General features: G+C 64.9%; 48 protein-coding genes and 1 pseudogene. 15 read left to right on the top strand and 34 right to left on the bottom strand.

The window, feature by feature from the left end:
• The first annotated feature begins 86 nt into the window (after positions 1 to 86).
• A complete protein-coding gene (locus E3T24_RS02780) occupies positions 87 to 1,436 on the top strand; it encodes an HNH endonuclease signature motif containing protein (RefSeq protein ID WP_134368059.1) in 1,350 nt (449 codons plus the stop codon).
• 221 nt (positions 1,437 to 1,657) lie between these two features.
• Here the strand turns inward: E3T24_RS02780 and E3T24_RS02775 are convergent, their stop codons facing one another.
• The 8 genes from E3T24_RS02775 to E3T24_RS02745 form a co-directional block, all read right to left on the bottom strand.
• Positions 1,658 to 4,531, bottom strand: coding sequence for an alkaline phosphatase family protein (locus E3T24_RS02775; RefSeq protein ID WP_134409840.1), 2,874 nt, complete (start codon positions 4,529 to 4,531; stop codon positions 1,658 to 1,660).
• Between the two features lie 205 nt (positions 4,532 to 4,736).
• Complete coding sequence (locus E3T24_RS02770) at positions 4,737 to 6,944, bottom strand: malate synthase G (RefSeq protein ID WP_134434277.1); 2,208 nt, start codon at positions 6,942 to 6,944, stop codon at positions 4,737 to 4,739.
• Between the two features lie 389 nt (positions 6,945 to 7,333).
• Positions 7,334 to 7,498 carry a hypothetical protein gene (locus tag E3T24_RS17180; protein ID WP_166787179.1) on the bottom strand — a complete coding sequence of 55 codons (165 nt, stop codon included), beginning with the start codon at positions 7,496 to 7,498 and terminating at the stop codon, positions 7,334 to 7,336.
• A gap of 50 nt (positions 7,499 to 7,548) precedes the next feature.
• Positions 7,549 to 7,722 (bottom strand): CsbD family protein, encoded by a 174-nt coding sequence (locus tag E3T24_RS02765; protein ID WP_134405669.1) that lies wholly within the window; start codon positions 7,720 to 7,722, stop codon positions 7,549 to 7,551.
• 885 nt (positions 7,723 to 8,607) lie between these two features.
• Entirely contained in the window at positions 8,608 to 11,796 is a 3,189-nt protein-coding gene (locus tag E3T24_RS02760) for a type I restriction endonuclease subunit R (RefSeq protein ID WP_134434266.1), read from the bottom strand.
• Positions 11,796 to 12,935, bottom strand: coding sequence for a restriction endonuclease subunit S (locus tag E3T24_RS02755; protein WP_134434265.1), 1,140 nt, complete (start codon positions 12,933 to 12,935; stop codon positions 11,796 to 11,798). Before E3T24_RS02755 ends, E3T24_RS02760 begins: the two co-directional genes overlap by 1 nt.
• Positions 12,932 to 14,566, bottom strand: a complete 1,635-nt coding sequence (locus E3T24_RS02750) for a class I SAM-dependent DNA methyltransferase (RefSeq protein ID WP_134434264.1) — start codon at positions 14,564 to 14,566, stop codon at positions 12,932 to 12,934. Before E3T24_RS02750 ends, E3T24_RS02755 begins: the two co-directional genes overlap by 4 nt.
• On the bottom strand, positions 14,566 to 16,689 hold the full coding sequence (locus E3T24_RS02745; RefSeq protein WP_134368065.1) for a hypothetical protein: 2,124 nt from the start codon (positions 16,687 to 16,689) through the stop codon (positions 14,566 to 14,568). Before E3T24_RS02745 ends, E3T24_RS02750 begins: the two co-directional genes overlap by 1 nt.
• 273 nt (positions 16,690 to 16,962) lie before the next feature.
• On the opposite strand from E3T24_RS02745, the gene E3T24_RS02740 reads away from it, so the two are divergent.
• Together E3T24_RS02740 and E3T24_RS17810 are read left to right on the top strand one after the other, a co-directional pair.
• The gene (locus tag E3T24_RS02740; protein WP_134434263.1) at positions 16,963 to 17,502 is read left to right on the top strand and encodes a hypothetical protein; all 540 of its coding nucleotides are present in this window, start codon (positions 16,963 to 16,965) and stop codon (positions 17,500 to 17,502) included.
• A gap of 60 nt (positions 17,503 to 17,562) precedes the next feature.
• On the top strand, positions 17,563 to 18,420 hold the full coding sequence (locus E3T24_RS17810) for an Ltp family lipoprotein (RefSeq protein ID WP_134434262.1): 858 nt from the start codon (positions 17,563 to 17,565) through the stop codon (positions 18,418 to 18,420).
• Between the two features lie 96 nt (positions 18,421 to 18,516).
• Here E3T24_RS17810 and E3T24_RS02730 read toward each other — a convergent pair whose 3' ends face one another.
• On the bottom strand, positions 18,517 to 18,936 hold the full coding sequence (locus E3T24_RS02730) for a hypothetical protein (protein ID WP_134368068.1): 420 nt from the start codon (positions 18,934 to 18,936) through the stop codon (positions 18,517 to 18,519).
• A gap of 358 nt (positions 18,937 to 19,294) precedes the next feature.
• Between E3T24_RS02730 and E3T24_RS02725 the strand changes: the two genes are divergently transcribed.
• Together E3T24_RS02725 and E3T24_RS02720 are read left to right on the top strand one after the other, a co-directional pair.
• Positions 19,295 to 23,983: a PxKF domain-containing protein gene (locus E3T24_RS02725; protein WP_134434261.1), complete on the top strand. Its 4,689-nt coding sequence runs from the start codon at positions 19,295 to 19,297 to the stop codon at positions 23,981 to 23,983.
• A gap of 85 nt (positions 23,984 to 24,068) precedes the next feature.
• Entirely contained in the window at positions 24,069 to 24,341 is a 273-nt protein-coding gene (locus tag E3T24_RS02720; RefSeq protein WP_134368070.1) for a hypothetical protein, read from the top strand.
• Here E3T24_RS02720 and E3T24_RS02715 read toward each other — a convergent pair.
• Both E3T24_RS02715 and E3T24_RS02710 read right to left on the bottom strand, forming a co-directional pair.
• Complete coding sequence (locus E3T24_RS02715) at positions 24,338 to 24,979, bottom strand: response regulator transcription factor (RefSeq protein WP_134368071.1); 642 nt, start codon at positions 24,977 to 24,979, stop codon at positions 24,338 to 24,340. The two genes, E3T24_RS02720 and E3T24_RS02715, sit on opposite strands and share 4 nt — an antisense overlap.
• Positions 24,973 to 26,424 carry a histidine kinase gene (locus E3T24_RS02710; protein ID WP_134434260.1) on the bottom strand — a complete coding sequence of 484 codons (1,452 nt, stop codon included), beginning with the start codon at positions 26,422 to 26,424 and terminating at the stop codon, positions 24,973 to 24,975. Before E3T24_RS02710 ends, E3T24_RS02715 begins: the two co-directional genes overlap by 7 nt.
• A gap of 83 nt (positions 26,425 to 26,507) precedes the next feature.
• On the opposite strand from E3T24_RS02710, the gene E3T24_RS18225 reads away from it, so the two are divergent.
• Together E3T24_RS18225 and E3T24_RS02700 are read left to right on the top strand one after the other, a co-directional pair.
• The gene (locus tag E3T24_RS18225) at positions 26,508 to 26,771 is read left to right on the top strand and encodes an Ltp family lipoprotein (protein ID WP_134434259.1); all 264 of its coding nucleotides are present in this window, start codon (positions 26,508 to 26,510) and stop codon (positions 26,769 to 26,771) included.
• A 36-nt stretch (positions 26,772 to 26,807) separates the two neighbouring features.
• Positions 26,808 to 27,311, top strand: a complete 504-nt coding sequence (locus E3T24_RS02700; protein ID WP_166787181.1) for a helicase-related protein — start codon at positions 26,808 to 26,810, stop codon at positions 27,309 to 27,311.
• Positions 27,312 to 27,854: 543 nt separating this feature from the next.
• On the opposite strand, the gene E3T24_RS02695 is transcribed toward E3T24_RS02700, so the two are convergent.
• Genes E3T24_RS02695 through speB form a run of 4 tightly spaced genes read right to left on the bottom strand, consistent with a single transcriptional unit; the run spans position 27,855 to position 31,358 of the window.
• Entirely contained in the window at positions 27,855 to 28,535 is a 681-nt protein-coding gene (locus tag E3T24_RS02695; RefSeq protein ID WP_134368075.1) for a cyclase family protein, read from the bottom strand.
• Positions 28,516 to 29,892, bottom strand: coding sequence for a cytosine permease (locus tag E3T24_RS02690; RefSeq protein WP_134434258.1), 1,377 nt, complete (start codon positions 29,890 to 29,892; stop codon positions 28,516 to 28,518). Before E3T24_RS02690 ends, E3T24_RS02695 begins: the two co-directional genes overlap by 20 nt.
• 29 nt (positions 29,893 to 29,921) lie before the next feature.
• Complete coding sequence (locus E3T24_RS02685; protein WP_134402305.1) at positions 29,922 to 30,317, bottom strand: nuclear transport factor 2 family protein; 396 nt, start codon at positions 30,315 to 30,317, stop codon at positions 29,922 to 29,924.
• A 42-nt stretch (positions 30,318 to 30,359) separates the two neighbouring features.
• Positions 30,360 to 31,358 carry an agmatinase gene (speB, locus tag E3T24_RS02680; RefSeq protein WP_134368078.1) on the bottom strand — a complete coding sequence of 333 codons (999 nt, stop codon included), beginning with the start codon at positions 31,356 to 31,358 and terminating at the stop codon, positions 30,360 to 30,362.
• Positions 31,359 to 31,461: 103 nt separating this feature from the next.
• Here speB and E3T24_RS02675 point away from each other — a divergent pair, with 103 nt between their 5' ends.
• Positions 31,462 to 32,046 carry an XRE family transcriptional regulator gene (locus E3T24_RS02675; protein WP_134368079.1) on the top strand — a complete coding sequence of 195 codons (585 nt, stop codon included), beginning with the start codon at positions 31,462 to 31,464 and terminating at the stop codon, positions 32,044 to 32,046.
• Here E3T24_RS02675 and E3T24_RS02670 read toward each other — a convergent pair.
• A complete protein-coding gene (locus tag E3T24_RS02670) occupies positions 32,012 to 32,299 on the bottom strand; it encodes a hypothetical protein (protein ID WP_134368080.1) in 288 nt (95 codons plus the stop codon). The two genes, E3T24_RS02675 and E3T24_RS02670, sit on opposite strands and share 35 nt — an antisense overlap.
• A gap of 85 nt (positions 32,300 to 32,384) precedes the next feature.
• Between E3T24_RS02670 and E3T24_RS02665 the strand changes: the two genes are divergently transcribed.
• Entirely contained in the window at positions 32,385 to 32,633 is a 249-nt protein-coding gene (locus E3T24_RS02665; RefSeq protein ID WP_134368081.1) for a hypothetical protein, read from the top strand.
• A 502-nt stretch (positions 32,634 to 33,135) separates the two neighbouring features.
• Here E3T24_RS02665 and E3T24_RS17800 read toward each other — a convergent pair.
• The 3 genes and pseudogenes from E3T24_RS17800 to E3T24_RS02655 all read right to left on the bottom strand — a co-directional run bounded on the left by E3T24_RS17800 (position 33,136) and on the right by E3T24_RS02655 (position 35,412).
• Entirely contained in the window at positions 33,136 to 33,570 is a 435-nt protein-coding gene (locus E3T24_RS17800; protein ID WP_241978602.1) for a hypothetical protein, read from the bottom strand.
• 19 nt (positions 33,571 to 33,589) lie between these two features.
• Positions 33,590 to 33,829, bottom strand: a pseudogene (locus tag E3T24_RS18150) (SOS response-associated peptidase family protein); the annotation flags it as partial.
• A 224-nt stretch (positions 33,830 to 34,053) separates the two neighbouring features.
• Positions 34,054 to 35,412: a wax ester/triacylglycerol synthase domain-containing protein gene (locus E3T24_RS02655; protein WP_166787139.1), complete on the bottom strand. Its 1,359-nt coding sequence runs from the start codon at positions 35,410 to 35,412 to the stop codon at positions 34,054 to 34,056.
• Between the two features lie 429 nt (positions 35,413 to 35,841).
• On the opposite strand from E3T24_RS02655, the gene E3T24_RS02650 reads away from it, so the two are divergent.
• Positions 35,842 to 36,297, top strand: a complete 456-nt coding sequence (locus E3T24_RS02650) for a hypothetical protein (RefSeq protein WP_134368083.1) — start codon at positions 35,842 to 35,844, stop codon at positions 36,295 to 36,297.
• A 921-nt stretch (positions 36,298 to 37,218) separates the two neighbouring features.
• Here the strand turns inward: E3T24_RS02650 and E3T24_RS02645 are convergent.
• Complete coding sequence (locus E3T24_RS02645) at positions 37,219 to 37,803, bottom strand: hypothetical protein (RefSeq protein ID WP_134368084.1); 585 nt, start codon at positions 37,801 to 37,803, stop codon at positions 37,219 to 37,221.
• Complete coding sequence (locus tag E3T24_RS02640) at positions 37,803 to 38,378, bottom strand: helix-turn-helix transcriptional regulator (protein WP_134368085.1); 576 nt, start codon at positions 38,376 to 38,378, stop codon at positions 37,803 to 37,805. Before E3T24_RS02640 ends, E3T24_RS02645 begins: the two co-directional genes overlap by 1 nt.
• A 327-nt stretch (positions 38,379 to 38,705) precedes the next feature.
• Here E3T24_RS02640 and E3T24_RS02635 point away from each other — a divergent pair, with 327 nt between their 5' ends.
• A complete protein-coding gene (locus E3T24_RS02635; RefSeq protein WP_134405009.1) occupies positions 38,706 to 38,933 on the top strand; it encodes a hypothetical protein in 228 nt (75 codons plus the stop codon).
• Positions 38,934 to 39,037: 104 nt separating this feature from the next.
• A complete protein-coding gene (locus E3T24_RS02630; protein WP_134434257.1) occupies positions 39,038 to 39,328 on the top strand; it encodes a DUF4287 domain-containing protein in 291 nt (96 codons plus the stop codon).
• A gap of 184 nt (positions 39,329 to 39,512) precedes the next feature.
• On the opposite strand, the gene E3T24_RS02625 is transcribed toward E3T24_RS02630, so the two are convergent.
• The 3 genes from E3T24_RS02625 to E3T24_RS02615 all read right to left on the bottom strand — a co-directional run bounded on the left by E3T24_RS02625 (position 39,513) and on the right by E3T24_RS02615 (position 41,288).
• Complete coding sequence (locus tag E3T24_RS02625) at positions 39,513 to 39,722, bottom strand: dienelactone hydrolase family protein (RefSeq protein ID WP_255572884.1); 210 nt, start codon at positions 39,720 to 39,722, stop codon at positions 39,513 to 39,515.
• 205 nt (positions 39,723 to 39,927) lie between these two features.
• The gene (locus E3T24_RS02620) at positions 39,928 to 40,656 is read right to left on the bottom strand and encodes a hypothetical protein (protein ID WP_134434256.1); all 729 of its coding nucleotides are present in this window, start codon (positions 40,654 to 40,656) and stop codon (positions 39,928 to 39,930) included.
• The gene (locus E3T24_RS02615; RefSeq protein ID WP_134368089.1) at positions 40,653 to 41,288 is read right to left on the bottom strand and encodes a hypothetical protein; all 636 of its coding nucleotides are present in this window, start codon (positions 41,286 to 41,288) and stop codon (positions 40,653 to 40,655) included. Before E3T24_RS02615 ends, E3T24_RS02620 begins: the two co-directional genes overlap by 4 nt.
• Before the next feature lie 330 nt (positions 41,289 to 41,618).
• On the opposite strand from E3T24_RS02615, the gene E3T24_RS02610 reads away from it, so the two are divergent.
• Together E3T24_RS02610 and E3T24_RS02605 are read left to right on the top strand one after the other, a co-directional pair.
• Complete coding sequence (locus tag E3T24_RS02610) at positions 41,619 to 43,520, top strand: ABC transporter ATP-binding protein (protein ID WP_134368090.1); 1,902 nt, start codon at positions 41,619 to 41,621, stop codon at positions 43,518 to 43,520.
• Positions 43,521 to 43,757: 237 nt separating this feature from the next.
• Complete coding sequence (locus tag E3T24_RS02605) at positions 43,758 to 45,482, top strand: formate--tetrahydrofolate ligase (RefSeq protein ID WP_198416886.1); 1,725 nt, start codon at positions 43,758 to 43,760, stop codon at positions 45,480 to 45,482.
• Between the two features lie 75 nt (positions 45,483 to 45,557).
• Here E3T24_RS02605 and E3T24_RS02600 read toward each other — a convergent pair whose 3' ends face one another.
• The 4 genes from E3T24_RS02600 to E3T24_RS02585 all read right to left on the bottom strand — a co-directional run bounded on the left by E3T24_RS02600 (position 45,558) and on the right by E3T24_RS02585 (position 48,747).
• On the bottom strand, positions 45,558 to 46,853 hold the full coding sequence (locus E3T24_RS02600) for a hypothetical protein (protein ID WP_134434255.1): 1,296 nt from the start codon (positions 46,851 to 46,853) through the stop codon (positions 45,558 to 45,560).
• Between the two features lie 69 nt (positions 46,854 to 46,922).
• Positions 46,923 to 47,441: a sigma-70 family RNA polymerase sigma factor gene (locus E3T24_RS02595; protein ID WP_134434254.1), complete on the bottom strand. Its 519-nt coding sequence runs from the start codon at positions 47,439 to 47,441 to the stop codon at positions 46,923 to 46,925.
• 507 nt (positions 47,442 to 47,948) lie between these two features.
• Positions 47,949 to 48,131: a hypothetical protein gene (locus E3T24_RS02590; protein ID WP_134434253.1), complete on the bottom strand. Its 183-nt coding sequence runs from the start codon at positions 48,129 to 48,131 to the stop codon at positions 47,949 to 47,951.
• Positions 48,132 to 48,228: 97 nt separating this feature from the next.
• Positions 48,229 to 48,747: a nicotinamide-nucleotide amidohydrolase family protein gene (locus tag E3T24_RS02585; RefSeq protein WP_134434252.1), complete on the bottom strand. Its 519-nt coding sequence runs from the start codon at positions 48,745 to 48,747 to the stop codon at positions 48,229 to 48,231.
• Between the two features lie 173 nt (positions 48,748 to 48,920).
• Between E3T24_RS02585 and E3T24_RS02580 the strand changes: the two genes are divergently transcribed.
• Positions 48,921 to 50,156, top strand: coding sequence for a hypothetical protein (locus tag E3T24_RS02580; protein WP_134434251.1), 1,236 nt, complete (start codon positions 48,921 to 48,923; stop codon positions 50,154 to 50,156).
• An 86-nt stretch (positions 50,157 to 50,242) separates the two neighbouring features.
• On the opposite strand, the gene E3T24_RS02575 is transcribed toward E3T24_RS02580, so the two are convergent.
• From E3T24_RS02575 to E3T24_RS02550, 6 genes are all read right to left on the bottom strand, one after another.
• On the bottom strand, positions 50,243 to 51,007 hold the full coding sequence (locus E3T24_RS02575) for a hypothetical protein (protein WP_134434250.1): 765 nt from the start codon (positions 51,005 to 51,007) through the stop codon (positions 50,243 to 50,245).
• Positions 51,008 to 51,068: 61 nt separating this feature from the next.
• A complete protein-coding gene (locus E3T24_RS02570) occupies positions 51,069 to 51,878 on the bottom strand; it encodes a hypothetical protein (protein ID WP_134434249.1) in 810 nt (269 codons plus the stop codon).
• Between the two features lie 206 nt (positions 51,879 to 52,084).
• Positions 52,085 to 52,699: a DUF4230 domain-containing protein gene (locus tag E3T24_RS02565; protein WP_134434248.1), complete on the bottom strand. Its 615-nt coding sequence runs from the start codon at positions 52,697 to 52,699 to the stop codon at positions 52,085 to 52,087.
• Positions 52,700 to 53,051: 352 nt separating this feature from the next.
• Positions 53,052 to 53,879 (bottom strand): EcsC family protein, encoded by an 828-nt coding sequence (locus E3T24_RS02560; RefSeq protein WP_241978594.1) that lies wholly within the window; start codon positions 53,877 to 53,879, stop codon positions 53,052 to 53,054.
• A gap of 474 nt (positions 53,880 to 54,353) precedes the next feature.
• Positions 54,354 to 56,003, bottom strand: a complete 1,650-nt coding sequence (locus E3T24_RS02555; RefSeq protein WP_198419666.1) for a DUF726 domain-containing protein — start codon at positions 56,001 to 56,003, stop codon at positions 54,354 to 54,356.
• A gap of 414 nt (positions 56,004 to 56,417) precedes the next feature.
• On the bottom strand, positions 56,418 to 57,503 hold the full coding sequence (locus tag E3T24_RS02550) for a competence protein CoiA family protein (protein ID WP_134434246.1): 1,086 nt from the start codon (positions 57,501 to 57,503) through the stop codon (positions 56,418 to 56,420).
• Between the last annotated feature and the right edge of the window lie 168 nt (positions 57,504 to 57,671).

Genomic DNA, 57,671 nt, shown 5'->3' with positions numbered 1-57,671 from the left:
TAGCGTTTGATCAGGTTCTCCACAGGGCACTGGTGGGTGCCCGTTTGGGCCGTTGAATGTCGGTGGGTGCCCGTATCGTGTGTCTCATGAAGCCCTCAGTTGTGGAGCAGATGGAGACCCTGGGTCGTCATTTCGACGCGATCCGGGAGACGCAGGCGGAGGCCGCCCGGGTGGACGCTCGCCTCGCCGAGCAGGTCGATCAGGCACGGCGGTTCGCCGAGGCGGTGGTGCGGGACGCCGCCCGGGACCCGGCGGCACTCTCGCTGGCCGCGCGGGTGCCCCGCGCCGGGTGGGACGCCGCGATGATCGCCGAGCGGGAGTTCGTGACCGAGCTGGCCTGCACGCTGCGGTTGCCGGTGCGGTCGGCGGAGACCCTGATCGCCGAGAGCCACACCCTCATGAACGAACTGCCGGGCACCCGGGCAGCCCTGCAGAACGGGGCGATCACCTACCGGCACGCGCAGGCGCTGATCAATCAGGCCTGGTCCCTCCCAGCCGAGGCGCTGGCCGGGTTCGAGCAGGCCCTGCTGAAGTCGGCACCCCACCTGACCGTCTCGAACCTCAAACACCGGGCCCGGGTGCTGCGGGAACGGCTGCACCCGGAATCGATCAGGGCCCGGCATCAGAAGTCCGTGGCCGACCGCAGAGTCTTCTTCGAGCCGGAGCCCGATGGGATGGCCTCGCTGCACTGGTACGACTCCGCGGAGAAGGTGAAGGCCGGGTACGACCGGCTCACGGTGACTGCGTTGAGTTCGCAGGGCCCGGGCGAGAAACGCACGTTGACTCAGCTGCGCGCGGACACGTTCGCGGACCTCATCCTCGACGGGGTCACCGCGTCGGGCGTCGGCAGGGGAATCCGCGGCACCGTGCATGTCACCGTCCCGGTGATGACGCTCCTCGGCCACTCCGAGGAGCCCGGCGAGCTCGAGGGGTACGGGCCGATCGACCCGGATACGGCCAGGGAGATCGCGGCGCGGGCCCCGAGTTTCATCCGCATCCTGACCCATCCCGAGACCGGGGCGGTGCTGTCGGTGGGCCGCACCCGGTACAAGGTGCCGAAAGACCTGAAACGGTATTTGAGGGTGCGAGATGCGACCTGCCGGTGGCCGGGTTGCCGGCGGGCGGCAGCGCACTGCGACCTCGACCACACCCTGGACTGGCAGTTCGAGGGGCTGACCGCGCACGACAATCTCGCGCACCTGTGTCCGGCCGACCACGCGCTGAAGTCGGAGACGCGATGGAGCTACGTGCACCTACCGGACGGCACACTCGAGTGGACATCCCCGACCGGGCGCAGGTTCATCAGCGAACCGGTCACGATCATCCGCCCGCCGGAAAGTTGGCGAAGATCGAAGGCTGGGCCACCACCGGAGCAGGTGCGGCCGGCCGACGCGAAGACGCGGCCGCCGGAGTCGGACGAACCCCCACCGTTCTGAGGGGCACGCCGAGCTCTATTGGGCACACCGAGATGGACACCGAGACAGTGAAGCGACAGCACATCAGTAGCGCTGTCGCGCTGATTCACTCTCGGGCCCAGCACCGGAGTAGCGCTGTCGCGCTGATTCACTCTCGGGCCCAGCACCGGGCCCGACGGATGTCCCATCGGGCCCGGTGCTCACTGGCGATCAGTGATCGGCGGCCAGCCGATCGAGCATTATCAGTGGTCGTCGTTCTCGTTGGTCGAGCCCGCCGGGATACCGGGGACATCGTCAGGCCCGTAGATCTTCGCGTCCCCAGGGTACGGAGACGTCCAGTGGTGGGTCTGGTACCAGGTCCAGCGGTTCATCAGGTCCGGGTTGTTGAAGTCCGCCACCGCGTCGTGGTGAGCGGTTCCGGTGAAGTGCTGCTTCTCGGCCCACCTCTGCCACTTGGCAGCGACGGTTTTCTCAGCCGCAGGGATCTCAGCGGCCTTGGCGGCGGCGGCGTTCACCGCGTCCGCCTCTGCGCCGGTCGTGCCGAGCGTGTCGTAGCCGCAGGCGGGCGCGGTCACCACGCCCTCGGTCAGCGGCACCTGGTTGAGCACCGCGTCATACGGAGTCAGGTCGGCTTTGTTGGTGAACGCATCCGTCATCGGCGTCGCCGCGGCGAGCTTCTGGTTCAGCGGTTGGGCGCCGAGGATCTGCTCGATGGTGCGGACCATGCTGATCTGCGAGTAATACGTGCTGACGGTCTTGCCGTGCACCGCATACGGGCTGATCACCTGAACGGGAGCGCGGTGGCCGTCGACGTGGTCGGCGCCGTCCTGGGTGTCGTCCTCGGCAATGAAGATCGCCGAGTCTTTCCAGTAGGGAGAGTGGGAGATCTCTTCGACGATCTTGCCGACCGCGAGGTCGTTGTCAGCGACCTGGGCCTCCGGGTCTGCGGTGCCGCCGGTGTGGTCGCTCGACAGCCACATCATGTTGAGGTTGGCCGGACCGTTCTTCTCGAAGTTCTGCTTCCAGGTCTGGTAGCGGTAGATGTCGGGTATCGCGAGGTCGAACGGCGCGGCGTTCGGGTCCGTGATCGCGTTGAGAGACGGAATGACGGAGCTGGCGTGAAGCTGAAGCGACGGGGTGAACAGCTGGGCGGGGTCACCGCCGGCCGTGACATCCTTCGCCGCGCAGTAGTACTGCTGCCAGGTCGCACCGGCCGGCTTGCCCTCGCCGTATTCGAACTCACCGAAGTTCCTGGCGGTCTTGCCGGCGGCCTGGATCGAGTTCCAGAGGAAGCCGGAGCGCTGGTGGCCCAGCACGTCCTCCTCCGTGTCGTACGAGCGGGCGTACTCGCCCGCGCTGGTCTCGCTGTATGCCGGGTTGTCGCCCTGCATGAGCCAGTTGTGGCCCTCAGCCGAGTTCGTCCCGATGTCGTACGTGTTGTCGTACAGGCCGAACTGGGTCGCAAGCGCGTGCTGGTTCGGGGTGACTTTCTGGCCGAACTGCGTGAGCGAGGGGTCGCCGTTGCCTTGCTTCATGTCGCCGAAGAGCTGGTCGTAGCTGCGGTTCTCCTTGACGATGAGGAACACGTGCTTGATGGCCGACGGATCCCCGATGCGTTTCGGGATGGCCTGGACTGACTCGTTCTCGCCCTGGGCCTGCTTGAGCGAGGTGGCATCCCAGCCGTTCTGGGCAAATACCGTCGCGGTGTATTTCTTGATTTCCTGGTCACTCGGCAGGGTGAACCGGGTGAGCGAGGCGGTCGTCGAGTGACTGCCGTGACCGGTCGCGGGGGTGGTGCCCTGCCCCTTGTCGTAGGTCAGCGCCGGGCCGCGCGCGTCGATGCCACGCGTGTTGGTGACCACGATCTGGCCGTTGACCGAGCTGACGTTCTCCGGGAAGTAGTCCGTCGGTAGCAGGCCGATGGAACTGGCCGGGTCGCGCGGGTCCTTCCTGTTGACCGTGTACACCGCGATGGCGTTGGCGCGGCCGAGAGACACCAGCAGGTGGTTGTCCTGCATGGTGATCGCGGTCGGCTCGTAGCCGGTCGTCGAGGAGGCCCACGGCTGGGTGGCGATGGTCTGCATGACCGTGTTGGTCTTCGTATCGATGACCGAGATGGTGTCGCTGTTCGTGTTGGCCACGTACAGGATGGTGCCGTCGAGGTACATCGCTGTCGGGTGCAGTTCAACCGGGATCGACGAGACCGGCGTCGACGGGTTCGCCGTGTCGATGACGCTGACCGTGCCCGTCGTGGAGGTGCCCAGAGTGGTGTCGGCGGGCACCTGCGTGCCGTAGGAGTCCATTGTCGTGTCACCCGCGACGGCCTGGCGACCGCCCTCGTTCGTGACGTAGAGCATGCTGTCGATGAGCTTCAGCTGGCGCGGAGCGATGCCCACGGCAAAGGTCTGCTTGATCGTGCCCGTGGCCGGGTCGATTGCGACCGCCGAGTTCTGACCGTTGACGGCAGCGTAGAGGGTCGAGCCGTCGGCAGAGAAGGCCATGCCGGCGGTCAGCGCCTTGTGGCCACCGACGGTCGGGATGCTGATCTTGGTGCCGGCCCCGAGCGAGCCGTCCGCGTTGAACGGATACCGGACGATGCCGGTGGCGACTGACACGAAGAGGAACTTCCCGTCTGGGGAGAAAATCGGTCCCTCCTGACCGACGGTGCCGTCGGAAATCTTGAGGTAGGCCATGTTCCCGAACCCGGCGTCAGTCGCCGCGGTCGCGAACTTCGCGGCAGCAAGGGTGCCCGCTGCTGCGACCGGCTTGTACGTCTTGAGGTCGAAGACCTGCAGGTCGACCGAACGGTCGGCGCTGGTTCCGGCGAGGAAGCGGCCGTCGGGGCTGACGACCGAGCCCATGAGCTTGCCGAACGGCGTCATCAGTCGGTCACCGATGGGCTGAAGCGTCTGATCTGATGAGATCTGTTCCGCGCCGCTGTACAGGCTTCCGACCTGCTGGTCGCCGAACCCGAGCGTCGACGCGGTGGCGATGCCCCCGCCGAGTAGAGCAAGGGCGCAGCCTCCGGCGGTGACAGCGAGAATTCGATGGCCAGCAGCCAGGGAACAGAGATGGCGCAGGCGGGAATGCCCGCTCCGCGGTGATTTGCTGTTCATTTACATACCCATTTTCCGGAGTCCGTTGTGCCGATGTAGCCTCGTCAGAGGCGCAAAACAGACACTTACAGAACCCCAGGGTGTGCAGCCAAACAACCGATGAATGGGCGGTTACCGCTGACCAACGGCAGGAAGCGCGATCAGCGCAGGGGCGCCCGCCGGATTGAAGCAGTGCTCTGCAGCGCTTCAACCCGGCGGACTCCAATCACTGGGACTGGAGCTTCTTCGCCCTCCGCACCTGGTGCAGGATCGGCTCGGTGTATCCGTTGGGCGAGGATGCGCCCTCAAGGATGAGCCGACGGGCAGCCATGAATGCGAGCCCGGGTCCGGTCGACCCGATCAGTGCTTCGTAGGTCGGGTCACCGGCATTCTGCGCATCGACGACCGCAGCCAGTTGCCCGAGGCTCGCGTCGACATCCGTCTTGCTGATCACGCCGTGGGTGAGCCAGTTCGCGAGGAGCTGACTGGAGATGCGCAGGGTCGCGCGGTCCTCCATGAGCCCGACGCCGTGAATGTCGGGAACCTTGGAACAGCCGACCCCCTGATCGACCCATCGAACGACATAGCCGAGGATCGACTGTACGTTGTCGTCGAGCTCGGTCTGGCGCTCTTCGTCGCTGAGCTCTCGTTCGGCGAGCGGGAGGACCAGAATCGGGTCGAGCGCCTGACGAGTGCGCCCGGCCAGTTCGCGCTGACGGACGGCCACGTCGACCTCGTGATAGTGGGTCGCGTGCAGTGTCGCCGCCGTGGGAGACGGGACCCAGGCGGTGGTGGCGCCGGACAGGGGGTGCGCGATCTTCTTCTCGAGCATGTCGTGCATGAGATCGGGCATGGCCCACATGCCCTTGCCGATCTGAGCCCGGCCGGGGAAACCGGCCGCGAGACCGGCGTCGACGTTCGCGTTCTCGTAGGCGGCCATGAAGGGCATGGAACGGATCTCGCTCTTGGTGGCCATCGGCCCGGCGTGCATGGAGGTGTGGATCTCATCGCCGGTGCGATCGAGGAATCCCGTGTTGATGAAGACGATGCGCTCAGCGGCCACGGCGATGCAGGACCGCAGATTCAGCGTCGTTCGCCGTTCTTCGTCCATGATCCCCACCTTCACGGTGAGCGGGGGCAGGCCAAGGAGCTGCTCCACGCGCGCGAACAGGTCGACGGTGAACGCCACCTCGTCGGGGCCGTGCATCTTCGGCTTGACGATGTACACCGAGCCGGTGCGTGAGTTGCCGCCGCGGGTCTCGCCGACGAGATCGGGGAACGAGCCGAGAACGGTCACCACCGCGTCGAGAATGCCTTCGAAGACCTCGACGCCGGAGGCGTCACGCACGGTGTCGGTCTGCATCAGGTGCCCGACGTTGCGCACCAGCAGCAGGCTGCGGCCGGGCAGCGTCAACTCGCCGCCACCAGGAGCCGTGTAGACGCGGTCGCCGTTCATGGTTCGGGTGAAGGCGCCGGCAGCCTTCCGGACGGTCTCACTCAGCGTTCCGCCCATGAGCTCGCGCCAGTTGCGGTAGCCGAGCACCTTGTCGTCGGCGTCGACTGCGGCCACCGAGTCTTCGAGGTCCATGATCGTTGTTACCGCGGACTCGAGCACGATGTCCTGGATGCCCGCAGCATCCGTGGCCCCGATGGGTGCGGCCCGGTCGATGATCACGTCGAGGTGCAGTCCGTGATGAACGAAGAGCAGAGACGACGGCTCCGACTGCTCGCCCCGGTAGCCGACCAGCGCCGAGGGGTCGGCCAGTCCGACGGATGACCCGTCCCCCAGAGCGACGACCAGCTCGCCGTTCTCGACCCGGTACGCGACGGCATCCGCGTGCGAACCGTTCTCGAGCGGGACGGCCTGGTCGAGGAGAGCCCGCCCGCGGGCGATGACCCGTGCGCCCCGGACAGCGTTGTAGGAGTCTCCCCGGGTCGCGCCGCCGTCATCCTCGATCGCATCCGTGCCGTAGAGCGCGTCGTAGAGCGAACCCCAGCGGGCGTTGGCCGCGTTGACGGCGAACCGCGCGTTGAGCAGCGGAACGACAAGCTGCGGCCCGGCCTGCGACGCGATCTCCGCATCGACGTTCGAGGTGGTGATGGTGAAGTCTCCGGGTTCGGGCGCGAGGTACCCGATCTCGGTCAGGAAGGCGCGGTACTCGGCCGGGTCCGGCTGGCCGGGGTGAGCCTGGTGAAAGGCGTCGATCCGGGCCTGCAGGTCATCCCTGATGCCGAGCAGTTCAATGTTCCTGGGCGTGAGGTCGCTGATCAGCGTGCTCAACCCCTGCCAGAAAGCGTCCACGGCGATGCCGGTGCCCTGCAGGGCTTCATTCTCGACGAACGCGGCGAATGAAGCGGCGACATCGAGATCTGCTCGCTGTTCGCGTGGCGCGAGGCCGGCGACAGGCAGTGATACGGATGCTTCGACGGGCATGTTCATCGTTGAACTCCTTGGTAAGAACAGCTAGTGCGGGTGCGCCCGCTGGGCCGACTGTGTCTGGCCAGTCTCTCACCCGCCACCGCCCCTTCGTGACGAACTCACGTCGGGGCGGACTCGCCAGCCCTCACCGAAAACAGCGAATGAATCCGCGTCACCACTGACGACGACCACGTCATTATCCAGACGAAAGCCCCACCGGAATTCTCCGGCGGGGGTCTTTCATTCGCGAGCATCGTCAACGACGATGACTCCGCCACCGTCAAATAACGCGACGGGCGACCAGTGGGACCGCATGGTTGACCCCGGCGCCGGCCTGCCCAAGCAGCAACGGCAGGAACCAGAACCAGCCTTGCATCGTGGCTTCGGCTGGGTTCACGCGTCCGTTACACGCCTCGGCGACCCGACATCGAGCGCACCAAGAATGCAATCACAGCAATCACCAGCAGGACCACGCCCACCCACAAGAGGAAGTTCAGCGACTGCACGAAACCGCCCGTCAGCAAGAGGACGACCGCGATGATGGCCACGACGATCAGCAGAATGTTCATGGTGTTCCTTTCCAATGTTTTCGAAAACTTCGGGCGACCGTCCTCGTTCGCTATTTCTTGAACACGTCTTTCACATGTTCGCCGGCCTGCTTCAGACTCGCCTTGGCCTGGTCGGTCTTGCCCTCAGTCTCGAGCGACTCGTCCCCAGCGATCTTGCCTGCGCTCTCCTTGAGCTTTCCCGAGGCCTTGTCAGCCGCGTTCTTGATCTTGTCAGCCTCACTCATTGTTTCCACCTCTCAGCAATCAAAGACAGCGAGGCGGCGCCGGCCGATCGGATCCTCAGCGTTCTGGACGAACCCCGTCCCAATTACCCTACTCTTGCGGTCGGGCTTCAACAATGAACTAGACACCGGCTCCCGCCTCATCCACCCGTAATTCCGGCCCGAGACCTGCGGGGTTGCGGAGCAGCGACACCTGTTTTGTCCGAACCCCGCACTGCGCTCGTACCACCCCCGGAACAACAAACCGGAAGGAGCCCCGGCCTCCCCGAATGACCCACCGCTACTATTGTGTGAATCACGCCCCGAAATGGCAGATGAGCGACGATACTCGGAAATGGCAGGCGCAAAATGAGCACACGCGGAACAGGCAGGCGAGGTATAGGTCTGATTGGGATCGTATATCTGGTCATCGGAGTCGTGGTCGCCGCCACCCACGGCTATCTCGTGGCATGGAACGTTCCCGCTAACATTCTTGAAGGTCTGGCGGTGATTGTGCTCTGGCCTCTCGTGGTCCCCTTCGGGGTCGATCTGCACTCCTTGATCGCATAGGGACCCGAATATTACAACCGGATGCCCGCAGCGAGATTACGGTGCTGGCCTTGATCCCGGAGAGTGGACACGGGTTTCACCCACGAATCTCGGGTAATGCGTGCTGGCGCGGCTGTAGACCACACTCCAATTACTCCGGTTAGCTGAAGTGCCCAGAACGCTTCGGCTCTCTCGGTGAAGCATGCCTGTTCCTGAGCCGTTTCGTTGAGGGCTGCAACCATACCCACCACCACACCGGCATCGGCTTGAACTCACGCCCGCAGACGTTCACCACGGCCTTGCTGCCGGCCGCGCCGTCGAACGCGCCAAGTTTCTGGCCGCGGCCCGGGCGCAGTCAAACTATGCCGCCCGCTCTTCGCTGTACCGCGGTGCCATCGACTCCATCTGCTCCATGACGAGCTTAATCGCCACCAGCTGCTTGTCCGGCGGATAGCCGTACTTCACGAGCAGCCGTTTGATCGAGGAGCGCAGTTTGGCACGCACGTCGTCGCGCACGGTCCAGTCGGTGCGCACATCGCGGCGCATCACGGCCACCAGCTCCCGGGCGATCTCGGCCAGCACGCCCTCGCCCTGCACCTGGACGGCCGACTCGTTCTGGGCCACCGCATCGTAGAACGCGAGCTCGTCGTGGTTCAGCGGCGGTGCGAAACCCGCCCCGCGGTTGGCCTCCGCAGCGACTTCCCGGGCCAGGGCCACGAGTTCGGCGATCACCTCGGCCGAGGTGAGCTGCTGGTTCGTGTACTTGTTCATCAGCTCGGTGATCCGGTCCGAGAAGGCGCGCTGGCGCACGAGGTTGTTGCGCGTCGTGCGCACCGCCTCATCCGTGAGCAGCTTGCGCAGCGCCTCGATCGCGAGCTGCGGGTTGCGCGCCTGCTGCGTCTTGGCCATGAACCCCGGGCTGAGATCGTCGAGCGAAGGCTTCGGCATCCCGGCCGCCTCGTAGATGTCGAGCACCCCGCCCGCTGATGTCGCGGATGCGATCAGTTCGCCGAGCAGGCGTTGCACGTCTTCCGGCACCGGCTCGCCCCGGGCCTGACGGTCGGAGGCGTCGAACTTGGCCATCCACACCCGAGCCTCTTCGTAAAGCTGGATCTCTGGCCGGCGCTCCTCGAGCTCCTGCGACCCGGCACCCGAGCACAGCGCCCACGCCCGGGATAGCTGCCCCGAGTAGCGGCGATACGCGGCCGCCAGGGTCTCTTCGCCCTCGGCCACCTGGTTGCCCGGCGTCGCCGGGTCCCGCAGGTAGTTGACCGAACCGGTCACCGCGTTCAGGTAGCGCTTCGGCCCGCCCTTGGCGAGCTCCGCCTTCCAGTCGTACCCGGCGAGCATCTCGCGCAGCGTGTCGACGAGCGACAGGGTCAGCACGATGGCGTCGTCGACGTCGCGCCCGATGGGCTTCAGGACCTGGTCGGTCTTCGTGTATTCGCCGAGCGCCTTGGCCAGGTTGTCGGCGAGCGGCGCATAGGCCACGAGCAGGCCGTCCTCCTTGCCGCGGAACGTGCGGTTCACCCGCGCGAGCGTCTGCATCAGCAGCGCACCCTTCAGCGGCCGGTCGAGGTAGAGCGTGTGCAACGGCGGCGAGTCGTAACCGGTGAGCATCATGTCTTTCACGATCACCAGCTGCAGCTCGTCGTCGACATCCTTGAGCCGCGCCTTGATCACGGCGTTGGCCGAGTCGCGGCGCACGTGGTCGATCACCGGCGGCTTGTCCGACGCGGTGCCCGAGTAGACGACCTTGATGACGCCCTTGTCGAGGTCGCCCGAGTGCCATTTCGGGCGCAGCGCCACGATCGCCGAATACAGGTTCGCGCAGATCTCGCGCGTGCCGCCAACGATCATGGCCTTGCCGGGTGACTCGATGAACTTCGTCATCTGGCCGCTCCGGTTCTCCCAGTGCGCCACGATGTCCTCGGCGAGGGCGGCGATGCGGTCGGGTGCGCCGTAGACGGCGTTGACCACGGCGACGGATGCCTCGATCCGCGCCCGCTCGGTGTCGTCGAGTCCCACGGTGGCTTCGTCCGCGGCCTCGTCCAGGGTGTCTTCCGTGACATCCGTCGCCAGGTTCACCTTGATCAGGCGCGGCTCGAAGTAGACCGGCACCGTGGCACCGTCGTCGACCGCGCGGGACAGGTCGTAGATGTCGATGTACTCGCCGAACACGTCGCGGGTATTGCGGTCATCGAACGAGATGGGCGTGCCGGTGAACGCGATCAGGGTGGCGTGCGGCAGGGCGTCGCGCAGGTGGCGGGCATAGCCGTCGAGGTCGTCGTAGTGGCTGCGGTGCGCTTCATCGACGACCACGATGATGTTGCGCCGATCGGAGAGCAGCGGATGCTCCGCACCGGCCTGCTTCTCGGCCTCGCTGCGCCCGAACTTCTGCAGCGTGGTGAAGTAGATGCCGCCCGTGGCGCGGTTGCTGAGTTCGTCGCGCAGCTCGCTGCGCCGCTTGATCTGCCGGGGCTTATCCGGCAGCAGCAGGCTCGCCGCGAACGTCTCGTAGAGCTGCCCGTCGAGCTCGTTGCGGTCGGTGATCACCACGACCGTGGGGTTCTTCAGCTTCGGATGCCGTGACACCAGGTTGGTGTAGAGCTCCATCTCCATCGACTTGCCCGAGCCCTGGGTGTGCCAGACCACGCCGGCCTTGCCGTTACTCTCCACCGCCTGCGCCGTGCTGCCGACGGCCTTGGTTACGGCGAAGTACTGGTGCGGTTTGGCGATGCGCTTGGCGAGGCCGTCGGCCCCCTCGTCAAAGGCGGTGAAGGAGCGCATCAGCTGCAGGAACCGCTCCTGGTTGTAGAGGCCGAGCAGCGCGATCTCCATCCCGGTGGTCGCGTTCCAGTCGTTCGTGTCGCCGGGCTTGACCGGGGTGCCGTCGTCGTCGACGTTCCACGGCGAGAAGTGGTTGAGCGGGGTGAATGGGGTGCCGTACTTGGCGAGGATCCCGTCGCTGGCGAGCGTGAACACGCAGAACCGGAACGCCATCGGGAACTCGCGCAGGTACGTCTGCAGCTGGGCGTGCGCGGCGGCGACATCCGCCGTCTCGCTGCCGGCCTTCTTCAACTCGATGACGCTCACCGGCATGCCGTTGCAGTACAGCACGAGGTCGAAGCGCCGCTTGTAGTCGCCGCGGATGAGCGTGACCTGGTTCACCGCGAGCCAGTCGTTCTCCGACGGTTCGGCACTAACCAGACGGATGCTCGGATTCACCTCGGTGCCGTCGTCGCCGATGTAGCTGAGGCGAAACCCGTCGATCAGGTAGTCGTGGATGCGCTGGTTCTCGGTGATCGCGTCCTGCGACTTCGGCGAGGCGATCTCGGCGAGCGCCTGCACCAGGTACTCCCCCGGAACCGTCGGGTTCAGCCGCCGCAGCGCGTCGAGCAGCCGCGGACGGATGAGCAGCTCATCCCAGCTGTCCCGCTCCCCGCTACCCGGCGCGATCTGCTCCCCCGCCATCGGCTGCCAGCCGAGCGGTTCGCTGAGCAGGTCGAGCGCCACCTGCTCCCACTCCGCTTCCGAAAATCCCGCCATCAGAGCACCCCCTCAAGTACTTTCTCTGCATCCCCCACCCGAAGCTTGCCAGACATGAGCTGCGGGAGGAGCGCGTCGCGGATGGCGGCGAGACTCACCGATTCTCGTTCGGCCTGCGCTGCGAGATCAGTCAGCGGCATGGCAGCCAGGGTGAACCGTCGAATCAGTTCCGCATCCGGAAGCCGAACCTCCATGGCATGCGCACCATTGCGATTTAGGCCCGGAACAGCAGAGTCCGAGTTCTGCTCCCTTAAGCCCAAGGAGCCAAGAAGAAAATAGCAGAAGATCAGGCTGTTCACTTGGGCATTCTTGGGAACGACATAGAAAGTTGTGTCGATTGGGTAGAAGTGTCTGGCAGCCCAGTGGACAGCCCCGGCCGTGCCCTTACGTCCGACGACGACGCCCGGTCCTGCTGCGAACGCCTCATTGTGCGAGCCAACGATCCCACCGCTGCCAAACACATCTACTGGGCCTGGAACCCGGCTCGTTGCTGGCAGTGGCTTTCCGTACTCCAGGGTGAGCAATTCCCCGAGAGTCGTTGTGTCTCCTGTGGAGTTCATGAGGCTCGCGTATTCCGCTTTGGCTAGCGCGTGGGCCGAATCCGCGATGCGAGAATTGATAGCAATCTTGTCGTCTAGCGCCCCCAGCACGTCCGCAATTGCACTCTGCTGCGCCAGATCCGGGGTCAGAAAGGCAAGCCGCTTAATCGTAGTTCCGCTGAGATTCTGTTGCGCTGCGCCGTTGGCTCGGGAAACGATTCGACTTCGGTCATTGCGCAATGCGTAGAAGAGCCAGCGAGGATCACACAGGTCCGGATTCGCGACCATCGCGCATGCTGCCTGGTTGCAGGCGGCTGGCTCGGCAAGCATGCCAAGCATGCCAACCGTGGCGCCGTACATCGCCATCAGAACGGTTCCCTCGGGCAGTACCTTGGCTGAGGAATTTTGAATTGCGGATTCAGTTACGTATTCGTCGTATTCAATGACATACCCGTCATGCAGATCACCGGTCTTCACCCAGGGGATAGTTCCCTGCGAATAGAAGTCAGGATTCGACCTGCTGGGGGTACCACCGCTCGTGACGAGCTTGCACAACTCTGCAACAGTCCTGGCCGACCACGAGCTTCGCGTCTGCGTCATTCCACTCTCCTGAGCTGTTTGCGCACAACCGCCGCCAGCTGCTCCGATTTTTCGAACTGGCAGAACAACTCCTCGCTGAGCCGGGCAATCTTCTCCTCGATCGGCTCACTGTCCCCCTTGACGTCGGCAGAACCGACGTACCGGCCCGGGGTGAGCGCGTAGTCCTCGGCCTTGATCTCGCCCAGCGACGCGGAGTAGGCGAAACCGGGCTCGTCTGCGTAGGCGCGTGCAGCCACCGTGGCTTCGACAGGCTCGCCCACCGGTGGGGTGCCACGCCACGCGTGATAGGTGCCAGCGATCTTCGCGATGTCCTCGTCAGAGAGGGCGCGCTCGGCGCGGTCGACCATATGGCCGAGGTTGCGGGCGTCGATGAAGAGCACCTGGCCGGTGCGGTCGATGCTGCCGTGCTCGCCGGCAGTCTTGTCCTTGGCGAAGAACCAGGTGCACACCGGGATGGCCGTGCTACGGAACAATTGGGTGGGCAGCGCGATCATGCAGGAGACAAGGTCCGCCTCTATGAGCTGGGCGCGGATTTCGCCCTCGCCACTCGAATTCGACGACATTGAACCGTTGGCCATAACCACCCCGGCACTGCCGCCGGGTGCCAGCTTCGAGATGATGTGCTGGATCCAGGCATAGTTGGCGTTGCCGGCCGGGGGCACACCGTACTTCCAGCGGGGGTCGTTTTCGCTGCGGGCCCAGTCCTTGATGTTGAAGGGCGGGTTGGCGAGCACGTAGTCGGCCTGCAGCTCGGGGTGCTGGTCGCGGGCGAAGGTGTCGCCCCAGCGGCTGGCGAGGTTGCCGTTCAGTCCGTGGATGGCGAGGTTCATCTTGGCCATCCGCCAAGTGCGCTCGTTCATCTCCTGCCCGTAGACCGAAATGTTCGAGCCCTCCTTGTGGTGCGACTCGAGGAACTTCTCGGTCTGCACGAACATGCCGCCCGACCCGCAGCAGGGGTCGTAGACGCGGCCGTGGGTGGGTTCGAGCACCTCGACCAGCACCCGCACCACGCCGGCGGGCGTGTAGAACTCGCCGCCGCGTTTGCCCTCTGCGGCCGCGAACTTCTCCAGGAAGTACTCGTAGACCTCGCCGAGGATGTCGCGGGCCTTCGTGGCGCCGTGACCGGTGAAGCGGGCCGAGTTGAGCAGGTCGAGCAGCTCGCCGAGGCGGCGCTGGTCGACGCCGTCGCGGTTGTAGATGCGCGGCAGCGAACCGGCGAGGGCGGCGTTGTCGGCGGAGAGCAGGTCCATCGCCTCGTCGATGAGCAGGCCGATCGACTTCGGAGCCTCCCCCGGCGCGGCCGGCAGACCCTTCGCGTTCTCGGCGAGGTAGGTCCAGCGGGCGCGGGCGCCCACCCAGAACACGCCGCGGCCGGTGTACTCGTCGACGTCGTCGATCAGCTGGGCGATCTGGTCCTCGTTGAGGCCGTCGGCCTCCAGCTCGGTGCGGATCTGCTCACGGCGCTCGTCGAAGGCGTCGGACACGTACTTGAGGAAGACCAGGCCGAGGATGACGTCTTTGTACTGCGAGGCATCCATCGAGCCGCGCAGCTTGTCGGCGGCCTTCCAGAGGGTGTCTTTCAGCTCTTTCATGGTCGACGGCAGGGCCGCGACTTTGATCTTGGGTGCCACTAGTTGGTTCCTTCCAATGGAGCGAATGCGTGGGAAATTTGTGGGCCTGCGGTCTGGGAGACCGTGAGGCTGCCGGCGGTGACGCCGGCCATGAGCAGGGCGGCGAGCTCGTCGAGGTGGGCGAGGCGCTCGTGCGCGCGCTCCTGCTCCAACCGTACCGAGGCGAGGGCGTCGGCGAGCGCACGACTCTGCCGGTGATGCACCTGGCGCAGCGGCCAGCGCTGCCAGCGCCGGTGCCCGGGCGGAAGCGCCGCGATATCCGCGGCGACGACCTCGCCGAGTAGGCCGTTCGGGTCCTCGGGATTGATGCGCAAGATTCGGGCGGGGAAGAGCACCACCGAGGTGCCCTCCCGGTCGACGATGGCGGCGGGGTGCGGGGCCGTGGTGAAGACCAAGTCTCCGGGTTCCGTCACGCGGCCAGCGGGGTAGTCGGCGGCGAAGCGGAGGCGGTCGATGCGTCGGCGGCCGAGCGGGTTCTCGCCGAGCACCTCGGCGGGGCCGATGAGACGGATGCCGGCGGCATCCGTCTCGCCCCGGGCGATGTCCTCGGGGTCGAGGCGGTTGCCCTGGACGTACCGCAGGTGCTTGGCGGCCAGGAGCTGTTCCACGGTCTGAGTCCCGGCCGAGCCGGCCTGAGCGGGAAGGGTTGAGTCTCGCTGGTCGGTTGGGACGGTCGGCTCGGCGACGAGCCCGGCCAGGCCGGAGGCGGCATCCGTTTCGGTGTTCAGCATGGTGAGGAGGTCGTCTACCCGCACGGCGAGCGCGGCGCCCTGGGTCGTGCGCCCAGGTGCGGCGCGGCGTGCGCCGGCCACAAGGGAGTCTCGGCTGGCGAGCAGGGTGCGGGTGAGAACGAAGCGGGCGAAGCGGAAGGCGTGGGCGCGCACGGTGCCGCGGTCGCCCAGGGTGGCGATAAGGTCGCTGACCAGGTCGGCGATCACCGTCGGTTCGAGGGCCGTCGCGGTGAGGTCGGCGACCATGGTCCAGCGTTCGGCGAGTTGCACGTGCGCGTGGGCGGCGCCGAGCACCCAGAGGGCCTGGGACTGCTGAGGCTTGTGACGGATGACGCCGGCCGGCAGGCGCACGATGGCTCGCACCCGACCGGAACGCAGGATCGTGGAGCGCAGGCCGTCGGTGTCGCGCGGGAGGCCGGCATCCGTGAGCACCGACGCGGGCGCCAGGATCACGCCCAGCTGGTCGTTGTCCATCTGCAGCACGATCTGGTCGATCGCCGTCAGGATTGCGGTCGCGCTCATCGCCGGGTGATTTGCGGAGGGGAACTGCGCGAGGTGCACCGCAGTGCCCGTCACGGTGAACGCCCCCGATTCGTGCACCTCGAGGCCCGCGCGGGTTATGCGGTGCACGAGGAGGCGCCGGCGCAGGAGCCGGGCGGCTTCGTTGTCGGCATTGGCCGTGATCACCGTCACGTCACCGGAGGTGCTTTCGGCGCGGGCGATGGCCAGGATGGTGTCGCTCGCGCTGCCCATCGCATCGACGAAGACCGGATCGCCGGGCTGGGTTGCGGCGAGCGCGGCCGCCGTCTCGGCTATCAGGTCGAGAGCCGGGTCGCTGAGCGCTGTGTCGCTGAGGTCACGCAGGTCACGCTTGAAACGGTCGGCCATGAGGCGTTCGAAGGCCGCGGCCTCGCCGTAGGACGCCTCGACGAGGTCGTCCACGTAGCCCGCCAGCGACACCAGGCCGTCGCCGAGGCCTTCCACCTCACGGTAGAACAGGGCGTCGTCGGGATCGTGCTCGTCGGCGGCGTCGAGTAGGTCCCGGGCGGAGAGGGCGCCGAGCGGGCCGCCGGTGACGCTGCGCAGCGCGAGCAGGGCCGTCACCGCGCTAAAGGACTGCTCCGCTGCACGGGTCTCGTCGTTGAGAACGGCGTGGGCTGCGGCATCCGCTGACGCCTCGGGGTTGTTGCCGCGGTGCGTCTCGGCCAGCCATTGGCCCACCTGGCGGGCGTCGAACAGCTCCCGCCCGCGCAGCCGAGTGACGGGCGCCGGGAACGGGGAGTCACTGTCGGCGGCACGGGAGCGCCAGACCGAGACAACCGGGCGCTGCACACGGGCCAGGGCGGCGACGTCGGACATCGTCAGCAGGAGGGCCGGGCCTTGCTCGGTCATCTGCGCTCCACCCTCATCGTCGTGTGAGTTCAGGCTAGGGCACGTGGGATGTTTTCAGGTCGCGATGCTGATAACCCCTGTTATCAAATTGTTTAGGTTCTTGGCCATCTGCTGGGCCCTAGCGTGACGTTGTGCCTGATTCACCCGAAGTTTCAGGCACCGGCAGGCGGTGCCGGCTCCGGGGGGAACAACCGGTGCCGCCTGCTCCAGCTACTCGACACACACAGCCCGCAGTTTCAGCGACAAGTTTCAGCGACAAAGGAGTTCATTGACATGACCACAGACGACCACGGCGTTTCGGGGGTTCACGCGACAGTCGCGGAGGCCGGGCCGGCACCAGACCCGGTGGCCGCTTCCGCTGGGGCATCGACCCCCGCACCGGCATCCGCTCGGGCATTCTCGACCCGGGAGCTCCGAATCGGCGGGGCGGCTCTGGGCCTCGGGGCGGTCGTCGGCGTGATCGCATCGCTGCTCGTCGCATCCGTCGCCGGCAGTATCGGCTCTCTCGTGGCTGCGAACCCCATGGCCGACGCGGCCGCGGCCTGTGACGTCGAAGGTGGCCTGTGGATCACCGTCGGCGACGAGGGCCGCAGCATCACGATGGATGGCGAGGGCGAGGAGTCGGTGGGCGCCGATTACGCGGATATGGCCTGCATCCTCAACGAGCTCGGCACCCCGGACAGCGTGATCAGCCGGATCGACACCACCCGGGCACTGGACGGTCGCCAGACCGGCACCTGGGACGGCTACTCCGCGTCGTGGGGCTACCACCCCGACAACGGCCTCGACATCGTGATCGACGTCACGAAATAACGACCTCTCTACCTCTTCTCTTGTACTCACGAACGACCATCCGAACTGGAGACCACCACAATGACTGACACCACCAATCGTTCCCCGATCGCCGGGGTTCCGGCATCACAGCAGGAGCAGGCCATCCCGTTCACTCCCCCGGGCCTGCCGCAGAACGTGCCGCTCACCCCGGGCCCTGCGTCCGTCTCGAACAAGTCGTTCGTGATCACCTGGCTGTTCGCCCTGCTCCTCGGCCTCTTCGCCGTCGACCGCTTTTACCTGGGCAAGATCGGCACCGGCCTGCTCAAGCTGTTCACCTTCGGCGGTCTGGGTGTGTGGGTGCTCGTCGACCTGATCCTGGTTCTCACCGGATCCCAGCGCGACAAGCAGGGACGGATGCTGGCCGGCTACGACCAGAACAAGAAGATCGCCTGGATCGTCTCCGGCGCGGTGATCGCCCTCTCGATGCTCATCTCGGGCGTGAACGCAGCCACGAACCCGCAGGATGCAACGCCTGCAGCGGTGGCGCCGGTCGCGACCGCCGACTCGGTTGAGGCGGCGGAACCGACGCCGGTCGAGACTGTGGCACCAGTTGAGGAAACGCGGGCTCCCGAGCCTCCGGCCCCAGCCGTGCCTGCCGAGTTCGCGTCCGCGCTCGTCAAGGCCGCGAGCTACTCGAAGACCATGCACATGAGCAAAGTGGGACTCTTTGGTCAGCTCACATCGGAGTACGGCGAAAGATTCTCGCCGGAGGCCGCTCAGTACGCGATGGACAACGTTCAGTCTGACTGGAACGCCAACGCCCTCGCCAAGGCTAAGTCCTACCAAGAAAGTATGGCCATGTCACCCGAGTCGATTCGTGAACAGCTCACCAGCGAGTACGGGGAGCAGTTCACCCCAGAGGAAGCCGACTACGCGATTCAGCATCTGAACGACTAGTCGGTCGTCACAGCGAGGATCCTGCCTGCCCTTGGGCAAACAACGAACCCCCTGCTCAGCGGGGGGTTCGTTGTGCACTCGGCTCGGCATTTCGGACTAGGAAGACGGTCCCTGCGCCGGCAGTGCGATTCCTTGTTCCTGCGCAAACTTCATGACGTTCGGCATGATCACCGCGGCTTGCTCCTTTGCGTCCTGGGTGGGAGTGAAGGCCACATACTCGCAGCCAGCGAACACGATCGGCGTGTGCCCGGGCTCGATTATGAACGCGTCCCCGGCCTCGAAGAATTCCTCGACCCCTTCGCCTGTCCGCACACCGAATTTGCCCTTGAGCACGTATCCGAAGTGGTTCGCCTGGCACTGATCATTGAGCGCACCTTTGAAGAAGATCGCCTGATCCATGTCGATGAGGTTGCTTTCAATGGTGACGGTCCAGCCACCGATCTCCTGCTCGTAGGCGTCTACATAGCCTGGGAACCCGGTGTGAGACGAAGCAGTGTCCTTCGATACCTTCGGCATCTTCTTCTCCTTCCAACGCGGTGATTCGCGCCGAGTCTGTGCCCCGGCCATCCGTCACTGCGCACGCCAGGCATCTTTGTACGGCGCGACCAGAAGGTATAGGCCTGTTCGGTGAGCAGAGCCTCGAGCGGCTGCGGCTTGGGAAGAACGCGCCGTCTACGCGTGGGCGATCACCCAGCAGCCTCAACTGACGCCGCACGTGGTGGTCAGAGGGGTTCAACCAAGGCTATGTGGATTCTAACCTCGGCCTCCGTTTAGGCATTTGAACGCCGACCCTCTGTGCCGGGCGCGTGAGTGCGCTTACGGTCAGCGTGAGGACCCGCCACCCGTGCGCCAATGCCCTGACAAAGGACCGAAGATGAACTTCTTGCCCGCTCCCGCCGCCCGCCACCTGGTTTCCTCTGCGCCCTCACGGCCGCATCCGAGCCCGGGTTGGCGTCGTCTGTGGGTGAGCCTGGTCACTGTTTTGGCCGTGGTGCTGGGCGGGCTGACCGCACCGGCCGCGTTCGCCTCGTCCGCAAACGGCGCCACCTTCTCGGGCGGCGCAGGCACCGTGACAGTCGGTGGCGCGCTGTTCGCCACGAGCGGGGCTGGCGTGACCCTCACCGTGAGCACGTCCAACGATACGAAGTGCGTCGACGTCACCGGGGCCTTCACCGCTCACCAGATGTCCACGATCGGCAAGACGACGTGGACATTCACCACTACGGCGAGCACGGGCGACGGGGCCCGCGCCGTGACCGCGACGGCCTCCCCGAGTGAAAATTCGCAGGGGAAATGCACCGGGTCGTCAAGTTCGGCGCAGGCTTCCTACACCGTGGACAACACCGGTCCCGTCCTGCAGTCGACCCTCACCCCTGCCGCTAACGCCGCCGGGTGGAACAAGACCGACACTGTGGTCGCCTGGACCGCCACCGACGCAGGTTCCGGCGTGGGAACCGGCCCGACGCCCGCGTCATCCACCGTGAACGCCACCGGAACCACCAACAGCACGTCGACGGCGCGAGACAGGCTGAACAACCTTGCATCTGCATCCGTCACCGTGCGGATCGACAAGGGCTCCCCCACCATTACCGCGACCCAGGTCACGAACCTCGCCGGCACTACAACGGTGACCTTCACCTGCAGCGACCCGACCTCCGGGATCGCCATCTGCCTGGCCCAGGGCAGCACCTCCAACGCAGTCACCGTGCAGCCGGGCAGCACCGTCATTGGAACCGCCACCGACGCTGCCGGTAACAGCAGCACGAAAACGGTCTCTGTAGCCGCCGGCGATACCAGCGCCCCCACACTCAGCGGCACCCCCACCACCCCTGCGAACGCCTCCGGCTGGTACGCGAACGACGTCACGGTTCGCTGGACCGCCGCAGACCCCGAGTCTGGAATCCCGACCGCACCGGTAGACACCACTATCTCCGGTGAGGGAACCGGCCTGACCAGCTCAACGTCCGTTCTGAACGGTGCCGGGCTGTCGACCACCGCGACCAGCCCTGCCGTGAAGATCGACCGTACCGCGCCCACGACCGGCATCAGCGGCAGCTCCAACACCTGGACCAACAACGCCGTGACTGTGTCCCTCTCGGCCGCCGACAATCTGTCCGGCGTCGCCCGCACCGAATACACGATTGACGGTGGCCCGACCCAGACGGGAACCGGCTTCACGCTCTCCTCCGAAGGCGATCACACGGTGACCTTCCGCAGCATCGATGCAGCCGGAAATACCGAAGCCGTGCGGACCGCCCAGGTCCGCATCGACAGGACCGCTCCCACCATCGGCCACGTCTTCACGCCGCTGAGCTACGCCGATGGCACCTGGACCAATGCCAACGTGACGGTGACCTTCAGCTGCGCCGACCAGGGCGGATCCGGCGTCGCTGGCTGCACCGCGCCGTCGACCATCACCACTGAGGGCACCTCCGCCGTGGTCGGAACGGCAACTGACGGCGCCGGCAACAGCGCAACGGATTCCGCCAGCGTCCGCGTCGACAAGACGGTGCCCACAATCAGCGCCGTCGCGTCGGGCGTGCAGAACGACTCCGGTTGGTACCGCGACGACGTCACAATGAGCTACACCGCCAACGACGAGCTGTCCGGCGTCGCCGGAACACCGGCGAACGTCGTTCTCAGCGAAGGTTCCGAACAGTCCGCATTCGCGACGGTGACCGACGCGGCCGGCAACAGCAACAGCGCCGGAGTGACGGGCATCAACATCGACAAGACGCCGCCGGTGCTCACCGCCGAGTACTCCGCTGGTGCCTGGAACACCGACGACGTGACGGTGACCTGGACGTGCACGGACGCCCTGTCCGGTCCGGCCGGCCAGCCGAATAACACCAGCGTCACCGGCGAAGGCATCAACTTGTCATCGACTGCGAGCTGCTCCGACGTGGCCGGAAACGTCACCACCAAGACAGTCACCGGCATCAAGATCGACCGCTCGGCGCCCGCCACCGTGGCCGATGTTCCTGACCCCCTGGCCAGCGGCTGGTATGGCGACGCCGTGCTGGTCACCCTCACCGGCAGCGACAATCTATCGGATGTGGTGGCCACCAGCTACACCGTCGACGGCGGTGCGGTACAGGCCTACACCGAAGCTTTCAGCCTCGACAGCACGGGTGAGCACACCGTCCTGTTCTGGAGCACCGACGGTGCCGGCAACGTTGAGAAGGCCGGCGCACCGCTCACGCTGAAGGTCGACACCATCGCACCGACGACGACGGTGGTGAACCCGATCTCGCCGGCCAGCGGTTGGTTCGTGACCAGTGGCATCCCGGTGGCATTCGAGGCGAGCGACACCGGCTCCGGAATCTCCGCCACGCATTACACGATCGACGGCGGTGAGACGCAAACCTATGGTGCACCGTTCACCGCGAATCTCTCCACCGGCACCCACACCATCACCTATTGGAGTGTCGACCTCGCCGACAACACCGAGGAACACGCGACAACGAACACCGTCAACGTCAACGTCGACACAGATGCCCCGACGATCGTCGGCGCCGCCAGCCCCAAGGCCAACGCCGCGGGCTGGAACAACACCGACGTCGACGTAACCTTCAGCTGCAACGACCTCGCCTCAGGACTGCAGACCGGAGTCGCCGGTTGTGCGGGAGACACCACACTGACCAACGACGGTGCCGGCCAAACGGTAGTCGGCGATGCGGTCGATGTGGCCGGAAACACGCGCACCACGACCTTCGGCCCCGTCAACATCGACACGGTCAAGCCCACCCTGATGGGCGTTCCGGCCGACGGTAACGCGGCGGGCTGGCACACGGATGACGTGCTGGTCAAATGGATCGGAGATGATGCGCTCTCTGGCATCGACCCGACCACCCAGCCGGGCGACTCCTACGTCACCGGAGAGGGCGCCGATCTGGGCGCCGGTCCGGTAACCATCGCCGACAAGGCCGGCAATCTCAGCGACCCCGCATCGGTGACGGGTGTGAAGATCGACCGGACCGCGCCGCACATCGACGGCTCCCCCACCACGTCGGCGAACGCCGCCGGCTGGTACTCAGGCGACGTTACTGTCGACTACACCTGCACCGACGCCCTCTCTGGCATCGCAAAATGCCCGACAAGCAAGCTGATCACCGGCAACGGTGCTGACCAGAAGGTGACCGGCGACCCGGCAACGGATGTCGCGGGCAACCAGGCGGCCGGAGTCACGGTTTCCGGCATCAACATCGACGGCAGTGCCCCCAGCACGGTCAGCAACAACACCTGCACGGCGGTCAACGACTACTGCAAGGGTGACTTTGCCAACGTGGTGCTGACGGCGACCGACCAGGCCGGCCTCTCCGGCGTGAAGGAGATCCGCTACAGCGTTGACGGCGGCACCGAACAGGTGACGGCGGGAGCGACCGCAACGGTCCGTGTTCCGCTGACGGGTAGCGGAAGCGGCTCTGTGCAGTACTACGCGGTCGACAAGGCCGGCAACGTGGAAGCCTCGAACGGGGTTTCTCTCAAGTGGGACAACATCGCCCCGACCGTGACCCACACCGTCTCACCCACGCCCAACGCCGACGGGTGGAATAAGGGTGACGTCACCGTCACCTTCACCGCGAAGGACGACGACAGGGGCTCCGGTGTCACCGGCATCAGTGCTCCGGTCACGGTTTCCACCGAGACCGCCGGGCGGGTCGTCACCGGCTCGGCCACGGACACCGCCGGCAATGTCGGTACCGACTCGGTCACGGTCAAGCTCGACAGGACCGCACCGACCATCACTGGCACCATCACGGCCGGCACCCGGACGGCCAGCGGCTGGTACACGGGCCCTGTTACCGTAACGTTCACCTGCACGGATGCCCTGTCGGGCATAGTCACCTGCCCCGACCCGGTGGTGCTCTCCGCCAACGGTGCCAACGCCGCGTCGGGTACCGCCACCGACAAGGCCGGCAACAGCACCACGGCCAGCGTTCCCGGCATCAACATCGACCAGGAGAAGCCGACACTCACCACCGCGAATGTCAATGTGCAGGATGGCACCTTCACCGTCGGCTCCGTGCCCGCGCCGACCTGCACGGCCACTGACAGCTTTTCCGGGGTGGCGTCCTGCCGGGTGACCGTCACCGGTGGCAACGCGAACGGCGTCGGCACCTTCACCTACACGGCGACGGCCACGGACAAGGCGGGGAACTCGACGACCATCACGGGCACCTTCCGGGTGGTCTACCGGTTCGACGGGTTCCTGCAGCCGATCAATGACACCGCCCACCAGATCGGCGTCGCGACCAGCGTGTTCAAAGCCGGCAGCACTGTGCCGGTCAAATTTCAGCTGCGGGACGCCGCAGGCAACCTCGTGCAGGCTGCCTCCGCCCCGATCTGGCTGACGCCGGTGAAGGGCGTTGCGATGAACGTTCCGGTGGATGAGACGGTGTACACCGCAGTCTCCGACAGCGGCAGCGTCTTCAAGTACGACGCGACAAGCAAGCAGTACATCTACAACTGGAAAACCGGAAGTGCCAGCGGAAACTACTGGCGCATCGGCGTGATTTTGGATGACGGGCAGACGCACTTCGTCAACATCGGACTTCGCTAGCCGTTGATCAGGCACAAGGCCTCGCACCCTCTCGGGCGCGGGGCCTTGTGCCGCCCGCTACATGAAGCAAAGAGAGGACAAGCACATGCACTGCCCATCCTGGTGCACGACCCGTCATAGCCCCGGTCTTGGTGAAGAGAATTGGCTGCACGTGAGCGAACCGCTGGCCCTCGACGATGGCGCGCTTGCCCGGTTGTGCCTGTCGGTCGACCCTGACACCGGCACTGCGGATGGGCCCTACGTACTCATCGGCAGCACGGAGTACACGCTGAAGGAAGCCGAAGGGCTGGGCGCCGCGCTGGTCGCCCTGGCGGGTAGTGGGGGCGACATCGGCACTGCTGAGGTCGGCGCTCCCTAGTCGTTGCGGAGTAGCTTGAAAGCTGAATCGCGGTCAGGAACGACGAGTTTGCGCAGCACCGAGGAAACGTGCACCCGCACGGTCGTTGGCGACACGAACAGTCGTTTCGCCACCTGATCGGTGGACTCGCCCTGGCCGAGCAACTCCATGACCTCCCATTCGCGGGCGCTGAGCCTCGCGGCGGCAGCAGACCGCCTGAGATGGCGCCGGGCCGGGCCTCGGAACTCCGCGAGGATGCGGGTCACCAGACCCGGGCTGATCGCCGAATCGCCCGCCAGCACGCTGCGCAGGGCATCGGGCAGTTTCGCCGGATCGGTGTCCTTGAGAAGATAACCGGATGCCCCGGCCCGCAAGGAATCGAACAGGTCGTCATCCTCTTTGGACTGGGTGAGCATGACGACGGCAGTGTCCCCCAGCTCGAGATTGATCCGGCCCGCGGCGTAGATCCCGTTGCCGGGCATGTGGATGTCGAGCAGCACCACGTCGGGCCGGTGCTCGAGCGCCAACACGATAGCTTCGTCCGCGCTCGCGCCCTCAGCGCAAACCTCGCAGCCGCCGTCCTCAAGCGCCGCCCGAATCTGACCGCGCACCCGAGCGTGATCGTCCGCGATGATTACCCGAATCCGCTCACCTACCATGTGACCTTCACCACCATGCCGTGACCGAAGGCCCGGTCCACCTCGAACGAACCGGGAAGAGCCTGAGCCCGTTCCCGCATGCTGAGCAGCCCATAACCGGCATTCTGCCCGAGGGTTTCGGCCACGTTGAATCCCAAGCCGTTATCCCGGATCAGCAGCTGTCGCTCACCGCCGACAGAGCCCAGGTGCAACAGCACTCTTTGCGCTCTGCCGTGATGCACCGCATTCGCGACTGCTTCCTGGGCAATGCGCATGAGCGAGTGTTTCTGGTCCCAGTTAGCGACGATGGACTCGTCGATGTCGACGTCCAGGGTTACGGAATAGCGCATGGCCAGTTCTCGCGCTGTGCGACGCAGCACGATGCCCAACGGCTCGTCGTTTGGTCGTCCGAGTGCCTGCACGGCAGCGCGTATTTCGTCGAGGGCCCGGTCGCAGGCGGCCAGGATGCGGACTGCGGCGTTGCCTGGAGCAATGGTATTACCGGGTGCGCCACCGGCGACAACGACTTCCGCCGGGATCGCGTGGCTTGCGGAGCGGATGTAGATCAGCTCCTGGACGACGCCGTCGTGCAGTTCCCGCGCGACGCGGTGCCGATCATCCTCTACTGCGGCCAAAGACTGCGCGCTCCAGTACTGCCTGAGCTCTCGCGCGGCGCCCACCAGCAGCAGCACGTAGCATCCGGCGCGGAGCAGGTCGCCTGCGTAGAGCCAGTCACTGTAACGGGACGGAAACATCGTGTAGTCCAGGCGCGAGAACCCCGCGAGGGCGCACGCGGGCCCCAGCCAGCGAAGCAGTTCGTCTGTGTACCGTCGTGACTGAACGGCGAAGGCGACGGATGCGGTGAAGAAACATACCGCCGCGACGCCCTGCGCAATCGGAACCAGAGGGTGCCACTCGGTGATGCCGTCCTGACCCTGCGCCGGAAGGCCGCCCCGGTCGAGTGTGACCGGAAGGCTCAGCCGGGCCGCCCAGAGAGCCAGACAGGTCACCACGAGCAGCATGATCACCGCCATCGGCACGAACTGGGACCGGCGGATGTCGGCGAGCTTTCTGGGACGTCCGAAGTTTGCCATCGCCGCCGCGGCGATGACGGCGGCCCCCATCACTCTGATCGTCAGCGGCAGCCACACATCGAGAGAGCCGGGGAGCGGACCGCTCAGCGCTTCGGCCGCCGCAGAGAGACCCAGTCCCGGCACGGCCAGGAGAACGAGGCCGTTGGCCAGAAGCAGGTCCGACAGCCGGCGCCGGCGCGCATACTTGCCGAACACGAGATAGGCCACCAGGAGTGCCACACAGGAGTACACGGTATCAAGCGCCAAATGCGCATTCGGGCTCCGGAATCCCGAATCCAGCCAGGGGCTCCACAGGATCAGGCCGGTGACTGTGGCCCCAAACATCCACGCTGCAGTGGTCAGGCTGACGCTGGATACGCGATGTTCACGCACGGGCGGCCATCCAACGACAGTGTGCAGCGGGCAAATCTAGTGTGCTGTGCGAACGACCGCACCGTCGGTGTCGGGCAAGACCCATGGGGCGCCTCGGTTCAGTTAACAGCGGCTGTCGGGTCAGCTGCTCGGGTGAAGTGAGTGTAGCGCCGCACCTGAAATGCGGCGCGCCCCCAATCCAAGGGCCTGAATGTGACTGGAACGCCAATGCCTTCGCCAAGGCGAAGTCGTACCAGGAGACTATGGCCATGTCGCCAGAGTCGATTCGTGAGCAGCTCACCAGCGAGTATGGGGAGCAGTTCACCGCAGAGGAAGCCGACTTCGCAATCCAGCACTTGAACGGCTGACCAGTCGTCGAGCGCAACCAGCGCATAGCGGCAGACGTGCTCGCCGCGTATCGAGCGGGACGGAACTGCCTCGTTCTCTCGACCCGAGTTGAACATGTCGCTCGGCTCGCGGCGCTCCTGGGAACGGAAGCCGCCACGGTCGTTGTCCTGCACGGGAAGCTGGCCCCCAAGGAACGGCGCCGGATCCGGACCGAAATGTCCGACCGGGACCCCTCCGATCCGTTCATTCTCGTGGCGATCGACAAGATCGCCGGCGAAGGTTTTGACCTGCCCAGCCTCGACGCTCTCTTCCTCGCCGTTCCGATGGCGTTCAAAGGCCGGATCGTGCAACAAATCGGCCGCATCTCCCGCGCCTCCCGCCCCGCGACCGCGAAGCCCGGCCCTACCACGTCACAGGTGCACGACTACTGGGACGCCGAGGTACCGGTGTTTGATCGAATGTTCCGCAAGCGCCAGCGTGTCATCGCGAAGCTCGGCTTCACCGCGTCGGGCGAGGCCGACGCTGGGCCCCTGCCATCGGCCTCGCGACAAGTGCCCTGATGAGCGCAGCCAGTCTGTCCGCAGGGACGCTCGCGTTGGCCACGACAAGGCCCTGGCGCGCCGAGTCCGCCAGGGTATGCAGGATTCGAGCGGGGTCGAGCCTCGTCCCGGATACGGGAGCGGTTCCGATCGTCCAGCCACCGAGCTCGACCGGGGGCACGCGGACCACGAAACCAAGTGGAGTTCCGTCCGTCAGAATCACGCCAACATGGAGGACGATCGGATCAACAGAGAATGCAAGCCTGAGGCCTGGAACGGCATCAAATCCGCGGCCGCCGACGGTAGCCGTCTCGAATCGCGCACCATACGAAGGCACCAGAATGTCAATTTCGAGATCGCCCTTCACATAGTGATTGCCAGTCGTGTCCGTGTAACCCGCATCGACCAGGGCGCGGTGGATCGGTTGCGTCCCGTGGATCGGCGGTGAGGGTTGAACTCCATTTCCTCCGCAGCCCTCATTCTTTTCCTCCAGGAAGGCCAGCGCCTGACCACTGACTCCCGATCTGACCCAGCGCGAGGCGCGAATTCATTCGCTGCTCGGCCTCAGACGAAGGCGACCGCGCGCACCGGCGCCCCGTCGCCGCCGAGTCGCAGGGGGAAGAAGCCAATCCGCACCTGTGAGGGCAGGTCATCCAGGCCGCAGAGGTTCTCGACGATCAGCCCGCCGCGGCCCAGCACGACCTCGTGCACGGGGAAGGCGGCCGACGACGTACCGGTCGGGTCGGGACTCAGCGTGTCGACCGCGAGGATCCGCATCCCGCGAGCGACGAGCTCGCTGGCAGCACCGGCATCGAGGGCCGGATGTCGCACTGCGCGTGCGTCGCCGAACCACCGCGCCCAGCCCGTGTCGATCACGACTATCGGGGGCAGTCGATCCGGTAGCGGATGCTCCGCATTCAGCCGGTCCCACCCGTATACCTCGCCCTCGGCGAGCGCTCGCACCCGCACCACCAGCGCATCGCCGAGGAGCTCGTCGAGGGCCACATCGGCCATTGTCCGGCCACCGGCGACGGTATGGGACGGCGCATCTATGTGCGTCCCGGTATGAGATCCCATTCGCAGCCCCGTCACGGCCACCCCGTCGCGGTCGAGGTCCAGGGCGGCGTCGACGTGAACCGCCGGGTCGCCGGGATACACCGGCATCCCGTCGGTGATCGGGTGGCTGAGGTCCCGGAGCGCCGTGCGCGGCGGCGCTCCAAGGCCGTCAGCGAGAGGTGTCGGCATCGGCGAGGTGCCGGCTGGGCCCGAAAGGAGTCTTGCTGCGGCGCGCGAGCGAGAAGGCCAAGTACACGGCGAAGGTCAGGAGGAATGCGGGAACGGTCGCACCGAACGGAAGCGGCCACACGTACGCCCACACGTAGGCGGACGCCGCACCGGCGACCCACGACGCGACAGCGAGCCAATTGATGCCGCCGGTGTACCAGTAGCGACCGCCCTGGGCCTTCAGGATGTCGGCGCTGTAGCTGCCGCGCGCGACGATGTAGTAGTCGACGATCATGATCGCGAAGATCGGTGCGAACAGGGCGCCGATCGTGACCAGGAACGTCGTGAACTGGGCCAGCAGCCCGAAGAAGGTCGAACCGATGATCGAGATGAGCCCGAGGACGATCGCGGTGGGCAGGAACTTCACCCGGCGGCCTGGGAGCGCGTTGACCACACTCGTGACCATGCCGTAGACGACCATCGTGTTCGTCGCCATCACGGACAGGAAGATCGCGACCGCGAACAGGGCACCGAAGGGTTCGATGATCGTCACAGGGTCGAACGGCATCGCGTCGCCGCCCCCCAGGACGACGTAGCCGATCGCGCTCGCTCCGAGCGACATCGAGATCACCGTCGACAGGGTGTAACCGATTCCCGAGCCGACCACGCCCGCGCGAGTCGTCGATGCGAAGCGGTTGAAGTCGGCCGAGAGCACCGTCCACGATATGGCGGTCGCGACCACGACATCGAACGCCAGTCCCGGGGAGTAGAACGGCTCGAGCGGCGCCGGGATGGCCGCGAAGTCTGCCGGCGAGAAAGTAGTGAACGCCACGACGAAGATGTAGGCGGCGATCGCGAGGATGACCACGGCGAACCACGGTTCCACCCGAGCGACTCCGGCGTGGCCGAAGATCGCGAGGATCACGACGATCGTCTGGCAGAGCACCGCGAAGATGACGGGGTTCGAGAACCCGGTCATCGACGCGACGATGTAGTTGAGGGCGATCCCGGCGAGCATCGCCTGCACCCAGCTCCAGCCCATGAGGATGACCACGTTGGCGGCCACCGGCAGCAGGCTCCCGCGCGTCCCGAACGGTCCGCGCGTGATTGCCATCGTCGGCAGGCCGGTGCGCGTTCCGATCGCGCCGACCGTCACGAGCACTGCTGCTCCGACGATCGTTCCGCCCACGATCAGAGCGATGACGAGACCGAACGGCACATCCGGCACGAAGAGCGTGCCGGTCAGAAGGGTGGTGACCACAAGGTTCGCGGCCAGCCAGATCATGAGCACGCGGCCGAGCGAGTAGGTTCCGCGAACCGGGCCCGCGTCATCTGAGTTGGTGTCCAGTCGGCGGTCGAGACGGGTGTAGAGCGACATCTTTGGGCTCCTCGATGAAAGGGGTCGGGTCAGGGCTGGGGTGAGAGGTGTTCGTGGATGGCGATGAGGCCGCCAGAATCAGACCGGAAGACGATCGTTTCGCGCTCCCGGTAGGACATGGGTCCGTCCGCGGTGCTCACGCTCGTGCTGACGGAGTGGGTGAAGACGGCTCCGCCGGGAAACGCCTGCACCGCGGCCGCGCTCGATGCGCAGGATTCCACGCTCCAGCCGCCGCCCACCCATTCCTTCCACATGGCTTCGTAGGCAGCCCGGTCCTCGATGCGCGCAGGTTCGGTGTGGAAGACGAAGGTTGCGTCGGGTGCGAACAGTGAGAAGTAGCGCGGGCCGTCGGTGGCGGCGAACGCCTCGACGATGGCGGATGCCGCGGCACGGACTGCTTCGTCCGTCGGGGTGGGCAGTGTCATGGGTGTCTCCTGTGTCGGGCTTGTCGGTCGGGTTCGGCACTTCTACGTCGGGTCGGGGCTTTGTCCGTCGGGGTGGGTCACCTCAGGCGCCATCGCGCTCAGCAGCTCGTAGACGACGTGGCTGGCCGCGACCGCGGTCAGTTGGGCATGGTCGTACGCAGGGGCGACTTCGACCACGTCGGCGCCGATGATGCGCAGGTCGGCCAGGGCACGCAGCATCCGGAGCAGTTCTCGACTCGTGAGCCCGCCTGCCTCCGGTGTTCCTGTTCCCGGCGCGTGGGCGGGGTCGAGTACGTCGATGTCGATCGAGATGTAGAGCGGCGCGTCTCCGACTCTGGCGCGGATGCGTTCGACGGCGGCCGCGACGCCGTGCTCTTCGACGAATTCGCTCGTGACGATCGCAAAGCCGAGCCGGGCGTCGTCCTCGAGGTCGTCCTTCGAGTACAGGGGGCCGCGGATTCCGACGTGCATGCTCGCGGTCAGGTCGATGAGGCCTTCTTCGGACGCCCGCCGGAAGGGGGTCCCGTGAGTCATCGGCGCCCCGAAGTACGTGTCCCACGTGTCGAGGTGGGCATCGAAGTGCAATACCGCGACGGGCCCGTGCTGGGCGTGCGCGACGCGAAGCAGCGGCAGAGCGATCGTGTGGTCTCCGCCGATGGCGATTAGTCGGTCGGCGTGCTCGCTGAGCTGGCGCGCGCCTGCCTCGATCTCGGCTACGGCAGCAGCGATGTCGAACGGGTTCGCGGCGATGTCGCCGGCGTCGGCGACCTGCTGGGCGCCGAACGGGAAGACGTCCTGAGCAGGGTTGTACGGTCGCAGTAGGCGCGAGGCCTCGCGCACATGCGCGGGGCCGAACCGAGCACCGGGTCGGTAGCTCACTCCGCTGTCGAAGGGAATCCCGACGATCGCGATGTCTGCCCGCTCGACCTCGTCGAGCCGCGGGAGTCGCGCAAAGGTCGCGATTCCGGCGAACCGGGGCACGACACTCGCGTCCACCGGCCCGCGGGGCTCATCCGTCGCATCTTTGCTGAACGGTTGCATATTTGACAACTTTCGGTACGCTATAGACAACTACAGCGCTCACGGTACGCTGCCCCGGGCAGATCGTCAAGGACGAATGTGTGAGCAGCTTCGAGGAGGAACTGTGCGCGCCATCCACCCCACCGCGGAAGGCACCGCGACACCCATCGGCGCCAAGCTGCGCTCCGCTCGCACCGCTCAGGGCATGTCACTCGCCCAGGTCGCTCAGACGACGGGCCTCAGCAAGGGCTTCCTCAGCCGGGTCGAGCGCGACGAGACGTCACCGAGCGTGGCAACGCTTGTCCAGTTGTGTCAGGTGCTCTCGTTGCCCGTCGGAGCGCTCTTCGCCGAGCCCGATGTTCACCATGTCGCGTACGCCGACGCTCCGCGGATCAACTTGGGCGGAGTGCACGCCGACGAGCGACTGATGTCGCCGCGCGGCGAGGAGCGGGTTCAGCTGCTGCGATCAGAACTCGAGCCCGACGCGCACGGCGGGTCCGATCTCTACACAATCAACTGCGACGTCGAAGCGCTCCACGTCGTCTCGGGATCACTCACCGTGCGATTCGCCGGTCGCACCGTGGCCGTCCACGCCGGCGACGCGCTGACCTTCCCCGGTCGAGAGCCGCACACCTGGCAGGTCGAGGGCGGCGAGCCGGCCGTCGTGCTGTGGGTCATCGTGCCCGCGCCGTGGAGCGGCTCGGCCTGACCGAGACCGCGTCGTATTCGAACCCCAGCGTCCAGTTCAGCGCAGGCAGGGGCGCGGCCGCCCCGAAATCGTTGAGGAATCCGCGGATGGCATCCAGGAGCCCGGCAGATAGAACCCTCTCCAGGTCGGGACCGAGGCCGGTCATCCACTTCGTCCCTTCCGCAGCAAGGTGGTCCGCCACAGCTTCGTCGACGCGTTCGAGGGCGACGCTCGGGCCGTCGAACTCGGCCGCCCGCAGCGCATCCGGGTCCACGTCGACCGCTTCACGCTAAACCCTGTCCGCGTCTCACTCTGAACGTTAGGCTGGCCAACAGAACCCTTGAGATCGGAGGACCAGCATGAATGGTGACGGCACACAGAGTGAACCGATCCAAGACCAGCATTCTCAATCGGACGAGGACAAGGTGGCGGGGATTCTCGCACAGGAGGAAGCAGACCTCGCCGGCCACAGTGAGCCCCAAGTCCTCGACGCGCTGCGTGAACGATTCGCAGATGCTGGACACACCGTGAGCGAAGAAGCACTCCAAGACCATGCGCGTCGAATCGCCGGCCTCGACCCGAACGATTTCTCCAGCAAAACACGGTGACTTCCTAACGACGATGCAGCGCCACCATCGCGGATTCCGACAGGGTTCTGCGTGGGCATTCAGGAGCGGCGTAGGAACCGGATCAGAACCGCGGACCCAGGCCAGCGACAAACAGTAGCGTCGCCGCTGCCGGCCGAGCACCCCTCGACATGTGCGAGTCCTCATCGCGTCGGCGGAATCTGGACGGGGCGGCCTGGGTGCGAGCCTCTTCGGTCACCCCACTCTCGGCGAGCGGATCGGCGTTACTGCCCATCAAGGCGGCCACCCGTTCTCCACCGCGTCGACGCGGTCGGATGCCAGAAGCGGGAGCGAGTGAACTCTAACTCTCTCCCGGCTTCATCAGCAAAAGGGGGTCGTCCCGTCCCCTTCCGAGTATCGCCAAGAACACGGATCTCAATAAGAATCCCTCAACGATGGTTCGGCGACCGCAAGGTGGTGCGCGAGGGAGAACGCTCCGCACGGTCCCGGATGCCCCGGAGCATCCGCTCGGTCATGAGGAAGCTCACCATCTCGATCGGCTCCACGAGCACCTTGGCCCAGTCGGTGAGGTGCCGTACCGCTCGTGAACGACAAGCCGCGTCGACCCCTCGGTTCGAGGTTGAAGGACAAACGCCCACGTGAAGTCGTAGGGTGCTCCGGCGCCCGTGCCGTCGAGGGCGACCGCTCCGCCCAACACGAGATGGTGCTCATCCTCGAGATGGACAACCGACAACACGACCTCGGGAGCAAGATTCACATCGTCGCCGACGGAGCGGATCTGTAGTTCGGGCTCGACAGTGTCGACGCTGTGAATCTCGACGCCGGCGAGGTTCTCGACCCAGTCGTAGGTGTAGAAGCCGCCGCGGTTCTGGCCGAGCTGCGCAAGCCAAGGCCACACCTCGGAAGGTGTCGCAGAAATCGATATACCGCGGGTCGCTGTGAGGTCGGGGTTGGGCAACGGAGCTGCGGTCCAGCATTGAGGGTGCTTCCTCCTTGTCTCTGATCTTGACCGGGATCAGCCATTGGTCCCACACGTCCGGGGTCAAGAACACGAGCATGCGGTCGTGGATCTCACCTGACGCATCACGCGCTGCACGCGTGATGATCGTGAACGTGATCTTCCACATGTCGTCCTTTTGGCGGGCCGCGTAGAGGCCGGCCGCAGCCAGCACATCGCCATCTCCGTGGATGAAGTAGGGCTGCTTGCCGTCTTCCAGCCAGAGGAGCGCCCACAGAACGTTCCGTTGGTGGCGGATTATAGTCAGGCCTCGACGGCCGAGCCTGTCGTGCCAGACGGGGCCTAATAGCCGTCGTCTCGGTCGTGATCGGTCGACGTCTCGGCCAGTGGTCGGCGAGTCAGGCGTACGAGCGCGCTCGCTCGTTTGCTCGCTGAGGGCGCAGTCACCGTCTCACTTTGCTGAGATCGACGAGGGCGACAGGCTCACCTGGCGAGCTCTGCTAGCTCCTCGGCGAGCAGATCCTGCAGCGTGGCTAAGTCGGGGCAGGCATCGGGGTCGGCGATGAGAGTGATCGTGAGATCGCCTGCGTATGAGAGCACGGTGAATGAGACGGTCACGTTTCCCGTCGAGGCGCTCAGCGGGACAATCGCGGTGACCGGGCAGCCAAAGATTGACAGGCGCTGTTCTGGCCCGCGCAGACTGCTTACAAAGGTGTGGATTAGACGCTGCCGGTCGACGAACCATTGGAATAGTCCCAGCTGGGCGAGTATCCGAAAGAACGGGCCGAGCAGGGCGGTCGTCGCACCGGGCGACGATCGTTTGGCCTTCCGGGTCCCCTCTGCTACGAATCGCAATCGACTCGCCGCGGCGCCGACTCCAGGCACCCGGATCGGGATCACCCCGCTGCGATTGCCCAAGTCTCCGTGCGTCGCGGCGCGCCGCTCGGAGAACGGCACCGAGACGATGAACCGGTCGACAGCCTCGCCGCGCAACGCGAGGAGCCGGTGCAGCGCGCCACCGATCGCGGTAAGCACGACGTCGTTGACCGTGGCTTTCTGGGCGTGACCGGCGTTGCGGATCCCGACCAGCGCCACCGTGACCGTAACGAGGCTTCGTCGCGGGCCGGTCGGCCGGTTGAGCGAGGTTGGCCTCAGGCGCGTCCACCGCACCGACCGCAATTCCCGGGCCGCGTCCTGGAGGCGGCGCAGCAAAACGGGGAGACCTCGCAGCGAACCTAGCCGACGGGTCCAGGCGTCGATGGCGAGCTGGCGAATGGACGCTTGCCGCCGCGGAAAATCGGATTCACGCGTCTTCGGGCCCACGGCCCGGGGCTTCCCGGTGGCTTCCGACTGGTCTACGAGCCCGCCCAGCACAGCCAGGCCAGCCACGCCATCGGCGAGCACGTGGTGAAAGACGACGATCAACGCGGCTTGGTCCCGCGCTACTCCGGTGACAAGTGTGGCTGCCCAGAGCGCACGGGTGCGCGGCAGCGGAGTGACCAGCAGCACTGCGGCTAGATCAAGTACCGCCTGCTCGTCCCTGGGGGACGGGCAGGGGATGACGCTCACATGCTCGGTCACGTCGAAATCGGCATCGTCTACCCAGATCGGCCGCCCACAGCCGAACGGCGCAGGCACGAGCCTCTTCCGTAGCCGCGGCACGCCCGGAAGACGCTGGGCGAGAAGGTCGACAGCCCGCTCGACATCGAGCCCAGTCCCCGAACCGAGCACGTCAACCGTGTCGATCATCAGCACGGCACCCACCTGCAACGGCGAAGCTCCGTGCTCGGTTGCCAGCGACATCAGATCGTCGGTACTCACCCGGTCGATCGAAGACGACACCCCCATATCTCCAAACTATACCCACGGCAATCGGGTATGTCGCGCCTGTGATTGAGCCTGGCAAAAACACGGACAATCTCGACCATCGGCGGTGTGGCGAACCCCGACAAAAGCCGGTCTCTCGGTGCGTGGATTTGGTGACGGATGTCCCATCACTGGTGCCACCGGATGTGCGGCCTTAGGATCCTTCGGCTCCGATCCATCCGAACAGCACGTTGGCAATACGGCCAAGAGCGCGGGCCACTTATCAAGAGTGCCCGCACAACGTTCGCTATCCGATTGGTCCTCGTCCGGGCGGCTTGACGGCCTGACCATTAGTCCGATCGCTCGAGGCTCACACCGACGGCAGCCGGCAGGGGTGCGCGGCACCCGAGCCGCGGGAGTACGCTGCGACGAATGACGGGACGCTGACGACCCGAGGAGGTGCCGGTGGGCCATGCACGGACGGGGAGACTCGTCGCATTCGAGTGGCTGGTCATCCTCGGTCTCGTCACTGGTGGGGTCGTCTTCGGGGTCCTGGGAACGGGCTCTGCGGACATTGACCTGCCGGAGAACCCGCTCGATATCAAGGTCGGGCAGAGCGTCGCAGAAGGGGCGCCAGAGGCGTCAGTAGATCCACTGGATAGGGATGTCATCGTGCGGCTCCAATGGATGATGTCGTCAAGCGGTGAAGTGGAGATAAATGCGTTCGCCACGAGTCACGCAGAGGCTCCCGATCCTCCTTTCACGATCGTCCTTTACTGTGGCGCCCGGTTGAACGACCTCGAAGGGATTGCGAAGAACCTCGATGGCACCGGCATCCAAGACATCTTCGCGGCCGCCGCGATGGACCATGTCGAGCGGGGAAAACCGAGGGGCGAGCCCGCCAAATTATCCACGTCGTAGGATCGGCGCAATTCACCGGATTTCTGGAAGGCAACTGGACAGACGCAAAGGCAGGCCAACGAGTCGCGCGAACACCGTCAGTCGGGTACTCGGGAGCGGAGCCCGACCTCCTTGAGGTCTCGGCGGAGTCGAAGTTTTTGGCGATTCTCACCGCACCAGCAACCGCCCTGTTCGAGAGTGCGACACCTGGTCAACTGGATGAAGGTGACGTGGTGTACGGCTCACCGAACGCAATGATCGACCGGAATGACAATTATGAGCTCGCTGCCGTGCAGTGGGAGACCGAACCAAAGCCGCTCAACACCCAGACCATGCTGCTTGGAAGCGGCATCGCCCGGTGGACTCTCCTGGGAGGGCAGGCGAGGGTTCCGTCCGTCAGAATCACGCCAACATCGAGGACGATCGGATAAACAGAAAAGGCGAGCCTGAGTCCTGGAGCGGCATCAAATCCGCGTCCGCCGACGGTAGCCGTCTCGAACCGCGCACCATCACTCCCGCGGGCGTTCGAAGTGGGTGGGGGAACGGGCATCCCAGCAATCACGCGGCTACGGCCGTTCATGGTGAGCGCAGACGGCTCGGAAAGCGAAGAGATGCTCGCCCCCAGGAACCCCGGATGCCGCTCGCGACATGGACGTACTCCCCTCCCCACCCGGATGTGAGTTACGGCCCTGCCCGTCGCGGCCCTGCCCGTCGCGGCCGGTCTAGAGGTCTACGAGGTCGCGCCACTGTGCGGCAACGGACCGCAGCTCATGAGGGTGGTTTCGACTTCGCTGCCGGGCCACGCCGTGTTCATGTGAACATCTCCCGCGTCCACGGCGATCGTTCTGGGTAGGCGTTCGCCGGGTCGGATGACGAATGTCGGCTCGACGGGTTCGGCGATAAGTCGATTCGTTGGCCTCACGGGGGGCACGGCAAGACGACTCAGATGTTTATCGGGCCGGGCGACGGCGGTGCCGGCGTTGGTTCGCCGTTGAGGATGGCGTTCACGATCTTTTCCGCACGTGGAACTAGGGCATCACCGGGGTAAAACTCTTCATAGAGTTCCTCCGCGTCCTCGAGCGTGTGCACCTGACAGAGAGCGAGCAGAAGCCGGATATCGCGAGTGTCGCGTCCGGGGCGGTTCGCGCGAAGCTTCATTGCAAGCATCCCCTGTTTGGATGCCACTTGAATGACGATGCCGTCCTGATCGTAAATTGTCTCCCACTCGACGACGCGGCCGAGGGTCGGGACGGCATCGGCCTTCGTGACCTCGAAGTTTAGCCACTTCGCGTCCCACCCATGCTTCAGTGCGACTCGTTCGGCGGCGGCAGCGACGGAATCGTCCGAGCCGGGGCGGACGTGAAGGACGTCCAGGTCCTGCGTGGTCCCCCGATCGAAGTAGCACAGGGCGAGCGCCGCACCGCCCACGAGACGGATGCCGGCCACCTCACCCGAATTACGAAGCTCGGCGACGAGATCACGGAGGCCGATGATGATCGCGTTGCGGTCCAGCGCGGTGCCGGACATCAGACGCTCGCGAAGGTATCTGCCCATGCAAGAACGCCGCGTTCGGCGAACTCGTTCGGCACGTCATCACGTTCGGGCGCGGGGTCGGCCGGGTCGACCCGGAACACGACAGGTTCGGTCAGTGCGCGATCGGGGTTGTTGACCCATCCAGGCAGCGGGATGTTCTCTTGATTGAGCCGCCATGCCACGAGAGCCGCGATGGCGGCATCCCACATATGATCGCCGGTGGGTTCCGGCTCTGTCAGCCCAAGGATTCCTCGAACGAGTCCGTGTTCGGCGATGAGATTATCGTTCAACTGAAGCAAAGCCCGGAGCGCGCGGTCTGTATCCTTCGCTCGAAGATACTCTCTGATCGCCTCTGCGGCGCTGGCAGCGTCATCACGACGCGTGGGAGCGGCATACAGGCGGTGTCCGGCGCCGGCAAGCAGCCGATCGACCGTACTGTAGGCAGCATCCCGTCCACGCTCATGATGGGAGACGCTGGCCTGGTCAATGCCGGTTAGCTCTGCGAGTCTCGCCTGAGTGAGGCGTTTGCTCCGGCGAGCGGCGCGGACGAGAGTAGATGAAGCTGCCACAATCGCCTCCTCCTTATTTCCAATATGACTTTCACATCATATTCTAGCGCGCACTCGATGCAACCCGTGCCTGAGGGTCTGGCCTGCACCGGCAGGATTGGCCTGCAGGGACGCCACTGCCCCGAGGTTTCGATACTCAGGTCTCGACGGGTTCCGGGTCAGGGCTTCGGGTCAGAGCCAGCCTCGGTGAGTGACCAGGCCGTGACGGGGACTTCGCCGCCCGCGACGTTGCGAAGCTCGTCGACGAACCGGCCCTGTAGGCGTTATTGCGCCGCCAGAGTGTCTCAGTTAAAAAAGCGAGCATGGATAATCTTCGGTTCAGCGTCGATGTCGACGCTCCCGCGCAGCACGTCTGGACGTGAATGGACGGGCGCCTTCCACGAGGGATCGACCTACGAGGGCGGCTGGAACGAGGGTGACGAGATCCGCTTTCTTGGCCCGAACGACGACGGCAGCGTTGCGACGGTTGCTTTCCAATGGGCGGCTGATTTCTTGCCACTTTCGGTCACCCTCGCAAGCCAGCGAGTTTTTCACTTGGTCAGGGTTTGTTTCTGACCTGGCCGGTGCGATTCCCACCGCGCGGCATACGTTAATCAAACGATCGAATCTCGTTGCGCGTGCGACCTACGGATCTCAGCACCACCGGCAGAGGAGTAGAAATGTCATTCCAAGCGTACTTCGACAACATCGAAGACAAGACGGGACTGACCCCGCGCCAGTTCATCGCGCTGGCCCAGGCGAAGGGTTTCGACGATCCGTCCACGAAAGCCGGGGTGATCGTCGATTGGCTAAAAGCGGACTTCGACTTGGGCCGCGGCCATGCCATGGCGCTGGTGCACGTCATCAAGAACGGCGAAAAGATCGACACCAAGCATGTGGGTACCGGTACGGCGCACAGCGACCCATCCGACACGCTGTGGCTCGACGGGAAGCAGAACCGCCCCGCGTGAGCCATTCGCACCTGGCCGCCGCTGTTCGTTTGGACGGCTCTCAGCTCCCGCTGACCGTTCGGTTTGGGGGCACTACGCCTCACGCTTCGTGCGGGGCCAGGTGGCGGGGTTCCTCTCCCAAGACCGGGAAGGCCCTGTTAGGATCGCCTGCCAGCAGGGCGGCGCCGCGATTTCGATTCCACGCTCATCCGACGGATCGGAGAAACGTCAGCGTGCGGTGCAGTAGCAGCGCGGCCGCGGCCGCGTCGTACGACGGCAACGAGCTGTCGGCGAAATAGTGTTTGTCGCCGGGATAGAGGAAAAGCTCAGCGGAACCAGTCGACTCCACGAGCACCCGTGCTGCGTTGATATCGCCCTCGCCGACGAAGATCGGATCGGCGTTCATGCCGTGCACTTGTACCGGCACGCCGTCGGGCCAGGCGGAGCCGAACTCCGAGACTGGGACGCAGCTACCTCCCACCCATCGCAGCCGAGAGCAACTACTACTCACAAACGCCCACCATCACCGTGATGGAAAGGACCTACCCAAGCCTCCACAAAACCCGGGGCGAGACACTTGAGCAAGGACTGAGCCGGCCATCCGGCCACCGGCGGCCATGCTACGCGTTCAGCGCGATGGTCAGCCGTTCGATTCCAAGGTCAGCCCCGTCGATGGCGGGGACGATTGTCCCATCCATTCGGATGGCCCCGATCGCGTTACCGAGCAGCTGGCGGTCCCGCTTGCTCATCTGCACGGCCAGCTGGTCTCCACGGGTGACCAGGGTGCTGAGGACGGCGAAGTCTATGAGATGCCGTTTGACGCCCTGGTCAAGCGGCACGGTGAATGCGGCAGCTTTGAGGACGAGTGCTCCGAGCAGGTTCGGCCGCCAGATCTGGGCCTGGCGCCCGTCATGGTCGACGGTGACCAGCTCGGCTCGGTCGATTGCTTGGTTGGATCCTCGGGCTTCCAGGGTGGTGCCGCCTGTGACTCCTCGTCGTGCTGCGGCCTTCTCACCGACGCGCTCGGCGATGAGGACGTCGATGGTGGCATCGCCACGGGTCCACCGGTGCTGATGGCCTTCTGGGCTTTCACCGGCGGACTCGAAGCCGATGTCAACGAGGGCCTTGGTGACCTGATGGAGGATGGTCGGCTGCGCGCGCACATCCAGGACAGCATCCGCGTCGTCGGTCGGCCGGTTCGGCGTGGTGTCGCGTTCGACGCACCAGAGGTGCACCATCTGGCCGCCAACCAGGCACCAGTTATTGGGCACCTTCTCGGATAGGTCGAAAAGGGCGTGCCAAGCCAGCGAGGACCTCGGACCGAGTACCGGCATGTCGATGACGGTCATCGGTTGCTCAGCAGTTCCTTGATCCGCTGGCTTTCGCGTGGACCGGCGTGGTCGGCGAGGTCAGCGAGGACAAGGCCCAGCGGCCCTCGCCCGTCGGCGTCAGCTTGGACGCGAGCCAGGTGGAGCCAGACATTCGCGTTCTTCGCCTTCACCAACAGGTACTCGTTGATGAGCTGCTGGGCGATCTCGGGGTCAACATACGCTTCAACCTCATGTTCGCTGCTGAGCCCCGCGCGGTCGTCACTGATTCCGGAGAGGACTATTCGCTTGTCGCTGCGGAGGTCACCGAGATCATCGGCGTTCGCGTGCAAGGCACGGACCGGTGCGCGATTCCGGAGCCAGCTGGCAAGGAGGAGGGCCGGCGCATTGCTTTCTGCGAGGGCAGCGCACTTGCGATTCAGGAGCCAGCGAGCCTTCGCCTCCATGTTCTCGGGTTCGACGCCCGACAGCAGAGCGATGAGCGACCATGAGTTGGCCGGGCTCAGCGGGCGGGAGAGCGGAGGCTGCCGACGGAGCTCCGACTCGTCGATTCCCCAGCTTGAGCCGATCTTCTCGGCATCGACCTTGCCCTCGCGGATCAGCTGGTGCACGCGCGCGACAGAGATGTCCTGGCGGGCGGCGTACTCTTTCACACTCAACATGTCACAAGGGTACAACCGCTGAAACCCTTGTGACAAGCGACAGCACCAATGAATGTGTCAGGCTCGTCCAGATGAGGGACGGCCCAAATCCCGGCCCCGCAGCGCGACCACCTCCGTCGCGCCCTGGTCCGCCAAGCCCCTGTGCAGTCCTGTCACACGAGGTTTCTGGGTCATGACGGGGGGAGCCGGCGCACAGTCGTGGAATGACCGCGGACCCGACGCGGTCCTGACCGGCGCACCGCGCGTCACCTCGGCAGCCGCGTCGCAAAGCTCGGGCAACTCGCCAACTAAACTGGTCGTTTGCCCACGGAAGGAACCTCAATGAGCATGGAAGGCGCGGCCTGGAGCTCGCTGCACAAGATCTCGACCGCCAGGGACGGCAAGCACGGCTTCTCCCGTGAGTCCGTGCGGCGGATCATGACGTTCGCGGTGCCCTACCGGTCCAAGCTGCTGATCTTCATCGCCCTCTCCATCGTGGGAGCTTTCCTCGCGGTCGCGACGCCGGTACTCGCCGGCCAGGTGGTCGACGTCATCGTCGCCCAGGGCGAGGTCACCACGATCGTTTGGCTCGCCGTCGTCATCGCCCTCGTGGCCGTGGCCGACGCCGCCGTGTCACTCGTGACGCGCTGGTACTCGGCGCGGATCGGCGAGGGCGTGATTTTGGACCTCCGCACCTCCGTCTTCAACCACGTGCAGAAGATGCCGATCGCGTTCTTCACCCGCACGCGGACGGGCGCCCTCGTGAGCCGCCTCAACAACGATGTGATCGGCGCCCAGCAGGCCTTCAGCGGCACGCTGTCCGGCGTGGTCACGAACCTCGTGGCGCTGACGCTCACCCTGATCGTCATGCTCAGCACGTCCTGGCTCGTGACGGTTCTCGCCATGATCATGCTCCCCATCTTCCTGGTACCCGCGCGCCGCATGGGCAGCCGCCTCGCCGCGCTGCGCCGCGAGGCCGCCGATCACAATTCCGCCATGAGCACGCAGATGACCGAGCGCTTCTCCGCGCCCGGCGCCACCCTCGTCAAGCTGTTCGGCCGGCCCGACGAGGAGGCCGAGGAGTTCCGCGTCCGCGCCGCCCGCGTCCGCGACATCGGGGTCCGGACCGCGATGCTGCAGTTCGTCTTCTTCACCGCACTGATGCTCGTCTCCGCACTCGCCCTCGCCCTCGTGTACGGGCTCGGCGGCTCCCTCGCACTCGCCGGCCAGCTGAATACCGGTGACGTGGTCACCCTGGCGCTCCTCCTCACCCGCCTCTACGCGCCGCTCACCAGCCTCGCAAACGCACGGGTGGAGATCATGAGCGCGGTGGTCAGCTTCGAGCGCGTCTTCGAGGTGCTGGACCTCGACCCGCTCATCAAGGAGAAGCCCGACGCCGTCGCCGTCCCCGAAGGCCCAGTGGCCGTCGAGTTCGACAACGTCCGCTTCGCCTACCCGTCCGCGGACAAAGTGTCCCTCGCCTCTCTCGAGGAGGTTGCCACGCTAGACACCCGCGGCGGCGAGGAGGTGCTGCACGGCGTGTCCTTCAGGATTGAGCCGGGGCAGACCGTTGCCCTCGTTGGTACGTCCGGTGCCGGCAAGTCCACAATTGCGCAGCTCCTCTCGCGCCTGTATGACGTCGACAGCGGCGCCGTGCGCCTCGCGGGGACGGATGTCCGCGATGTCACTTTCGTCTCCATGCGGCACAGCCTGGGCATGGTGACGCAAGACGGCCACCTGTTCCACGAGACCATCCTCTCCAATCTGCGCCTCGCGAGGCCGGAGGCGTCCGACGACGAGGTGTGGGACGCCGTCCGCCGTGCGCGGCTCGAGCCGCTCATCCGGTCCCTGCCGGACCAGCTGGACACCATGGTCGGAGAGCGTGGCTACCGGCTGTCCGGGGGTGAGCGCCAGCGGATGACCATCGCGAGGCTCCTGCTCGCCCAGCCGCGCGTCGTCATCCTCGACGAGGCGACGGCGGCGCTGGACTCGACGTCTGAGGCCGCCGTGCAGGCGGCGCTCAGCGAGGCGCTCGAGGGACGGACGGCGATGGTGATCGCACACCGCCTCTCCACCATCCGCAGCGCGGACCTGATCCTCGTGGTTGAGGACGGCTCGATCGTGGAGCGCGGTACGCACGAGGAACTGCTGGCTGTGGGTGGGCGGTACGAGGAATTGCACCGGACCCAATTCGCCGTGCAGAAGAATGATGCGGCCGATGAGGAAGCGCTGAGCCGGACCTAGTCGCTGAGCTCGGTGCCCCTGCCCCGAGCGTCTCGGAAAGTCGTCTCATCACGTTTCGTTTGATGGGGACTGATGACGACTGGATTGACTCTGACGAGCTCCAACGAGTCAACTGGACCCGGGGCAGTACCGCACGCCCCATTCGAACTGCTCCACGCCACGCCGGCACGATCCCGTGGCCTGACAGTACGCTTGGGTCACCAGGCCCCAGAGGCGCTGAGGCGCTGAGGAGGCACCATGTTCAAGCCATCTCGATCAATCACCACGGCGATGCCGTCGGATCTCGCTATCTCGCGCGCTGCGGCCCGTCGCCCGCTTGAAGAGGTTGCAGCCGACATGGGCATCGGTCCACACCTGCTGGAACCGCACGGAAGTGCGGCGTCGAAGATCTCCCTCGATGCGATCGATGAGCTCCGTGACCGTCCACGGGCCAAGTATGTCGTCGTCACCGCAATCACGCCGACTCCACTCGGGTCGGGCAAGACGACCACCGCGGTCGGGCTCGGTCAGGGCTTCCGGCACATCGACAAGCTCGGGATCGTCGCGATACGGCAGCCGTCGATGGGGCCGACGTTCGGCATCAAGGGCGGAGCCGCTGGTGGCGGCTACGCTCAGGTGGTCCCGATGGAGGCACTGAACCTGCACCTGACCGGCGACACGCACGCCGTTACCGCGGCCCACAATCTATTGTCGGCGATGATCGGCAACCACATCCACAAGGGAAACCGTCTCGGGTTCGACCCCCATGAGATCACCTGGCGACGTGTCCTCGACGTCAACGATCGCGAGCTGCGCACCATCATCACCGGGCTCGGCGGTCCTGACGACGGCAATCCGTTCCAATCCGGTTTCGACATCACCGCAGCCAGCGAGGTGATGGCGTTGTTGTCGCTGTGCACGTCGTTGCGGGATCTCCGTGAACGGATGGGAAGAATCGTCGTCGGCTACAACCGCGGCGGCGAACCGGTGACCGCCGAGATGCTCAAGGCGGCCGGCGCCATGACCGCGATACTCAAGGACGCCATCAAGCCGAACCTGATGCAGACCGTGGAGCAGACGCCAGTGCTCGTCCACAGCGGTCCGTTCGGGAACATCGCCACCGGTAACTCCTCGGTCGTCGCCGATCTGATCGGCATCCATGCCGGCGACTACCTCATCACCGAGGCGGGGTTCGGTGCAGACATCGGCGCGGAAAAGTTCTTCAATATCAAGTGCCGTGCCTCCGGGCTGGCGCCGGATGCCGCCGTCATCGTCGCGACCGTGCGTGATCTGAAAACTCACTCAAACAAGTACCGGGTCGTCGCCGGCCGACCGCTGCCACCGGAGATGCTCGCCGAGAATCCCGACGACGTCATCGCCGGGGCAGCGAACCTGCGCCGGCAGATCGCCAACATCCGACGGCACGGAGTGACGCCGGTCATTGCGGTGAACGCATTTCCCACCGACTACGACAGTGAGCATCAAGCGATCATGGACGTCGCGGCAGAGGAAGGTGTGCGCGCGGCGATCAGCTACCACTTCACCGAAGGCGGCAGGGGTGCGGTCGAGCTGGCCGAGGCGGTTGCGGAGGCCTGCGCTGAACCGTCGAGCTTCCACCGGCTCTATCCCGACGAACTTCCCTTGGTCGACAAGATCGATGTGATCGCGCGCGAGATGTACGGCGCCGACGGCTTGGACCTCTCGCCTCTGGCAGCTCGGCAACTCGACAAGTACGAGCGGGCAGGCTTCGGCAGCCTGCCGGTGTGCATCGCCAAGACACACCTGTCCCTGTCGGCCGACCCCAAAATCAAGGGAGCACCCACCGGGTGGCGACTGCCGGTGCGTGAGGTGCGTGCGTCGATCGGGGCCGGGTTCATCTATCCCATCTGCGGCGACATGCGCACCATGCCTGGTCTCTCGTCCGCACCGGCAGCCGAACGCATCGACATCGACGACAACGGCGAGATCGTCGGGTTGTCCTGATCGGCGGACCCGGCCGGGCACGTCGGGCTTCTCGATGAAGCCTTCCCCGCCCACGAACCGGCAGTGAACGATGGTCTAAAAAGCCCGGAAGTCGAGCATCGATTCCTCGACGGCGAGAACCGACCAGGTGCCGCCCTCGGCATCCGTGAACGCGTACGCGGGGACCACCAGGACGCTCCCGTCCGGCTGCCACTGGCTGGCGAGACCGAGCTGTGCGCTGACGATCTCAACCTTGTTCACGGGCCATGAGACCGAGGTACCGGCGACTGGTGTCGCGGGTGGCTCCATCGGCGCCACCCACTCCTCGGTCGTCAACGCCTGATCACGGAGGGCCATCGGCAGAACCGTCGGTGCTCCGCTGAACCGCGGGTCTGAGAGTCGTTCGAAGCCCTCTTGCTCACTTACCACCGGGTACATCCCCAGAGCAACGACGTCGGCGAGGGCACCGTTGGCGGAGACGACACCATCTTCTGCCATCTCCAATGACCAACCTTGGTCGAGCTGCTGCCCGTCGATGACCGGTTTTGCCTCGGCGGCTCGCGTGGGAGAGCCTTCCCACACCTGAGAGGTAAATTCGAACGTGGCGGGGTCCCGGCCGGCGGCGACGAGGAGCGCGCGAAGTGCTCCGATCGCAGCGTCTTCGCTGGGCGGCTCGCTGGTCGGCTCGCAGACCTGATCACCCTCGCACTGCCACGGGTTCACCTCCGGGTTCTGGAAGTAGAAGGACAGCATGCCGTCGAGACTCACTGACAGGCTCGGGGCGCTGCCGTCCTGCGGGCCGGCGACCCAGCGGCCGTCTCGCAGTTCGACTGGTAACCCGATGCCGAGCGCCGCGGCGAGCGCGGTGACCTTGTCTGAGCTGGATGCCGAACGGGGGTCGTAGGCGTAGGACTGAGCTGTGCCCGTCTGGGTGCCAAGACTGGACGCGCTGAAGGCGTTCCGGCCGGATCCGTAGGGGTAGGTCAAGGGAGACATCTTCTGGTCGGTAGCGGCGCCAGAGCCCACGGCTGGCTCTATTCCGCCTTGCGTAACGCTTTCGGGGCCCCCGTTGGACTGCAGAGTGATGGGCGGTGCAGCGCCGTCGGCGAGGCTCATTGGCCCGCCTGTGGTCGCTCCGATCCCGTATCCCGCGCCACCCACGATCGCAATCGACGCCGCGACCGCGACGAACGGGAGCCAGCGTGGCCGTCGGCTTGCTCGTGCCTGGGCCAGGTCGGCCGCGGGTGCCGATCCGGCCATCGGTTCAGCCTCAGAACCGGTCATCCGAGCGACGACCTCGTCGGCGAACCCGGCACGCGCCTCGACATCCCCCGCTGGGTCGGCGGCACGCAGCCGGGCAACCAGGTCTCGTTGTTTGTCGTCGTCGTTCATATCGATCAGCCTCCGGAATTTTCGGTTCACCTGTTATATGTGCGGGGCGTGCCGAATCTTGCAGAAGCCCTAGAACGACATCCGCTCGCCCCAGGCTTCTCGCAATCGCTTACGCGCGCGCGACAGCGCGGCGTCCGCCCCGGATCGGGAGATACCGAGCACGCCGGCGAGCTCGGCCCCGTCGAGACCTTCCCACGCGTGCAGAAGAAGGATCTGCCGGTCTCGCTCCCCCACGCTTGCAAGCGCACCGCGGAGTTCCGCATCGAATAGGAGGTTCAATTCCGGATCGCCGTCGATTCGAACCGCACCCGACTCGGGCACCGCGTCGACGGGAAGATCGATGTGCTTCCTGCGCGAATTCGCGAGGGTGAATCCCGCCGTGCGATACAGCCACGGCAGCACCGCCTCCCGTGGCAGGTCATTGCGCCGTCGCCAAGCTGTCGCGAAGACCTCAGCGGCCAGATCCTCCTCCTGACGCGGTCCGCGGCGGGCGAAGTAGCGCACGAGCGCAGTCGAGTGCTCCCGGACGATCACGGTGAACCAGTCGACATCGGCCGCCGTCTCGGCCGGGCCCGCGCTCTCAGGCATCGCCGCTCCCTCGCTCATGTCGGCGGTGGCTGGGGTGTTGGCGATCCTCACATACTGAATATGTCGCTTCCGCCGTAAGTCTTGCACGCAGCGCCCCGAATTTTCGGAGGTCGCGTCACCATCCTGCTGACGAACTTCAACCCCCGCAAAAAACCCGCTCACAATTCAAGAATTGCGACCGAAACCGGACGCGAGAACTCTTTAAACCAGAAATCGCTCCTGAGAAGCCTCAGGAGCGATTTCTTTTTGTTTCGACCGGACCGTTTCGTGAAGAGTTTCGCGAACGCCCCCTTTGGTGGGTTGTTTGCGAAAGCCAGCAGGGCGCGGATCGTCGGTGACTGTGGAACCCTGTTTCCTCCGCAGCCCTCGTTCTTTTCCTACACCACTGCCGAGGTGCCGACCTCCGACCCGGGTCGGATCCAGCGTGAGGCGCGGCGCCGCGACCGCGACGTTACAAGCAGGTGCGACAGCCCTCAGCGCGCGCGTTACGAGCGAGTCCTGGCGCAATCAGACCTGGGTGCACTGGGTGATGATGAAGTTGTCGTACGGCGGGTCCCATTCGCCATCGACCCAGTCGTTCTTGCAGTGATCGCAAAGCAGCATGTCGGCTTCCCCGTTCTTGGGATACGGTCCCGGGAACCAGAGCACGAGGTTCCAGACGACGGGGCCATGACCGACTCCCAAGGGCAAGTCACAAACCATGCACTCGCACGCTGGGTCGTCACCGAGGGTCATTCGGGTCAGGACGTCGACACTCGGCGCTGGCGTGGTGGGCTCGCCGGGCACGTCAGTCACGTACCGCGTCGAGCGTGAGTGCTTTCAGCTCGATCAGAGCTTCATGGACGGCCGCAGCGACTGTCGCCACGCGGATCGCAGGACGATCCCCGTGCAAAGAGAGACGCACCGAGCGCGCTCCCTGCCGCGTGGCAATGCCGACGTAGACGGTTCCCGCAGGTTGACCCGTCTGCGGATCGGGGTCAGGCCCGGCAACACCGGTAGTGGCTAGCCCCAGGTCGGCCGGGCGACCGTCGATGGAGCATGCAAGGCGAGCACCATCGGCCATCTGCTCGGCGACGAGCGGGTCCACGGGGCCGGACTGAGCCAGCCGTTTGGCGTCGACACCGAGCAGGGTCTGCTTCAACTGGGTGTGGTAGGACACGATGCCGCCGCTGAACACGAGCGACGCCCCGGGCACGCTGACAAGCTCCCCGGCGAGCAGTCCACCGGTCAGGGACTCGGCAGTCGCCACCGTGAGCCCATGCTCGGTGAGTGTCTTGATGAGCGTGGCTGTCGCCGTCTGGATCATGCGCCGTCTTTCGAGTCGATCAGGCTGAGTGGGTTAGGGATAAGTATGCCGTCAGTTACGCCGACCTCCCGAAAGTTCTGCCGGCACCGGGCCAAACGTCAGCCCAGAAACGCAAAAATTGTGTGCTAAGCAGGGAGTTCATGGTCTGCCATGACCGGGAAGCGAGGACCACGATGACTATCGGAAGTAACTTTCCGCCAGTGTGTGACGACGTGCACCATTTCAACCGCGAATTGATGGCATGGCTCGCACGGAGCCCCTCTGGTGACGGTTTTGGTAAGTCCCACGATTCGGTGGTGACCACTGTTCCGATTGGGAACGAGCGGTGCCAACTACGCGGTGACACCACTCGAGCTGGAGTGGTCGCGTACCTCCAACTCGCTTTCCACGGCGCTGCGACCTACTTCGTTGTGCCGAGCACCCACCAGGGAGTCATTCATCGAGTAACGGTCGGTAGCCCATCCGATCGCATCCAGGGCTTCTATCTATACACGGGTGAGGCCCATGACGAGGCGCAGGTGATTTCGGCTGCGGACGGCACCGCGTTCGGTTGGCGTGAAGTCTGCTTCAAGCTTCTCGATGCCGTTGCCCTGCTGCATGCCAGGGGGCACCAGCGCCTTCGCGTGCTACCGAACCTCGGCGGACCGATGGCCAGCTGGCGGTTGGTCGTGGTTCTCGCGGAGGACATCACCTATCGGGACCAGTTCCCGCACTGGGAGTTCGACTCGACCGTCTTCTCCTACTCAAGTGCGGCAGAAACTCGGGCCGGTGCACTCGAGATTCGCCCTGACACCACACTGGACGTGATCGCTCACGAGATTCTGGCCGGCGCTACCGATGCTGGCATGGGCATCGACTGGGCCTACGCGGGTTGGTACTCGGAGCTGCTCGCAGAGTCGCACCGACTCGGAGCGCTGCCTGTTCACGACTGCGAATACGGCGACTTTCCTTACGCATCCAGTTGGGAGATTGGTGCGGGGAGCGACGTTGCGTTCCCTCCCCCGCCGCGGGCCAACGCAAAGCACGGGTTTCCCGGTGAGCTTTCAAGGAGTCCCGTCGAACTCTCCAGCGGCGCCGATCTGGTGCCGTTTACCGCTCCATCACTGCCAAAGGACGCGATCCACGGTGATATCACGAAGCTCACTGGGTTCATGGTCCTGTTCGCCCTCTTCCGAGAGATGCGCGGCGCGTTCGTCGGCCTGTATGCGCAAACCAGGAACATGGTCTATCGCCGTGAGCCCGGGTTCGGCTGGATTCCTGTCCCGACGGATGCCCCGGAGCTGCACCGCTCCGCTCGCGTTGCAGTCAACTTCCGATTCATCAAGTCTTTTGAGATCCTCGCGGCTCGGGACCAGCGGCCCAACTGGGATCTGGCCGATCAGATGCGCATCTTCAGCGAGAAGTCTTAGATTCGTTTTGAAGTTCAATCCTCGGTCTGTTCGATTATTCCTGGTCCGGAGCCACGGCAGCTCTAACGGGGTTTGGTCCAGCGACGCTACTCCTCCGCGAGGAGGTCGGCGTCAATATTGAGCACCGCAATGCGGGGGTCAAGCTGAGCCGCGAGGACGGCCGCGCTCTCGGCAAGCAACCTGGCTGATTTCATCGTTAAAGGCGCCGGCCGTCCGTTCACCGCCACATCTGTCGCAATCGCGAAGTCCACCTGGCCGCGCGCACCCAGATGTTCGAGTAGGGCCTTGAACATGCGTCTGCTGGTTCGGTTCGGACGCTTACCGTCTGCCTTTGATCTGCGGTACTGACCGGCTCGCTTCGCAAGCGACTTGCCTTCACCGATGTACAACGTACGGATGCCTGACTCGTCCTGGCCAAAATCGAAACGATAGAGACCGGGAGCGTCCGGAAGCGCTGGAAACCGTGGCACGCCCTTGGCATCCAAGGTAACTACGCCGGCCAGTCGCCATGTGAATGTGACCGACGCTCCGACGGCGTCAAGCAAGGGCAAGCTTGCGACCTCAAATGAGGCTGCCCGGGGTCGAGAACGTACTACCGGTAACGTCGCTGTCCTCCCTGCCGTGCCCCCTTGATATCCCGCCCGGCGGAAATGGCGCCGCGCAGCAGAAGACCGTACCGGAGGTTGCTGAACACCAATTGCGATCCGCATCGCCTGGTTGACCGGCCATCGCATTCCCCGCAGTTCAACCCAGTGTTTGTGGATGGCTTCGGGCGATTGGCTGTCGAAGTTGGATTCAATCACTTCGGGATCGAGGCAGAAGCGCTCTCCGTGATGGGTGAAACCGTACATGTGCATCCCTTTCGGTCGTCGTCGCTAGTCCCGAGCTGGGTCAGCCCTGCCTTTCTGGCCGTCAGTTGCCGACTGAGTGGAAACGATGGCGGCCAGCAAACCAAAGGCCCGTCTTGCGCGAGCGGCGATAGGTTCCGACGAACCCGATCGACTGGACGTAGACATCAATGCGCCAGGACGCACCACTCGGATGAGGCAGTTTCCCGGCCAGTTCCACCAGACCGCGGTACCAGCCGAAGGCACTCGTCGATATGTAGACCCCACGCCGGCCAGCTTGGTTTGTGACGGTCAGCGCTGCCTCGTAGTGATCGGCAGAAGGAGCCGCGGCGTGGTCGCCGCCCTCCAGATGTTTACCATGCGGAGTCGTTCCGCCGGATTCCGGTTCTTGACGCGCCGCTTGCAGCCGGCGCTCCCACTCGGATGTAAGGGAGTCCGGCTGGCCGTCATAATTCGTCCACTCAGCAAGTGCCTGGTGATCGAACGACTTGAGCCGGTCGTGACACCACTCTGCATATGCCAGGAGTGTTCCGTCCCGCTCCCAGACGGCGTTGAGCAGTGCTAGGCGCGGGTCATCGATTGGCTTGCCGGCGTCATACCACCAACGCAAACCTCTGTCGTGGCGGGTCCATCCGAACGAGTAGGTGAGGAAGCTTTGCAGGGCAGTCCAGTAACCGAGGTACTGCATGAAGTCCACGTCGGATCGCGGTGCGGCGGGCATCGGTGCACCGATGGAGGGCGTGCTCACGGCACGATATGGAAGTGGCACCGCCCAGCACCATTCCCATTGACCGCCCACTTGTGGATCGAGTTCATGGTGGTTGACCGTCCCGAGTCTCGGCTGCTCCACCCGCGTGAGGAAGTACTCACCCATCGATGACCCCATTCCTTTGGTTCGGCACGCAAACAGTTGTCGAAGTGCGCGCACTCCTTGGGAGCTTCATGAGCGCCTACGCCGCCCGCTCTCATCGATCAAAACGTCGCGTTCTGCCCCACGCCCACTTGGTCAGCTTCTAGCCGCTCAGATCAGAGTTGTTCCGCGTCATGGAGGGCTATCCAGCTCCGGCTTTTCGACACGCCTTAGTCGATGAAGGTGGCGCGGATGCCCAGAGTGTCGAACGTAGCGGTCAACATAGCCTTGGTGTTCGCAGTCGCCCGTTTCCGCAGCTCTGATTCCTCCGCGGCGGCAGTCATGTCCTTTTCGGCGCGAAGGTACAACTTCGCCTCCTGAGGCAGCTCGATGAAGTCGGAGATTTTGTCGAAAGTGGTTCGAGTATCGACCACATGGGACTTGGCGTGGTCGATGTTGGGCTTTTCGAGCTCCGGCTCGGGCAGTCGGACCGTCACCGCCTTGCCGTCCTCGGACAGCGTCATGTCCTTGTCAGCGAGGCCAGACAGGTCGACATAGGCGTCGACCGTGCCCACCGCGACAAACAGCGTCCGCCGGCCGGGAATGATGCCTGGGACCCTCGCGACTTCGTCCTGGATATCGATCACCTTTTCGAAATTGGCGACCGCGGCCTCGTACCGGCTGAGATTCTGGATGGACATCAGCACAGCGGGCTGACTCCGATCTGTCTGCGGCGGCTGGAACGGGCTGAATCCATACTCGTTCGCCACACCGAGCCCGGCAAGCGCCACTACCGCACCCACCACCACGAAAGCTATGCGTTTGAACAAAATCAATGTGGTCATCGGATCCCCCTAGCCGTTGAAACGGCCCGGGTTTTCCTGTCGGCGGCGCCGAGTGAGCTGTTTCGATCTCAGCTTATTGTGTGTGCTCGACCTTGACCGACGCGCGCATGCTGAACTCGCCGTGGCCTCCAAGTCGGCCGCGCCCCCAGACCTTAAGGTGAAGCACTTCCGATGACGTGAACGTAGCGGCCCAGGTCTTCAGCATCCCCAAATATGGGACGGCGCCGAGAAGTTGCGGGCGCACGCAAGGTACCTGATCGGCCCACTCCAAGGCCAGTGCACCGGGGCTCCAGACCGCCGAGTTGTGGGATCGGATGGCGCTGCGACCGTGGTGACTGCCAGAAAGAATCGATCAATCGACGGGGAACATCGCACTCGCAGTGCGGCCGATAACGGTGGTCATGGTCGCGTCCACCGCACCGCCGATCACGCCACCTACGAGCGGTACACCCTTGGACAAGGTGACGAGCGCACGCTTCGTGCCGAACTTGGCCAGAAGCATGAAACCGGCCTTCTTGTTGATCTCGCGAATCAGCACTATCGGGAGCTTCTTGATCGCCTGAATCGCCACCTTCGCTCCAGCCGCGATGCCAAATGTCTTCACGATCTGCTGTGCGTTCGAGCCCACCGCGATTAGAGTGACCACCGTGCGGACGTGGGGGTCCTTGGGGTCGTAGCCTCGCAGGTAGGCGATGGCAGCTGTGAGACGCGCATTGATCACGAGTGCGCCTGCCATGTTCGCGGGGACAGTAATTGGCATCGCGATGAAGCCACCGAGCCCGGTTACGAAACCGTTTACACTGGCGGCTTCCACCGACTCGATGATCAGCCTCTTGATCGCCTTCTCGATATCATCGTGCTCGTCCGACCTAACCTTCCGTGTTGGGTTGGCATTGTGCTCGTAGCGGGTTCCTTGGACGCGGGCGAGACGATCTTCCGCCCACGTGATCGACCCTGTCAGCGGACCGACACCAGTGTCAATCACTGTACCGACCAGCTTCAGAAGCTGCCCAGACGCCCTTTCGGCGGCAGTCGTCGTCTCCTCATCGGAAACGGGAGTCTCCTCATCGGCAACAGGTGTCTCCTCGGCGGGAGCCGTCGCCTCCTCCGCCGTAAGCGTGGCCTCGTCGGAGGTAGCGGTCGGTGTCGCCTCGGGCATGAGTGAGGTCGTGCTGGACATGGCGATTCCTATCTGAAGTTCTTACGTGGATTTGCCCGAGATGGGAAGCGCAACGTCGGAGTGACCTTGGCTCGCTCGTAGGCGGCAATGCCGCTTGAGCAAAGACCGCGTTCTGGTTTGAGTATTGCAGCTCGAACTCTGCGGGGCTGACCAGGCGGAGGGACGTGTGTCCGCACCGCCGTTTGCGTCGTTCCCGGGCATGCCAGATCGACTCAACCTCTTCACAGGGCGAGGAGCATCCGGAAACAAGAAATCGCTCTTGAGAATTCTCAGGAGCGATTTCTGTTTGTGTGTTTGGTTTAGTTTGGTGGGCTGTTTTCTACAGCGCCTATGAATCCCCATCTCCTCTGCCGGCTTCGGTCTTTTCCTCCGCCGCTTGATCTTTCGACTTGAATGCGTCGCTGGCGACGAATGAATATGTGCACGCTGACGGACAAACGGATGCTGTGGCGCGTGCCGAAAACGACCTGGGTGCTATCGGAGTTGGACGTTCCCTTGGTAAGCGAAATGGGTCTTCACGTCTTCAGAAACGTCGACGTTCTGGAGCTTGCTGGAACTAGGCATGAAGCCACTCAGCCCGGCAGCAGTCTCTCCCGCTTGCACGGACTTGTAGATGAATTTCAAGACGCTGTCGGCGGTTGAGTGATAGCCGTACACGACGTCATCCACCGCCGCGGTCAGAGCGTCCCAGTTACTCTTGGCACCGATCGCGGCCCCGAGAAGGTGGGCAGACTGGATTCTCGGGCCGCCCGGTTTGGTACCGAGTGTTTCGGCCGCGACCACCATTACCCTTGCTCCGAGGCTATGACCGATGAGCACGTATGACTCCGCTTCGGTGCGAGCCAGCAGGTCGCCGAGGATGACCCCCGTCTTGTCGGCGCGACTTTTGGCGACGTGCCAAGGGTTTGCCGCGAGGTCGCTGGCAGCCACCATGGGTCCGATAACACCGTTGAGGAACTTCGCACCTGCTTTTGTTGCTGTTGCTGCCGCTGCCTTCGCCAGGGCTACAGCTCCGCCCTTGCCCACGGCGCCACCCCCAAAAACAGCGAGGTCTTTGAGTTCCTTCGAGCCCCACCAGATTCGATAAACAGGGGAATCGGGATACCGTCCATTGACGATCGACTTCCAGCCTCCCCACTTGTCGATTTTGCCCTCGGTAAGAAAACCACTCGCAACGAGGACCGGCACGCCTCCTCTGCCCGGTCGCAGCAGCTCGATGCGGAACGACTTGTCCTCGCGAAGATACGCGTTGGCGACAGAGGCACCGAGCGCACCTCCAACGGCACTTCCTACAGCGGTGACAACCGCGGTGCCCCCCGCCATGCCGAGCCCGCCAGCTGCAAGACTCCCTCCTCCCAGCAATGCGAGGCCATGCGAAGTAGCGGCGGCGCCGGACAGCCCGCCGAACACGCCCAGCGAACCGATCGCGCCGCCGATCGCGGGCATGGCGAGCAGTGTCAGCGGTATGGCAACCCCTAACGCGACGACACTGCCCACAGCGATCTTGGACGCCGCGCCGAGATCGGGCTTGTCGTAACGCAGGAAGTCTTCATAGTCGTGAAGCTCCCCTATGGTTCCCTGAGACTTCTCGAAGCCCGGGATCTCGTGACAATGCTCGGCGCAGAACAGCGGGATGCGGATCGCGCCTCGATCCCTCACAGCCATGTTGTCGCAACCCACCGCGACGCAGGGCAGCGTCGGCGTACCGCATCCTTGACACACGTAGGCCGGAAGCTGACCGACTGGACGATTCGACTTTCGATGTTCGTTCACGGCGAAGCACGACGAGCACCACGCCTGTTTTACGTCGAGCAGCGAAACGTCGTCAGCAACGTCAGCGATCCACTGCGCGGTGTCGGCATAGGCATCCGCGCGTTTCTGTGCGATCTTCCTCGCCTCATCTGCTTGTTTCAGGGCCACTTTTTGCTCGGCCGGATCAGCCAACCTCAGTGCGTCGGCGTTCGACACCGTTCGAGCCGCAAACCAGGTTTTTGCGAACGCCCACATGTTGCTGCGCAACGCGGGGTTCTCGGCGAGCACGCCACCACTGTCAACTTCAGGCTCCAGGTCGGTTAGGTCGCCGACAAGGGCGAGGGTGGCGCCCTGATCTGAGACCACGTCCACCCTGAGTCGGGTTCCTTCGATGACATGGACGTGAAGAGAGCTAGGCATGGCTTGATCGTCCCACAGCGGAGAGTGCCTGGCCGTCTCGAAACGCTGGGTTGAAATTGCGATCTGTCATCGACGGTTGAATACCCAGCCAGAATCGACGGTTGAAAACTAGTCCACTCGACCAGGGCCCGGGGACTCCCCTAATAGTGGTTGGTGGCCCCGTTTTCAGTTGGCGTTAACACCCGAGGGGCGGCCGGCCATCTCGCGAGACACCGCGGAGCCGGCCGGTCGCTCGCGTCGAAGGCTCAGCCGATGAGTACGGCGGGGATTCTTCAGGTCCGATAACGCCCGGTTATGTCAGCAGGTCCGAAACCCGCCAGTGCGTGGCTCGACCATAGCCATCGGACCATGTGGGCCTCACCGCAGTCACCACCAGGCACCGCTGGTGGTGGGCACAAATCTGGGGAATGAGTCTCGTCGGTAGTCCGGAAGCCTGCGGAGGTACCCGTCCTCCTCCAGACGATAGAGGTAGCGGGCGACTTGTTTGAACGCGTCCGGTTGGCCCATGTTTACGCCGCGTCGAATGATCGCGTTGTACGCATCACGCGTTCCGAACTCTTTGTCTCGGCCAGCGATCAAGTCGAAGTAGACAACGCATTGCCACCGCATGAGCCGCACCGAAGGTGCAGTTGGGTTCTCGTTCATCTCGATGCGGTCCCTCAGGAAACCGCCGAAGTACGCCGCAATTGAAGCGAGCGCTTCGCTTCGGCCCCACCGTTCGACTGATTCAAAGAGCCGCCGAATCTTCTCCTGCTCGGGTCGACGTCGTTCCTCCCACTTCTTCTGGCGTGCAATCTTTTCCAGCCGAGTGCGCTCTCTCCGTTCTGCGGCGCGCCTCCGCTCTGACTCGTTGTGCCGGCGAAGGTTGTCGGTGCGCGCATAGAGCCCATCTAGCCAGTCGCCGCCCAACCCTCTGCCATTCGTCGGTCTGAACTCTGCCAGTGGCCGCAGATCAAGAATGGCGTCCTTTAGTACGTCGCAAACTTGAACTTCTTCATCGCCGTAGCCATCCAGGGCTTCCTCGAACACGCGACCCTGGCCAACTGCGACAGCAATCAATTCCAGCTCTGGGTTGATGAACATTAGTGCGGAGCCCACTGCAACGACGGCTTCGTGTGTCGGGTTGATGGCTACGGTGCCGTCTGGGCGTAGCTGGAGTTGCTTACCCGTGTGACCGAACAGCCAGACGTCAGCAATATGCTGCCGACGATAGGATTCGTGCCGGTTCCGCCAAGCATCTGGGGTGATCGGGCTGTATTGAATTTCAAATGCGACGCGGTCACCTGCCGGCCCCGTGAGCAGGACGTCTGCGCGGCGCTCCCCCAGCTCGTTCGTGTATTCCTCTCGCTTGACGTGCGACTTCGGGAACTTTCGCCGCAGCCATTCTTCGATAAGAGCGCAGCCCTGCGAATGAAATATCGACTCTCGCGAGTGACCTCCGCCGTCGGACATGTGCTGGAGACCGTCGCGCTTCTTAGTGCGGTGGGCCGTTGTAAGTGGAGCCCGGCAGCCCGGAATTTGTCAAGGTGAATGAGGCCAGCGTGAGTTTAGGCGGCTAGTTTCGGCTCTTCTTCTTGTGCGTCGGCTGGCTTGTTGATCCAGGCCGCGTCGGGGGTGGCG

It is taken from the genome of Cryobacterium sp. TmT2-59 (genome assembly GCF_004403545.1).
In the GTDB taxonomy this organism is placed as follows: domain Bacteria; phylum Actinomycetota; class Actinomycetes; order Actinomycetales; family Microbacteriaceae; genus Cryobacterium; species Cryobacterium shii.
Note: the sequence above shows the minus strand (reverse complement) of the source record. Positions and strands in the feature narration are given on the sequence as shown.

What these genes read in the sequence shown, in the direction of transcription:
- E3T24_RS02725 (WP_134434261.1), top strand. Translation starts at nt 19,295, where the DNA reads ATGAACTTCTTGCCCGCTCCCGCCGCCCGCCACCTGGTTTCCTCTGCG.
- E3T24_RS02665 (WP_134368081.1), top strand. Translation starts at nt 32,385, where the DNA reads ATGAATGGTGACGGCACACAGAGTGAACCGATCCAAGACCAGCATTCT.
- E3T24_RS02595 (WP_134434254.1), bottom strand. Translation starts at nt 47,441, where the DNA reads ATGCCTGAGAGCGCGGGCCCGGCCGAGACGGCGGCCGATGTCGACTGG.
- E3T24_RS02630 (WP_134434257.1), top strand. Translation starts at nt 39,038, where the DNA reads ATGTCATTCCAAGCGTACTTCGACAACATCGAAGACAAGACGGGACTG.
- E3T24_RS02695 (WP_134368075.1), bottom strand. Translation starts at nt 28,535, where the DNA reads ATGCCGACACCTCTCGCTGACGGCCTTGGAGCGCCGCCGCGCACGGCG.
- E3T24_RS02635 (WP_134405009.1), top strand. Translation starts at nt 38,706, where the DNA reads ATGTCGACGCTCCCGCGCAGCACGTCTGGACGTGAATGGACGGGCGCC.
- E3T24_RS02610 (WP_134368090.1), top strand. Translation starts at nt 41,619, where the DNA reads ATGAGCATGGAAGGCGCGGCCTGGAGCTCGCTGCACAAGATCTCGACC.
- E3T24_RS02780 (WP_134368059.1), top strand. Translation starts at nt 87, where the DNA reads ATGAAGCCCTCAGTTGTGGAGCAGATGGAGACCCTGGGTCGTCATTTC.
- E3T24_RS02740 (WP_134434263.1), top strand. Translation starts at nt 16,963, where the DNA reads ATGACCACAGACGACCACGGCGTTTCGGGGGTTCACGCGACAGTCGCG.
- E3T24_RS02685 (WP_134402305.1), bottom strand. Translation starts at nt 30,317, where the DNA reads ATGACACTGCCCACCCCGACGGACGAAGCAGTCCGTGCCGCGGCATCC.
- E3T24_RS02570 (WP_134434249.1), bottom strand. Translation starts at nt 51,878, where the DNA reads ATGGGTGAGTACTTCCTCACGCGGGTGGAGCAGCCGAGACTCGGGACG.
- E3T24_RS02560 (WP_241978594.1), bottom strand. Translation starts at nt 53,879, where the DNA reads ATGTCCAGCACGACCTCACTCATGCCCGAGGCGACACCGACCGCTACC.
- E3T24_RS02605 (WP_198416886.1), top strand. Translation starts at nt 43,758, where the DNA reads ATGTTCAAGCCATCTCGATCAATCACCACGGCGATGCCGTCGGATCTC.
- E3T24_RS02770 (WP_134434277.1), bottom strand. Translation starts at nt 6,944, where the DNA reads ATGCCCGTCGAAGCATCCGTATCACTGCCTGTCGCCGGCCTCGCGCCA.
- E3T24_RS02645 (WP_134368084.1), bottom strand. Translation starts at nt 37,803, where the DNA reads ATGTCCGGCACCGCGCTGGACCGCAACGCGATCATCATCGGCCTCCGT.
- E3T24_RS02730 (WP_134368068.1), bottom strand. Translation starts at nt 18,936, where the DNA reads ATGCCGAAGGTATCGAAGGACACTGCTTCGTCTCACACCGGGTTCCCA.
- E3T24_RS18225 (WP_134434259.1), top strand. Translation starts at nt 26,508, where the DNA reads ATGGGGCGCCTCGGTTCAGTTAACAGCGGCTGTCGGGTCAGCTGCTCG.
- E3T24_RS02580 (WP_134434251.1), top strand. Translation starts at nt 48,921, where the DNA reads ATGACTATCGGAAGTAACTTTCCGCCAGTGTGTGACGACGTGCACCAT.
- E3T24_RS02620 (WP_134434256.1), bottom strand. Translation starts at nt 40,656, where the DNA reads ATGACCGTCATCGACATGCCGGTACTCGGTCCGAGGTCCTCGCTGGCT.
- E3T24_RS02575 (WP_134434250.1), bottom strand. Translation starts at nt 51,007, where the DNA reads ATGTACGGTTTCACCCATCACGGAGAGCGCTTCTGCCTCGATCCCGAA.
- E3T24_RS02565 (WP_134434248.1), bottom strand. Translation starts at nt 52,699, where the DNA reads ATGACCACATTGATTTTGTTCAAACGCATAGCTTTCGTGGTGGTGGGT.
- E3T24_RS02550 (WP_134434246.1), bottom strand. Translation starts at nt 57,503, where the DNA reads ATGTCCGACGGCGGAGGTCACTCGCGAGAGTCGATATTTCATTCGCAG.
- E3T24_RS02715 (WP_134368071.1), bottom strand. Translation starts at nt 24,979, where the DNA reads ATGGTAGGTGAGCGGATTCGGGTAATCATCGCGGACGATCACGCTCGG.
- E3T24_RS02755 (WP_134434265.1), bottom strand. Translation starts at nt 12,935, where the DNA reads ATGACGCAGACGCGAAGCTCGTGGTCGGCCAGGACTGTTGCAGAGTTG.
- E3T24_RS17180 (WP_166787179.1), bottom strand. Translation starts at nt 7,498, where the DNA reads ATGAACATTCTGCTGATCGTCGTGGCCATCATCGCGGTCGTCCTCTTG.
- E3T24_RS02775 (WP_134409840.1), bottom strand. Translation starts at nt 4,531, where the DNA reads ATGAACAGCAAATCACCGCGGAGCGGGCATTCCCGCCTGCGCCATCTC.
- E3T24_RS02585 (WP_134434252.1), bottom strand. Translation starts at nt 48,747, where the DNA reads ATGATCCAGACGGCGACAGCCACGCTCATCAAGACACTCACCGAGCAT.
- E3T24_RS02600 (WP_134434255.1), bottom strand. Translation starts at nt 46,853, where the DNA reads ATGAACGACGACGACAAACAACGAGACCTGGTTGCCCGGCTGCGTGCC.
- E3T24_RS02720 (WP_134368070.1), top strand. Translation starts at nt 24,069, where the DNA reads ATGCACTGCCCATCCTGGTGCACGACCCGTCATAGCCCCGGTCTTGGT.
- E3T24_RS17810 (WP_134434262.1), top strand. Translation starts at nt 17,563, where the DNA reads ATGACTGACACCACCAATCGTTCCCCGATCGCCGGGGTTCCGGCATCA.
- E3T24_RS02760 (WP_134434266.1), bottom strand. Translation starts at nt 11,796, where the DNA reads ATGGCGGGATTTTCGGAAGCGGAGTGGGAGCAGGTGGCGCTCGACCTG.
- E3T24_RS02690 (WP_134434258.1), bottom strand. Translation starts at nt 29,892, where the DNA reads ATGTCGCTCTACACCCGTCTCGACCGCCGACTGGACACCAACTCAGAT.
- E3T24_RS02745 (WP_134368065.1), bottom strand. Translation starts at nt 16,689, where the DNA reads ATGACCGAGCAAGGCCCGGCCCTCCTGCTGACGATGTCCGACGTCGCC.
- speB (WP_134368078.1), bottom strand. Translation starts at nt 31,358, where the DNA reads ATGCAACCGTTCAGCAAAGATGCGACGGATGAGCCCCGCGGGCCGGTG.
- E3T24_RS02765 (WP_134405669.1), bottom strand. Translation starts at nt 7,722, where the DNA reads ATGAGTGAGGCTGACAAGATCAAGAACGCGGCTGACAAGGCCTCGGGA.